This is a genomic window from Streptomyces sp. NPDC051555 (genome assembly GCF_044454405.1).
Lineage (GTDB): Bacteria > Actinomycetota > Actinomycetes > Streptomycetales > Streptomycetaceae > Streptomyces.
The window spans coordinates 1-57,091 of the sequence record NZ_JBITDP010000013.1 but is presented as its reverse complement, the minus strand read 5'-3'; the positions used below and the strand labels follow the sequence as shown (position 1 = coordinate 57,091).

At 69.3% G+C, this 57,091-nt stretch carries 54 protein-coding genes and 1 riboswitch (1 of these 55 cut by a window edge); of the genes, 29 read left to right on the top strand and 25 right to left on the bottom strand.

Features of this window, described 5'->3' with window-relative positions; translation table 11 throughout:
- A protein-coding gene (locus tag ACIBEA_RS25070; protein ID WP_399264514.1) for a hypothetical protein crosses the window boundary here: on the top strand, positions 1-765 show its 3' portion. It extends 45 nt beyond the left edge of the window; 765 of the gene's 810 nt are visible here — the last part of the coding sequence; the start codon falls outside the window, past its left edge; the stop codon is at positions 763-765.
- A 122-nt stretch (positions 766-887) separates the two neighbouring features.
- Here the strand turns inward: ACIBEA_RS25070 and thiC are convergent, their stop codons facing one another.
- Complete coding sequence (thiC, locus tag ACIBEA_RS25065; RefSeq protein WP_399264512.1) at positions 888-2,675, bottom strand: phosphomethylpyrimidine synthase ThiC; 1,788 nt, start codon at positions 2,673-2,675, stop codon at positions 888-890.
- Positions 2,669-2,807: riboswitch (TPP riboswitch) on the bottom strand. It overlaps the preceding gene by 7 nt.
- A gap of 39 nt (positions 2,808-2,846) precedes the next feature.
- Here thiC and ACIBEA_RS25060 point away from each other — a divergent pair.
- Positions 2,847-4,277 (top strand): YibE/F family protein, encoded by a 1,431-nt coding sequence (locus tag ACIBEA_RS25060; RefSeq protein WP_399264511.1) that lies wholly within the window; start codon positions 2,847-2,849, stop codon positions 4,275-4,277.
- Between the two features lie 25 nt (positions 4,278-4,302).
- On the opposite strand, the gene ACIBEA_RS25055 is transcribed toward ACIBEA_RS25060, so the two are convergent.
- The 4 genes from ACIBEA_RS25055 to ACIBEA_RS25040 all read right to left on the bottom strand — a co-directional run bounded on the left by ACIBEA_RS25055 (position 4,303) and on the right by ACIBEA_RS25040 (position 6,562).
- Complete coding sequence (locus ACIBEA_RS25055; protein WP_399264509.1) at positions 4,303-4,752, bottom strand: SsgA family sporulation/cell division regulator; 450 nt, start codon at positions 4,750-4,752, stop codon at positions 4,303-4,305.
- A 97-nt stretch (positions 4,753-4,849) separates the two neighbouring features.
- Positions 4,850-5,587, bottom strand: a complete 738-nt coding sequence (locus ACIBEA_RS25050) for an IclR family transcriptional regulator (protein ID WP_399264814.1) — start codon at positions 5,585-5,587, stop codon at positions 4,850-4,852.
- Between the two features lie 278 nt (positions 5,588-5,865).
- Positions 5,866-6,072 carry a DUF5326 family protein gene (locus ACIBEA_RS25045; protein ID WP_399264812.1) on the bottom strand — a complete coding sequence of 69 codons (207 nt, stop codon included), beginning with the start codon at positions 6,070-6,072 and terminating at the stop codon, positions 5,866-5,868.
- Between the two features lie 172 nt (positions 6,073-6,244).
- A complete protein-coding gene (locus ACIBEA_RS25040) occupies positions 6,245-6,562 on the bottom strand; it encodes a cupin domain-containing protein (RefSeq protein WP_330331521.1) in 318 nt (105 codons plus the stop codon).
- A gap of 89 nt (positions 6,563-6,651) precedes the next feature.
- On the opposite strand from ACIBEA_RS25040, the gene ACIBEA_RS25035 reads away from it, so the two are divergent.
- The 5 genes from ACIBEA_RS25035 to ACIBEA_RS25015 all read left to right on the top strand — a co-directional run bounded on the left by ACIBEA_RS25035 (position 6,652) and on the right by ACIBEA_RS25015 (position 10,280).
- On the top strand, positions 6,652-7,032 hold the full coding sequence (locus ACIBEA_RS25035; protein WP_399264506.1) for a phage holin family protein: 381 nt from the start codon (positions 6,652-6,654) through the stop codon (positions 7,030-7,032).
- Between the two features lie 59 nt (positions 7,033-7,091).
- The gene (locus ACIBEA_RS25030; protein ID WP_399264810.1) at positions 7,092-7,535 is read left to right on the top strand and encodes a low molecular weight protein-tyrosine-phosphatase; all 444 of its coding nucleotides are present in this window, start codon (positions 7,092-7,094) and stop codon (positions 7,533-7,535) included.
- Complete coding sequence (locus ACIBEA_RS25025; protein ID WP_399264504.1) at positions 7,532-8,677, top strand: cystathionine gamma-lyase; 1,146 nt, start codon at positions 7,532-7,534, stop codon at positions 8,675-8,677. The genes ACIBEA_RS25030 and ACIBEA_RS25025 overlap by 4 nt, the downstream gene beginning before the upstream one ends.
- A 173-nt stretch (positions 8,678-8,850) precedes the next feature.
- Complete coding sequence (locus ACIBEA_RS25020; RefSeq protein ID WP_399264808.1) at positions 8,851-9,747, top strand: LysR family transcriptional regulator; 897 nt, start codon at positions 8,851-8,853, stop codon at positions 9,745-9,747.
- Positions 9,748-9,800: 53 nt separating this feature from the next.
- Positions 9,801-10,280 (top strand): NUDIX domain-containing protein, encoded by a 480-nt coding sequence (locus ACIBEA_RS25015; protein ID WP_399264502.1) that lies wholly within the window; start codon positions 9,801-9,803, stop codon positions 10,278-10,280.
- Between the two features lie 25 nt (positions 10,281-10,305).
- Here the strand turns inward: ACIBEA_RS25015 and ACIBEA_RS25010 are convergent, their stop codons facing one another.
- Entirely contained in the window at positions 10,306-11,616 is a 1,311-nt protein-coding gene (locus tag ACIBEA_RS25010; protein WP_399264806.1) for a globin domain-containing protein, read from the bottom strand.
- An 18-nt stretch (positions 11,617-11,634) separates the two neighbouring features.
- A complete protein-coding gene (locus ACIBEA_RS25005; protein ID WP_399264500.1) occupies positions 11,635-12,285 on the bottom strand; it encodes an HAD family hydrolase in 651 nt (216 codons plus the stop codon).
- Between the two features lie 130 nt (positions 12,286-12,415).
- Between ACIBEA_RS25005 and ACIBEA_RS25000 the strand changes: the two genes are divergently transcribed.
- Positions 12,416-13,303 (top strand): GNAT family N-acetyltransferase, encoded by an 888-nt coding sequence (locus ACIBEA_RS25000; RefSeq protein WP_399264498.1) that lies wholly within the window; start codon positions 12,416-12,418, stop codon positions 13,301-13,303.
- Positions 13,304-13,329: 26 nt separating this feature from the next.
- The gene (locus ACIBEA_RS24995) at positions 13,330-13,782 is read left to right on the top strand and encodes a GNAT family N-acetyltransferase (protein ID WP_399264804.1); all 453 of its coding nucleotides are present in this window, start codon (positions 13,330-13,332) and stop codon (positions 13,780-13,782) included.
- Positions 13,783-13,817: 35 nt separating this feature from the next.
- On the opposite strand, the gene ACIBEA_RS24990 is transcribed toward ACIBEA_RS24995, so the two are convergent.
- Together ACIBEA_RS24990 and dnaB are read right to left on the bottom strand one after the other, a co-directional pair.
- Positions 13,818-15,227, bottom strand: a complete 1,410-nt coding sequence (locus ACIBEA_RS24990; RefSeq protein ID WP_399264496.1) for a serine hydrolase domain-containing protein — start codon at positions 15,225-15,227, stop codon at positions 13,818-13,820.
- Positions 15,228-15,236: 9 nt separating this feature from the next.
- Positions 15,237-16,700 carry a replicative DNA helicase gene (gene dnaB / locus ACIBEA_RS24985; protein WP_399264802.1) on the bottom strand — a complete coding sequence of 488 codons (1,464 nt, stop codon included), beginning with the start codon at positions 16,698-16,700 and terminating at the stop codon, positions 15,237-15,239.
- Positions 16,701-17,152: 452 nt separating this feature from the next.
- On the opposite strand from dnaB, the gene ACIBEA_RS24980 reads away from it, so the two are divergent.
- The gene (locus ACIBEA_RS24980; protein WP_399264493.1) at positions 17,153-18,490 is read left to right on the top strand and encodes an MATE family efflux transporter; all 1,338 of its coding nucleotides are present in this window, start codon (positions 17,153-17,155) and stop codon (positions 18,488-18,490) included.
- Positions 18,491-18,643: 153 nt separating this feature from the next.
- Here ACIBEA_RS24980 and rplI read toward each other — a convergent pair whose 3' ends face one another.
- The 4 genes from rplI to rpsF form a co-directional block, all read right to left on the bottom strand.
- Positions 18,644-19,090 carry a 50S ribosomal protein L9 gene (gene rplI / locus ACIBEA_RS24975; RefSeq protein WP_399264490.1) on the bottom strand — a complete coding sequence of 149 codons (447 nt, stop codon included), beginning with the start codon at positions 19,088-19,090 and terminating at the stop codon, positions 18,644-18,646.
- A gap of 18 nt (positions 19,091-19,108) precedes the next feature.
- Positions 19,109-19,345 carry a 30S ribosomal protein S18 gene (gene rpsR, locus ACIBEA_RS24970; RefSeq protein WP_003956534.1) on the bottom strand — a complete coding sequence of 79 codons (237 nt, stop codon included), beginning with the start codon at positions 19,343-19,345 and terminating at the stop codon, positions 19,109-19,111.
- Positions 19,346-19,387: 42 nt separating this feature from the next.
- The gene (locus ACIBEA_RS24965; RefSeq protein WP_399264488.1) at positions 19,388-20,014 is read right to left on the bottom strand and encodes a single-stranded DNA-binding protein; all 627 of its coding nucleotides are present in this window, start codon (positions 20,012-20,014) and stop codon (positions 19,388-19,390) included.
- A 76-nt stretch (positions 20,015-20,090) separates the two neighbouring features.
- Complete coding sequence (gene rpsF / locus ACIBEA_RS24960; protein ID WP_004950685.1) at positions 20,091-20,381, bottom strand: 30S ribosomal protein S6; 291 nt, start codon at positions 20,379-20,381, stop codon at positions 20,091-20,093.
- A 256-nt stretch (positions 20,382-20,637) separates the two neighbouring features.
- Between rpsF and ACIBEA_RS24955 the strand changes: the two genes are divergently transcribed.
- From ACIBEA_RS24955 to ACIBEA_RS24945, 3 genes are all read left to right on the top strand, one after another.
- Positions 20,638-20,940, top strand: coding sequence for a hypothetical protein (locus ACIBEA_RS24955; RefSeq protein ID WP_351038210.1), 303 nt, complete (start codon positions 20,638-20,640; stop codon positions 20,938-20,940).
- A 129-nt stretch (positions 20,941-21,069) separates the two neighbouring features.
- Positions 21,070-22,188, top strand: a complete 1,119-nt coding sequence (locus ACIBEA_RS24950; RefSeq protein WP_399264485.1) for a lipid II:glycine glycyltransferase FemX — start codon at positions 21,070-21,072, stop codon at positions 22,186-22,188.
- A gap of 58 nt (positions 22,189-22,246) precedes the next feature.
- Positions 22,247-23,278: an alanine racemase gene (locus tag ACIBEA_RS24945; RefSeq protein WP_354378859.1), complete on the top strand. Its 1,032-nt coding sequence runs from the start codon at positions 22,247-22,249 to the stop codon at positions 23,276-23,278.
- Between the two features lie 25 nt (positions 23,279-23,303).
- On the opposite strand, the gene ACIBEA_RS24940 is transcribed toward ACIBEA_RS24945, so the two are convergent.
- Positions 23,304-24,761, bottom strand: a complete 1,458-nt coding sequence (locus ACIBEA_RS24940; protein ID WP_399264483.1) for a glycosyltransferase family 87 protein — start codon at positions 24,759-24,761, stop codon at positions 23,304-23,306.
- Positions 24,762-24,845: 84 nt separating this feature from the next.
- Complete coding sequence (locus ACIBEA_RS24935; RefSeq protein WP_399264481.1) at positions 24,846-27,368, bottom strand: transglycosylase domain-containing protein; 2,523 nt, start codon at positions 27,366-27,368, stop codon at positions 24,846-24,848.
- A 267-nt stretch (positions 27,369-27,635) separates the two neighbouring features.
- On the opposite strand from ACIBEA_RS24935, the gene ACIBEA_RS24930 reads away from it, so the two are divergent.
- From ACIBEA_RS24930 to ACIBEA_RS24920, 3 genes are all read left to right on the top strand, one after another.
- On the top strand, positions 27,636-28,238 hold the full coding sequence (locus ACIBEA_RS24930) for a helix-turn-helix transcriptional regulator (protein WP_399264479.1): 603 nt from the start codon (positions 27,636-27,638) through the stop codon (positions 28,236-28,238).
- Between the two features lie 49 nt (positions 28,239-28,287).
- A complete protein-coding gene (locus tag ACIBEA_RS24925) occupies positions 28,288-29,370 on the top strand; it encodes an inositol-3-phosphate synthase (protein WP_399264477.1) in 1,083 nt (360 codons plus the stop codon).
- 116 nt (positions 29,371-29,486) lie between these two features.
- Positions 29,487-30,755, top strand: a complete 1,269-nt coding sequence (locus ACIBEA_RS24920; RefSeq protein WP_399264475.1) for an MFS transporter — start codon at positions 29,487-29,489, stop codon at positions 30,753-30,755.
- A 68-nt stretch (positions 30,756-30,823) separates the two neighbouring features.
- On the opposite strand, the gene ACIBEA_RS24915 is transcribed toward ACIBEA_RS24920, so the two are convergent.
- Positions 30,824-32,266, bottom strand: coding sequence for a CCA tRNA nucleotidyltransferase (locus ACIBEA_RS24915; RefSeq protein WP_399264473.1), 1,443 nt, complete (start codon positions 32,264-32,266; stop codon positions 30,824-30,826).
- 184 nt (positions 32,267-32,450) lie between these two features.
- Here ACIBEA_RS24915 and ACIBEA_RS24910 point away from each other — a divergent pair, with 184 nt between their 5' ends.
- From ACIBEA_RS24910 to trxA, 7 genes are all read left to right on the top strand, one after another.
- On the top strand, positions 32,451-34,730 hold the full coding sequence (locus tag ACIBEA_RS24910) for a DUF6049 family protein (protein ID WP_399264471.1): 2,280 nt from the start codon (positions 32,451-32,453) through the stop codon (positions 34,728-34,730).
- 46 nt (positions 34,731-34,776) lie between these two features.
- Positions 34,777-36,951: a murein biosynthesis integral membrane protein MurJ gene (gene murJ / locus ACIBEA_RS24905; RefSeq protein ID WP_399264469.1), complete on the top strand. Its 2,175-nt coding sequence runs from the start codon at positions 34,777-34,779 to the stop codon at positions 36,949-36,951.
- Between the two features lie 117 nt (positions 36,952-37,068).
- Positions 37,069-38,802: a protein kinase family protein gene (locus ACIBEA_RS24900; protein ID WP_399264467.1), complete on the top strand. Its 1,734-nt coding sequence runs from the start codon at positions 37,069-37,071 to the stop codon at positions 38,800-38,802.
- A gap of 26 nt (positions 38,803-38,828) precedes the next feature.
- Positions 38,829-39,524 (top strand): RNA polymerase sigma factor SigM, encoded by a 696-nt coding sequence (gene sigM, locus ACIBEA_RS24895; protein ID WP_399264465.1) that lies wholly within the window; start codon positions 38,829-38,831, stop codon positions 39,522-39,524.
- On the top strand, positions 39,521-40,459 hold the full coding sequence (locus ACIBEA_RS24890) for a hypothetical protein (RefSeq protein ID WP_399264463.1): 939 nt from the start codon (positions 39,521-39,523) through the stop codon (positions 40,457-40,459). Before sigM ends, ACIBEA_RS24890 begins: the two co-directional genes overlap by 4 nt.
- Before the next feature lie 125 nt (positions 40,460-40,584).
- Complete coding sequence (gene trxB / locus ACIBEA_RS24885) at positions 40,585-41,544, top strand: thioredoxin-disulfide reductase (RefSeq protein WP_399264461.1); 960 nt, start codon at positions 40,585-40,587, stop codon at positions 41,542-41,544.
- A 59-nt stretch (positions 41,545-41,603) separates the two neighbouring features.
- Positions 41,604-41,948: a thioredoxin gene (gene trxA / locus ACIBEA_RS24880; RefSeq protein ID WP_399264459.1), complete on the top strand. Its 345-nt coding sequence runs from the start codon at positions 41,604-41,606 to the stop codon at positions 41,946-41,948.
- Between the two features lie 127 nt (positions 41,949-42,075).
- On the opposite strand, the gene ACIBEA_RS24875 is transcribed toward trxA, so the two are convergent.
- From ACIBEA_RS24875 to rpmH, 9 genes are all read right to left on the bottom strand, one after another.
- Positions 42,076-42,693 (bottom strand): GNAT family N-acetyltransferase, encoded by a 618-nt coding sequence (locus ACIBEA_RS24875; RefSeq protein ID WP_385773732.1) that lies wholly within the window; start codon positions 42,691-42,693, stop codon positions 42,076-42,078.
- Between the two features lie 104 nt (positions 42,694-42,797).
- Entirely contained in the window at positions 42,798-43,889 is a 1,092-nt protein-coding gene (locus tag ACIBEA_RS24870; RefSeq protein WP_399264457.1) for a ParB/RepB/Spo0J family partition protein, read from the bottom strand.
- Positions 43,886-44,974, bottom strand: coding sequence for a ParA family protein (locus tag ACIBEA_RS24865; RefSeq protein WP_399264800.1), 1,089 nt, complete (start codon positions 44,972-44,974; stop codon positions 43,886-43,888). The genes ACIBEA_RS24870 and ACIBEA_RS24865 overlap by 4 nt, the downstream gene beginning before the upstream one ends.
- 270 nt (positions 44,975-45,244) lie before the next feature.
- Positions 45,245-45,961 (bottom strand): 16S rRNA (guanine(527)-N(7))-methyltransferase RsmG, encoded by a 717-nt coding sequence (gene rsmG, locus ACIBEA_RS24860; protein WP_399264455.1) that lies wholly within the window; start codon positions 45,959-45,961, stop codon positions 45,245-45,247.
- A gap of 108 nt (positions 45,962-46,069) precedes the next feature.
- Positions 46,070-46,585 (bottom strand): protein jag, encoded by a 516-nt coding sequence (locus tag ACIBEA_RS24855; protein ID WP_385773738.1) that lies wholly within the window; start codon positions 46,583-46,585, stop codon positions 46,070-46,072.
- A gap of 15 nt (positions 46,586-46,600) precedes the next feature.
- Complete coding sequence (yidC, locus tag ACIBEA_RS24850; protein WP_399264453.1) at positions 46,601-47,710, bottom strand: membrane protein insertase YidC; 1,110 nt, start codon at positions 47,708-47,710, stop codon at positions 46,601-46,603.
- A 3-nt stretch (positions 47,711-47,713) separates the two neighbouring features.
- A complete protein-coding gene (gene yidD / locus ACIBEA_RS24845) occupies positions 47,714-47,995 on the bottom strand; it encodes a membrane protein insertion efficiency factor YidD (protein ID WP_385773742.1) in 282 nt (93 codons plus the stop codon).
- Positions 47,992-48,366 (bottom strand): ribonuclease P protein component, encoded by a 375-nt coding sequence (rnpA, locus tag ACIBEA_RS24840; RefSeq protein ID WP_354378839.1) that lies wholly within the window; start codon positions 48,364-48,366, stop codon positions 47,992-47,994. Before rnpA ends, yidD begins: the two co-directional genes overlap by 4 nt.
- A 24-nt stretch (positions 48,367-48,390) precedes the next feature.
- Positions 48,391-48,528, bottom strand: coding sequence for a 50S ribosomal protein L34 (rpmH, locus tag ACIBEA_RS24835; RefSeq protein ID WP_112448007.1), 138 nt, complete (start codon positions 48,526-48,528; stop codon positions 48,391-48,393).
- Between the two features lie 16 nt (positions 48,529-48,544).
- Here rpmH and dnaA point away from each other — a divergent pair, with 16 nt between their 5' ends.
- From dnaA to ACIBEA_RS24805, 6 genes are all read left to right on the top strand, one after another.
- Complete coding sequence (gene dnaA, locus ACIBEA_RS24830) at positions 48,545-50,731, top strand: chromosomal replication initiator protein DnaA (protein WP_399264450.1); 2,187 nt, start codon at positions 48,545-48,547, stop codon at positions 50,729-50,731.
- An 844-nt stretch (positions 50,732-51,575) separates the two neighbouring features.
- Entirely contained in the window at positions 51,576-52,706 is a 1,131-nt protein-coding gene (dnaN, locus tag ACIBEA_RS24825; RefSeq protein ID WP_354378837.1) for a DNA polymerase III subunit beta, read from the top strand.
- Positions 52,707-52,791: 85 nt separating this feature from the next.
- A complete protein-coding gene (gene gnd / locus ACIBEA_RS24820; RefSeq protein WP_399264798.1) occupies positions 52,792-53,751 on the top strand; it encodes a phosphogluconate dehydrogenase (NAD(+)-dependent, decarboxylating) in 960 nt (319 codons plus the stop codon).
- Positions 53,752-53,825: 74 nt separating this feature from the next.
- On the top strand, positions 53,826-54,977 hold the full coding sequence (recF, locus tag ACIBEA_RS24815; protein ID WP_399264449.1) for a DNA replication/repair protein RecF: 1,152 nt from the start codon (positions 53,826-53,828) through the stop codon (positions 54,975-54,977).
- The gene (locus ACIBEA_RS24810; RefSeq protein WP_399264446.1) at positions 54,974-55,522 is read left to right on the top strand and encodes a DUF721 domain-containing protein; all 549 of its coding nucleotides are present in this window, start codon (positions 54,974-54,976) and stop codon (positions 55,520-55,522) included. Before recF ends, ACIBEA_RS24810 begins: the two co-directional genes overlap by 4 nt.
- A gap of 325 nt (positions 55,523-55,847) precedes the next feature.
- A partial coding sequence (locus ACIBEA_RS24805) for an ATP-binding protein (protein WP_399264444.1) occupies positions 55,848-57,091 on the top strand: 1,244 nt, incomplete at its 3' end.

The window sequence follows — 57,091 nt, the reverse complement described above, 5'->3', positions numbered from 1 at the left end:
GAGTTCGATCGGCTCCTCGACGAGGCGTTGCGCACCGCACACGAACGGCCCGAACTCGCGAGTCTGGGCGAACGGCTGAACGCCGAACAGTTGCGCACCATGGCACTCGACGCCAGTGCGCTGCTGACGGCCGCGGCCGCGGCCGAGTACGACCACTACGTGAAGATCCGCGGTGAGCTGCGGGAGGAGACAGCGACCACCCCCGCGACGGCGTCGGACGACGATCCGGGCGGCAGCGGCGCCGGAGTGAGCGCCGTGGTCGCGGTCCTCGCGCCGGTCCTGGCCGGCACGGCCATGCTCATCTTCCTGCTGGTGGGCTACATCCTGAAGATGATCGAACCGGAGCCCGCCTTCGCCGAGACCATGCTGACGGCGGGCTGGCTCTTCGGCGCCCTCACCGCGGCGGCGATCCTCTTCGCGGCGATAGGCCTGCTGGTCACCGCCATCCGCAACAGTTCCACCGAAGTGACGGTGAATGTGGCCGAGACCGTCCCGGACGAGGTCTCGCGCGCCCGGGAGGCCTGGCGGCACGCGCTGCTGGAGCGGGGCATCATGCCGTTCCTGCGGGACGCGCTGGCAGATCCCAGCGCCGGTGGCGGATTCCCGGCACCGCGCCGTCAGCCCCGACGCATCCCTCAGCTCGGCTACACCCCGCCCGATTTCACCAGCCCCGGGGGTACGGGTGGGCAGAGCCCCCGCCCCGGCTACACACCGCCGGACTTCACCAGCCCCGACTTCGGCGGCCCGGAGCACGAGCCGGAGTGAGGCCGGCAGGGTCGACGGAGCGCTGTTTCACGTGAAACAGCGCTCACCGTTACGCCCCCTGCCCTCGCCCGCTGTCGCTCCCGAGGGGGACGGCCCCCGGAAGCGACGCGACGGCGCCGGTGTCAGTCGGCCAGCGGCAGGTAGACACGGTTGCCCGCGGCCGCGAACTCGGCGGACTTCTCCGCCATGCCCGCCTGGATCTCGTCGGCCTTCAGGTCCCCGCCGTGTTCGCGGCGGATGTCCTGGGAGATCTTCATCGAGCAGAACTTCGGACCGCACATGGAGCAGAAGTGCGCGGTCTTCGCCGGCTCGGCCGGCAGGGTCTCGTCGTGGAACGACCGCGCCGTGTCGGGGTCGAGCGCCAGGTTGAACTGGTCCTCCCAGCGGAACTCGAAACGCGCGTCGGACAGCGCGTCGTCCCACTCCTGTGCACCGGGGTGTCCCTTGGCCAGGTCGGCCGCGTGCGCGGCGATCTTGTAGGTGATGACTCCGGTCTTGACGTCATCACGGTTGGGCAGGCCCAGGTGCTCCTTGGGCGTCACGTAGCAGAGCATCGCGGTGCCCCACCAGGCGATCATCGCGGCGCCGATGCCCGAGGTGATGTGGTCGTAGGCGGGTGCGACGTCCGTGGTCAGCGGACCCAGGGTGTAGAACGGGGCCTCCTCGCAGATCTCCTGCTGAAGGTCGATGTTCTCCTTGATCTTGTGCATCGGGACGTGGCCCGGGCCCTCGATCATGGTCTGGACGTTGTGGCGCTTGGCGATCGTGTTCAGCTCGCCCAGCGTCCTCAGCTCCGCGAACTGCGCCGCGTCGTTGGCGTCCGCGATGGAACCCGGGCGCAGGCCGTCACCCAGCGAGTACGTGACGTCGTAGGCGGCCAGGATGTCGCAGAGTTCCTCGAAGTTCGTGTAGAGGAAGTTCTCCTTGTGGTGCGCGAGGCACCAGGCGGCCATGATCGAGCCGCCGCGGGACACGATGCCCGTCTTGCGGCGCGCGGTCAGCGGCACGTACGGCAGCAGCACGCCCGCGTGGACGGTCATGTAGTCGACGCCCTGCTCGGCCTGCTCGATGACCGTGTCCTTGTAGATCTCCCAGGTCAGGTCCTCGGCCCGGCCGTCGACCTTCTCCAGCGCCTGGTAGAGCGGGACGGTGCCGATCGGGACGGGGGAGTTGCGCAGCACCCACTCGCGGGTGGTGTGGATGTTGCGCCCGGTGGAGAGGTCCATGACCGTGTCGGCGCCCCACTTGGTGGCCCAGGTCATCTTGTCCACCTCCTCCTCGATGGAGGAGGTGACGGCCGAGTTCCCGATGTTGGCGTTGACCTTCACCAGGAAGCGCTTGCCGATGATCATCGGTTCGATCTCGGGGTGGTTCACGTTCGCGGGGAGGACGGCACGACCCGCCGCGATCTCTTCACGGACGACCTCGGGGGAGACGTTCTCGCGGATCGCGACGTACTCCATCTCCGGGGTGATCTCACCGCGGCGGGCGTACGCGAGCTGGGTGACGGCCTGGCCGTCGCGGCCCCGGCGGGGCAGGCGCGGGCGACCCGGGAAGACCGCGTCGAGGTTCTTGAGTCCGCCACGGGGCGAGGTGTGCTTGATGCCGTCGTCCTCGGGGCGCGCGGGGCGACCCGCGTACTCCTCGGTGTCACCGCGGCTGATGATCCAGTTCTCGCGCAGCGGCGCGAGGCCCCGGCGGACGTCGGTCTCGATCTGCGGGTCGGTGTACGGGCCGGACGTGTCGTAGAGCGTCACGTCCTTGCCGTTGGTGAGGTGCACCTGGCGAACCGGCACGCGGAGGTCCGGGCGGGAGCCCGCAACGTACCCCTTGTGCCAGCCGGGCTGGCGCTCTTCCTGGCCGTTGCTGTCCTGGCTGACGGCAGGCGTGTGTGCGTCCTGAATGGTCATGAGACCTATCTCCCTACGCCGGCATTACCCGGTAACAGGTTCGGCGGTCGGCGCAGCCTCTTCCCGTACGTGTCCACGTACGGTGATCAGCGCCCTCTCAGCCCGGTGCTCCGAGCTCCCGCGTTGTGCAAAGGTGCCCCCACGCTAGCGTCATCCTTGGCGTGCTGAACAGTGGGCCCCCTCATCTCTTGCGATGATCACTCGGTGACGTCCTCGCCGCAGCCCCCCACCGAGCCCACGGATCACACGGAGCACTCGGGCCATGCCCACCCTCCCCGCGGGTCCTCGCACGAACCGTCCGCCGGCGCGTCCCACGGGCACTCGCACTCGCACAGCCACGGCCCGGCGGCCCCCGTCTCGAAGCACTTGCGCAAGGTCATCGCGGCGGTCCTGATCCCCTTCGCCGCCGCCGTCCTCGTCGGCATGATCGTCCTGTGGCCGGGAGGCGCCCCCGCGCACGAGCGCACCGGAGTCGGCTTCGACCGACAGACCCAGCAGGGCAAGGTCGTGTCGATCGAGCTGGTCGACTGCAAGTCCGTCAACGCCGCCCAGGTCCCGCCGTCCAGTGGCACGTCCGCTCCCAAGGGGGGCAAGGCCGCCCCGTCCGGCGACTGCAAGAAAGCCACGGTCGAGATCGGCACCGGGCCCGATCGAGGACACCGGTTCGTCGAGATCGTCCAGCCGGGCGCACCACGGCAGTTGGAGACCGGCCAGGGGATCGTGGTGGCGTACGCACCGGCTGCTCCGCGCGACCTGCAGTACTCCGTGATCGACGTGAACCGGAAGCTTCCGCTGGCCCTGCTGGCCGGGATCTTTGCCGTCGCCGTGGTCGTGGTCGGCCGGCTGCGCGGCCTGTTCGCGCTGATCGCCCTCGCGGTCAGCTTCTCCGTGCTGACGCTCTTCATCCTGCCCGCCATCCTCCAGGGTTCGAACCCGCTGGTCGTGGGGGTGGTCGGCGCCAGCGCGATCATGCTGATCGCGCTCTACATGTGCCACGGCCTGACCGCCAGGACCTCGGTCGCCGTGCTCGGGACCCTGGCCTCGCTGCTGCTGATCGGGCTGTTGGGCTCGGTGTTCATCGGCTGGGCCTTCCTCAGCGGCAACACCGACGACAACACCGGGCTGATCCACGGGCTCTACCCGCACATCGACATGAGCGGCCTGCTGCTGGCAGGCGTGATCATCGGATCGCTCGGCGTGCTCGACGACGTGACGGTCACCCAGACGTCCGCGGTCTGGGAACTCCACCAGGCGGACCCGTCGATGGGGCCGCGCGCGCTGTACCGGGCGGGCATCCGGATCGGTCGCGACCACATCGCGTCCGTCGTCAACACCCTGGTACTCGCCTACGCGGGCGCCGCGTTGCCGCTACTCCTGCTGTTCTCCATCGCGAACAGCAGTGTGGGAGCGGTGGCCAACAGCGAGCTGGTGGCGGAGGAGATCGTACGGACCCTCGTGGGCTCGATCGGTCTCGTCGCCTCGGTCCCGGTGACCACGGCCCTGGCCGCACTCGTCGTCTCCGCCGACCGGCCGGGGTCCCCGACCGCCGGAGCGGCCTCGGGGCCGAGCCGCAGAGGGCGCGGTCGTCGCCGGAAGCGGTGACTCGGTGTGACGGCGTGACAGTGGCTCAGCCGGCGTTCTGCTCGTTCTGCCGGGCCTCGGCCAGGATCTTGTCCAACGCCTCCTCCAGGTTCTCCTCGAAATCACCGAGGTTGCGCTCCTGACCGAGCGGCACGATCCGGTCGGTGCGGTCGAGGAACGCCACCAGGGGCGCCGCACTCGCCCGGAACAGGGCCCGGTCCGTACCGACCTGAAGTCGGATGTGCACGTCCGACAGCTCCTCCGGATCACTGGGAGCGATGTGCACATCGCCGTCACCACACGGCTTGTTGATGCCGTCGAGAAGCAGTTCCCGACCGAACGCCCAGGTCACGGGCGCATCGCCGGGGAGGTGGAACGTCAGACGCACCGCGTAGGGGTCCCGTGCGTCGTACCGGAGTTCCACCGGGATCCGGAACGAAAGCTCCTCGGAAACGAGGAAGCTCATCATGACCTCTGCCTGTACCGACTCGCGCATTGACTACCCCGCTGTTGTGGAAGTGGCCAGGAATGGTCCCTCAAGGCCCTCTTGACAAGAGTGGTGTAAGCGCCGGGAGATCACAAGGAGTGAGTTTTCAGATACTGATAGAGAACGAAAGCGAGCTCAACAGCGCGCCTACTTCACTCCGTAGCCGTTCGAGCGCATAGGGCAACCGGCCTTCCAAGTGCAGCGGAAGGGAAATAGCCATGGTCGCAGCGGTGTCTCCGGCCGTGATGGGGATGGCCGCGCACACCGTGCCGAGAGAATATTCCTGACGCTCCGTAACCGGCTGCATCTTGCCCAGCGTTCCGATCTTCTGCTCCAGAGCGTGCACGTCCGAAACCGTGTACGGGGTGACGGGCTGGACCGGATGGCGGGCGTAGTGGTCCTTGCGGACCTTCTCGTCGAGCTGTCCCAGCAGGCACTGCCCGATGGCGTGCGCGTGGCCGGTCTCGCGGAAGGCGGCCCATTCCTCAACGGCTGGGCCGGTCGGCGTGTCCGAGACGCCGACGACCTCGATCTCACCTTCGCGGTAGACCGCGAAGTACACGGGGGCCCCGACCGTCTCGCGGAAGTGCGCGAGGGAGTCGAGGATCATGGTGCGACGTTTCTGCTGGAGTCCACCGCCGGCCAGTCGCCCGATGGCGTCCCCGAGGATGAACACCCCGCCCTCGCGGCGCAGATAACCCTCGTGGGTGAGGGTCCGCAGCAGGTGGTACGCGGTGGGGAGCGGCAGCCCCGCCTCGCGCGCCAGCTGCTTCGCCGGGGCTCCCTCACTATGGGAGCCGACCGCTTCGAGCAGCCTCAGGGCCCTTTGCACGGAGCCGATCAGAGTCGGCACACCGGCATTGTGAAGCGATGCCAAAGCTCACCCCCAGGCGTGGCGGCGGACCTTGGGGCCGGCCCGCTCGCGGGGGCCGCCCCCGCATGTCCGCGCTTCCTGGGGGTCGTGCTCGGCTGATACGTGAAGGCACCGCGGGTCAGAGCGGATCACCGGCGTCGGTACCCAGGAAAATGCACAGATTGCCACTGTATCGGCGGCCTCCTGCGGAACGAGCTGTCCAGGGCTCCATGTTCGCCCACCTGGGTTAATCCGCTGCGAAGCCGCTCCTACCAGTCGCTGGACGAGGACTTCGAACCGCCGCCGGCGAACTTCTTCACGACGAAGATCAGCCCGCCGACGAGGCCGACGAAGAGCAGCAACTTGAAGATCAAACCGATGAGGGCGGTGAGCAGGCCGCCGAAGACGAACAGCGCCAGCAGCGGAACCGCGACCCACTTAACCCACCAGGGCATACCTGCGAATGTCTCCCGGATGCCGTCCATGTCCTCAACCTCTTCCTGATGCGTGACTTCCTGACTCCGATGCTAGGAGGCGGTGAAACGCGATGGGGGCTCCAGATCCCTTGGAGTCCCCTGACCCGACCCCTAGGGGCCCCCACCCCCCTGACCACCGGGGAGTCAGGGGTCCACCGGCTCCAGGAGCGGGTCAGCCCTCCGGCGGCGAGAAGACGACCAGCACCTTCAGGTCCTCGGTGATGTGGTGGAAGCGGTGCGGGACTCCGGCCGGAACGTAGACCACGCCCCCGCGCGCCACCGTCGTCGTCTCTTCCCCGACGGTGATCGAGGCCCGACCACTGACGACGAAATAGACCTCGTCCTGGGCATGCGGCTGCTGGGGGTCGCTCTGCCCGGCGTCCAATGCGTACAGACCGACGGACATGTTCCGCTCCCGCAGGAACTGGAGGTAGGCCCCGTCATTGGCCAGTCGCTCGGCCTCTAGCTCGTCCAGCCGGAATGCCTTCATCGTTCTTACGCCCCTCGCGCTCTTTCGTGCCCTGGCTTCGGCTGTCGTGCTGATGTCCCAGCCGGATCTTCTCTGCAACGATCAGACACATGACGAATTTCGTAGTCAAGACGATCGCCAACGTCGCGGCCCTGGCCGTGGCGATCTGGCTGGTCCCCGACATCTCCCTCGACGACGGCAGCAGCATGGGTCACCGGACCCTCACCGTGATCGTGGTCGCCCTGGTCTTCGGCCTGGTCAACCTCATCGTCAAGCCCGTGGTGAAGCTGTTCTCGCTGCCCCTGTTCATCCTCACCCTCGGCCTGTTCACCCTGGTCGTGAACGCCCTGATGCTGCTCCTGACCTCCTGGTTGGCCGGAAAGCTCGACCTGTCCTTCCACGTCGAGGGCTTCTGGACCGCGGTCATCGGCGGCCTGATCATCTCCGTCGTCTCCTGGGCCGTGAACATGGTCCTGCCCGACAAGGACTGAGCGAGCTGCCCGTGTACCGCGTGTGCTTCGTCTGCACCGGCAACATCTGCCGCTCGCCCATGGCCGAGTCGGTCTTCCGCGCCCAGGTCGCCGATGCCGGGCTGAGCGACCTGGTCGAGGTCGACAGCGCCGGTACCGGGGGCTGGCACGAGGGCGACGGCGCCGACCCGCGCACGGTCTCCGTGCTGGCGGCCGCCGGATACGGACACGGACACCGGGCCCGGCAGTTCCGCACCTCGTGGTTCGGCCGCCTCGACCTCGTCATCGCGCTCGACACGGGACACCTGCGTGACCTGCGCCGGATGGCCCCGACCCGGGAGGACGCCGCCAAGGTCCGGCTCCTGCGGTCCTACGACCCGGCCGCCGACGGCCTCGACCTGGACGTACCGGACCCGTACTACGGATCCCTCGACGGGTTCGAGGCGTGCCTGGAGCTGGTCGAAGCAGCAGGACCCGGCCTGCTGGCAGCCGTCCGCACCGCGCTGAAGGAGCACACCCCGTGAACCCCCAGGACCGATCCCGCATCGGCGAAGGCACCCGCGCGGTGCGCGCCGGGCTGCCCGAGCCCGTCAAGAACGAACCGACCCTGCCGGGGCCGGTCTTCGCCGCCCACTTCCACCTGCCCGGCGACGTCGAGGGGCCGTACACCTACGGCCGCGACACCAACCCCACCTGGACCCTGCTCGAACGGGCCGTGGGGGAACTCGAAGCCCCGGGGGAGGAGGTGGAGACCGTCGTCTTCGCCTCGGGCATGGCGGCGGTGTCCGCCGTCCTGCTCTCCCAGACCCGCGCCGGCGACACCGTCGTCCTGCCGGACGACGGATACCAGGCCCTGCCGCTCGTCCGGGCCCAGCTGGAGGCGTACGGAGTCCACGTGCGCACCGCCCCGACCGCGGAGGAAGCACAGCTCGCCGTGATCGACGGGGCCCGGCTGCTCTGGATCGAGACCCCGTCCAACCCGGGGCTCGATGTCTGCGACGTACGGCGGCTGGTCGAGGCGGCCCGCGCGAACGGCACCCTGGTCGCCGTGGACAACACCCTCGCCACCCCACTGGGACAGCGCCCCCTGGCACTCGGCGCGGACTTCTCGGTCGCCAGCGGCACCAAGGGCCTCACCGGCCACGGTGACCTGCTCCTCGGCTACGTCAGCTGCCGCGACCCTGAGCTCGCCGCCCGGGTCCGTCTGTGGCGCAAGGTCGTCGGTGCGATCCCGGGACCCATGGAGGCCTGGTTGGCCCACCGCTCCCTGGCCACCTTGCAACTGCGGACCCACCGGCAGTGGGACAACGCCCTGGCGGTCGCCGAGGCGCTGGCCGAGCGCGCCGACGTCACCGGCCTGCGCTACCCGGGACTGCCCGATGACGCGTCCCACAAGACGGCCGCCCGGCAGATGGCGGGCTACGGCTCGGTGGTCTCCTTCACCCTGCCGGACCGGGCCCGTGCCGAACGGTTCATGAGCGCTCTGCACCTGGTGGAGGACGCCACGAGTTTCGGTGGGGTCCGCTCGACGGCCGAGCGGCGCCGCCGATGGGGCGGTGACGCCGTGTCGGAGGGGTTCATCCGCTTCTCCGCCGGTGCCGAGGACACCGAAGACCTCGTCGCGGACGTCCTGCGGGCCCTTGACGTCTCCGGTTCCGGGGCCTGACCGACGCGCGCGAGCGGTCCGAGCCTCCCCCCTGGTGGCTCGGACCGCCCCGGGTTCCCGCGTGAAGAACCACACGGAGAAGGCTAATTGACTCTCAGTCAGAGTCCAATCACGGTAGCGACAGGGAGCTAGCGACATATTTATAGTGGATGGCCTCACCGAGAGGGGTGGCCATGGACCTGGCGCTGCTGCGCACCTTCGTCGCCGTGCACCGGGCCGGCTCCTTCACCCGGGCCGCCGCGCTGCTGGGGCTCTCCCAGCCCGCCGTCACCTCGCAGATCCGCGCCCTCGAACGCCAGCTAGGGCGACCGCTGTTCCACCGCCAGTCCCGCGGCGTCACCTCCACCGCCATCGGCGACGAGCTGGCCCGCAAGGCGGCCCCGCACCTGGACGCCCTCCTGGAGATCGCCGGGACCCAGCAGGAAGCGGCCGGGGCGGTCCGCACCCTTCATCTGGCCGGGCCGCCGGAGTTCCTGTGCCTGCGCGTGCTCCCGGCGCTGGCGCCGCTCGTGGGCCAAGGGCAGAGCCTGCGCGCCTCCCTTCCCACGGAAGCGGCTCAGGTGCTGGAAGGTCTGGCCGCCTGCCAGTTCGACCTCGGGGTCACCACCACCCGCCCCCGCGGCTCGATGTTCACCGCGACCGCTCTGTGCGACGAGGAGCACGTCCTGGTCGCGGCTCCCTACTGGGCCGCGCTGATCGACCCCGAGCTGCTCCGCACCAAGGGCCCGGCCGCCATGGACGGAATTCCGCTCGTCGAAGTGCACGAGTCCCTGCCCCTGATCACGCGCTACTGGGCAGCGGTCTTCGACGCTCTCCCCACGGCCGCGGCCACCGTCGTCGCTCCCGACCTGCGGGCGGTCCTGGAGTGCGCGGCCACGGGCGGCGGACTGGCCGTACTGCCCCGCTACCTGTGCCAGGACGCCCTCGACAGCGGTCGGGTCGTCGCCCTCCTGGAGCCCGTCGTGCCGCCGCTGCGCACCTGGTTCCTCGTGGTGCGCGCGGGCAGTCTCGCCCTCGCGCACCTCGCGCGCGCCCACGACCACCTCCTGCGCGCCGCGGCGCATTGGTGACCCGATTCGCGGTGGCGCGTTTCAGAAGCGGAGTCCTGGGCCACGCTTCATCCATGACCGAACGTCCTGTGGTCAAACGCACCGCTCGCGCGATCCTGCTCGACGGTGACGATCTGATCCTGATCAAGCGCACCAGGCCCGGCGTCGATCCGTACTGGCTCACCCCCGGCGGCGGAGTGGAGTCCACGGACGCCACCGTCGTCGACGCCCTGCACCGAGAGGTCCACGAGGAACTCGGGGCCAAGATCACCGATGTGGTGCCCTGCTTCGTCGACACCGTCGAGCACATCGCCGTGGCCGGGGTGACCGGCGTCAAGGTGCAGCACTTCTTCGTCTGCCACCTCGAATCGATGGACCCCAGCCTGCGCCACGGGCCCGAGGTCGATCAGCCCGAGGGCGAGTACGAGATCGTCAGGGTGCCGTTCAGCCGCGTCGGCATCGCCGCCGTCCACCTCGTCCCACTGTCCCTGCGCCACTACCTCGACGGGAACATCGAGGGAGTCCGCGCCATGCACGCTCCCGACCTGGGCTGAGCCGGGCCCGGTGGGGGTCTCCGGCTCAGCCGGAGACCCCCACCGGCTCCTCGACCGAGTCGTACCGGATCCGGTCGCCCGGGATCCCGATCTGCTTGAGGGCGTCCACACCACTGCGGATCATTCCGGGCGGACCCGAGACGAAGGCGTCGTAGGAGTTCCACGGTCCGTGCTCACCGGCCGCCTGCGGCAACTGCCCGGCCAGACCGTCGCACACCACCGGCCGCACCGACAGCCACGGGTGCGAGCGCTGCATGCCCAGCAAGGTGTCCTTGTCGTAGAGGTCCCCGTCGCTGCGCGCTCCGAAGAAGACCTCCACCGGCCGGCGCTCGCCGTGTCCCGCGACGTCCTCGATCAATGCCTTGATCGGGGCGATGCCCGTGCCGCCCCCGAGGCACAGCATCCCGTTGTCCGTGGTGTGGTCGACCACCATCGAGCCCGCCGGCGGCCCCAGCCGCAGGACATCGCCCGGGCGGGCGTGGCGCACCAGCGCGTTGGAGACCCACCCCGCGGGGACGGCTTTGACGTGGAAGGACAGCAGGCCGTCCGAGCGCGGCGCCGAGGCGAAGGAGTAGTGCCTCCACACCCGCGGCCACCACGGGGTCTCCAGGCTCGTGTACTGCCCCGCCAGGAAGGGGTAGGGCTGATCGGGGCGGACCGTCAGTACGGCGATGTCAGGGGTGCGCAGTTCGTGGGAGACCACCTCGGCCTGCCAGGACGCGGGGGCCTTCTGCTCGTCCGCCGCTGCGGCGTCGATCATGATCTGGGAGATCGCGGTGTACGCCCGCACCCAGGCGGCTTCCGCCTCCGGGCCCCACGTTCGTTCCGCGAACCGGGCCAGCGCGCCGATCAAGGCCTCGCCCACGGCCGGGTAGTGCCCGGCCATCGTGCCGTACTTGCGGTGGCCGGTGCCCAGTCGGCTCAGATACGGGGCGAGCACCTGCGGATTGTCGATGTGTTCGGCAGCCGTGAGCAGGGCCTTCAGCAACCGTTCCCGCTGCACGTCCATGGCCACGGGGAACATCGACCGTAATTCCGGATGCCCCGTGAAGAGCAGGGCGTAGAAGTACGAAGTCACCTTGTCGGCTATCGGGCCGACCTCGGCGAGGGTCTTGCGGATGAGCACGGCATCGGGGGAAGGCTCGGTCGCGCCGCCCCCGGAGGGTATCCCGTCGGTCCCCCATCTGGCCGATCTGGTGGGCGGAGCGTCCATGCGGTGCCTCGCTTCGAGCATCTCGGTCGGTTTGCACGCGCCACGGCTTCGAATCCGTGGTTCCGGGCTTCGCAGCATGCCAGCCGATGGAGTGGCTTGCGGGGAAATGCGGAAAATCCGCAGTTCTCGCCGACCCTCCGCTTAAGATGCCTCGACCTTCGGGGCGAGCGTCCCGGCGAGCCGATATGCCTCTCGAAGATCCCTTCCTTCGTAGACGTACGTCGCCAGGGCTGCCACGTGGGGCCGCGCGTTGACCGCCACCGAGACCGGCAGCGCACCGAACAGCACCGCATCGGTCATGGAGTCCCCGTAGACGACACAGTCGCTCCGGCTCACTCCGAACCGGGCACAGAGCCGGTCCGCCACCTCCAGCTTGCCCTCCGGGGTCAAGATCCCCGTCACGTCCACGGGCCGGGTGAACGGCACCTCCGGGAAGACCGAGCCGTGCGCCGCGTGCGCACCCCACTCCAGCAGGAGTTCCACGAAGAACGACGGCGACAGGGAGACCACCGCGCAGTAGTCCCCGCACGCGCGGATCTCCTGCCACACCTCGCGAATGCCCTCGATCCACGGCGCACCGTCGAATGCCGCCCGGACGTGCGTCGGCGTCAGCTCCGTCCACAGCGTGTGCACTCCCACGGAGAACTCCTGGGGCCCGATCTCCCGCGCTCCGAAGGCCCTCTCCAGCTCCGCGATCTCGGCACCCAGGCCGAGCTGCCGTGAGATCTCGATCGGCGCCGCAGAGCCGAACATGAGCGTGCCGTCGAGGTCGAAGAGGTGCAGGCGAGTCATGAGAGGTGAGGCTAGTCCGTCCGTTTCACGTGAAACAGCGCGTTTCACGTGAAACAGCGGCTGGTTTCACGTGAAACATCCGCCTCCAAAACCTCTGGACGCTCCCCAGCCAGTGATCCAGGCTGGGCCGGTGACACCACCACAGCTCATCGATCTACCGATCCGCGCACTGACCCTGGACGATCTCCGGCGCTGCGCCGACCTCTCCGAAGACCGCGGGTGGCCTCGCGAGGACCACAAATGGGGCCTGCTCCTCGCCGCCGGAAGCGGTTACGGGGTCGACGCACCCGACGGGCAGGGCCTCGCAGCCGCGTGCGTCGTCACCCGGTACGGACAGACGTACGACACGGCGGAGCTGGCCGCCATCGGCATGGTCCTCATCGCCGAGCGGTACTCCCGTCGGGGACTGGGCCGCCGCCTGATGACGTACGTCTGTGACGACGTCCTCAAGGGCGTCCCGCTCACCCTCAACGCCACCCCGTACGGCCGGCCTCTCTACGAGGAACTCGGCTTCGCCACCACGGGCCGGGGCGAAATGCTCAAGGGCGCCTTCCGGCCCGACCCCGCGGTGCCCGGAACCGACACCTTCCCGGTCCGCCCGGCCACCGCGGAGGACCTCCCGCGGATCCTGCGGCTCGACGCGGAGGTCTTCGGCACCGACCGGACCCACATCATCGCCCGGCTGCCCGCCTTCGCGGACCGGCTGGTCGTCGCCGAGGACCGAACCGGCGCCCTCGTCGGGTACGCCGCCATCTGGCCGAACATGGACACCCATGTCGTCGGCCCACTGATCGCGCGCGACACCGCGGGCGCCCAGGCCCTCATCACGGCCCTCGCGGCGACGACCGACCGCCCCCTGCGCACGGACATCGACGTGCGCCACGAGGATCTGCGCGACTGGCTCAAGGACCGCGGTCTCGACTCGATCACTTTCAACACCGTCATGACCCGGGACCTCCCCGACCTGCCCGGAGACTGGACCCGCCGCTGGGCCCCGCTCACCGTGGCCGCGGGCTGAGAAAGGAACACCCCTCCATGAACGACCTGCCCCAGCTGGACATCCGGCCCGCCACCGAGGCCGACCTTCCCGTCATCGTCGCGATGCTCGCCGATGACCCGCTCGGTGCCACCAGGGAGTCCCCGGACGACCTCACCCCCTACACCGCGGCCCTCAAGCGACTCACGGACGACCCGAATCAGCACGTCGTGGTCGCCGTCCGCGGGGACCGGGTGGTCGGCACCCTCCAGCTGACCATCATCCCGGGCCTGTCCCGCAAGGGATCCACCCGTTCCATCGTCGAAGGCGTCCGCGTGCACGCCGACGAAAGGGGCAGCGGACTGGGCACGCTCTTCATCGAATGGGCGATCGAAAAGTCCCGGGCGGAGAACTGCCAGCTGGTGCAGCTCACCTCGGACGTCACCCGAACCGATGCCCACCGGTTCTACGAGCGGCTCGGCTTCGTCGCCTCGCACGTCGGCTTCAAGTACCAGCTCTGACGGTGCGCGGCCGGCGCAGCGCGCCGGCCGCTCGATCAGCCCACGCCGCGCCACCCCAGGGGATCGACGCCCCCGGGGACCGGCGCGGACGGGTCGTAGGGCGCACGGGTCAACACGAACGAACCGATGTCCAAGTGGCTCAGGGATCCGTCCTCGCGCCGCACCGCGTGCAAGGTCTCGCCCGCGTAATAGCCGCTCACCCCGGTCCAGTTCCCGTCCGCTGCCGCTCGGAACCGGGCCGCCCGTCCGGTCGCCGAGACCGGGCCGAGCGCCAAGGTCCCGTCCGCGGTCAGTCGGAGCGCGAACGGAGCCGCTCCCCAGTACCAGGGCCCCGTCAGCTCCAGGGCCACCTCGTCGGCTTCCCGGAAGGGCTTCCAGGGCTCGGGGATCCGCGGTTCCGCCTCCGCCACGATGCCCAGCAGTTCGGAGGCGACGAGCGCGACCGGCAGGCCGGAGGTGCAGTTCGCCAGGGCGACCACGGCGAGGTCGTCCGCCTCGCTCAGCCACAGGCAGGCGACGAATCCCGGGAGCGAACCGCTGTGCCCAGCCAGGGAGCGGCCGCCGGAGGCCATCAGCTGCATGCCCAGCCCGTACCCGCCCTCCGCGACGCCCGGCTCGGGCGGCGAGGCCGCCGTGCGCATCTCGCGCACCGTGTCCGCGGTCAGGACCCGCTCGTCACCCCGGGCGAGGAACACCGCGAAGCGGGCCAGATCCCGCGTCGTGGACCAGAGCTGCCCGGCCGGAGCCATGAGCCCGAGGTCCTCCAGCGGCTCCGGCAGCATCACGTCGGCCCAGGGGTGGACGGCCCAACCGCCCGCGTGCGGTGCCTGTGGCAGCACGGTGGTGCGCTCCAGCCCCAGCGGCTCCAGCACCTCGGCCCGGAGCACCTCGGCCCACGGCTTCCCGCGGACCGCCTCCACTAGCGATCCCAGCAGGGTGTAGCCCGGGTTGGAGTAGTGGTGGCGCTGCCCGGGCACGTGTCGGAACGGCTCCTCGCCCAGGACATCGGCCAGTTCGGGCCTCAGCGAACCCGGGCTGCGTTCCCACCACTGCCCGGGGGTCTCCGCCGCGAGGCCGCCCGTGTGGGCGAGCAGCTGAGCGATGGTCACCTCGCCGGCGCCGGTACCCGGGAGGTGCTTCTCCAGCGGGTCCTCCAGGCTCAACAGGCCTTCGTCGCGCAGCCGCAGCACGAGCACGGCGGTGAAGGTCTTGCTGATCGAACCGACCCGGTACTGCACGTCACCGTCGGGTCCGTGCCCGTCCACACAGGTACGGGAGCCCTCCCAGACGATCTCGCCGCCTCGGGCCACGGCGGCCACGATCGAGGGAGCCCGTCCCTCGCTCTGCGCGACGGCGAGGCGGTGGCGCAACGCCCGCCGGGTCGAGGGGAGCAGTTCCCGGTCTTCGGCCGTGCCTGCTGTGTCAACTGCGTCTACGGAACTCATGATCAGACTCTAGGTGTTGGCCATGTCCACGAACCGTGAGTAGTGGCCCTGGAAAGCGACCGTGATCGTCGCAGTGGGGCCGTTACGGTGCTTGGCCACGATCAGGTCCGCCTCACCGGCGCGGGGCGACTCCTTCTCGTACGCGTCCTCGCGGTGCAGCAGGATCACCATGTCGGCGTCCTGCTCGATGGAGCCGGACTCTCGAAGGTCGGAGACCATCGGCTTCTTGTCGGTGCGCTGTTCGGGACCACGGTTCAGCTGCGACAGCGCGATCACCGGGACCTCCAGCTCCTTGGCGAGCAGCTTGAGGTTTCGGGACATGTCCGAGACCTCCTGCTGGCGGCTCTCGGGGCGGCGCGAGCCACCGGCCTGCATCAGCTGCAGGTAGTCGATGACGACGAGCGACAGATCGTTTCGCTGCTTGAGCCGACGGCACTTCGCGCGGATCTCCATCATCGACAGGTTGGGGGAGTCGTCGATGTAGAGCGGGGCCGCGGAGACGTCCGGCATCCGGCGGGCCAGCCGGGTCCAGTCGTCGTCGGTCATGGTGCCCGAGCGCATGTGGTGCAGCGCCACCCGGGCCTCCGCCGAGAGCAGGCGCATCGCGATCTCGTTGCGCCCCATTTCGAGGGAGAAGATGACGCTGGGCAGGTTGGCCTTGATGGAGCAGGCCCGCGCGAAGTCGAGCGCGAGCGTGGACTTGCCCATGGCGGGGCGGGCGGCGATGACGATCATCTGGCCGGGGTGCAGACCGTTGGTCAGCGAGTCCAGGTCCGTGAAGCCGGTCGGGACTCCGGACATCTGGCCGCTGCGCGAGCCGATCGCCTCGATCTCGTCGAGGGCGCCTTCCATGATGTCGCCGAGCGGCAGGTAGTCCTCGGAGGTCCGCTGCTCGGTGACGGCGTAGATCTCGGCCTGGGCACTGTTGACGATCTCGTCGACGTCCCCGTCCGCCGCATAGCCCATCTGCGTGATCTTCGTACCGGCCGCGACCAGCCGGCGCAGGACCGCCCGCTCATGGACGATCTCCGCGTAGTACTCCGCGTTCGCCGCCGTCGGCACGGACTGGACCAGCGTGTGCAGGTACGACGCGCCGCCGACCTTGCTGATCTCGCCGCGCCGGGTGAGCTCCGCGCCGACCGTGATCGGGTCGGCGGGCTCGCCCTTCGCGTACAGGTCGAGGATCGCCTGGTAGATCGTCTCGTGCGAGGGGCGGTAGAAGTCGTGGCCCTTGAGGACCTCGACCACGTCGGCGATCGCGTCCTTCGAGAGCAGCATGCCGCCCAGGACCGACTGCTCGGCGTCCAGGTCCTGCGGCGGGACCCGCTCGAAGCCACCGCCTCCGCCGTCCCAGGAGCCGCCCTCACGGCCCCGCTCGGACTGCTCGTCCCCGCGGCCGCGGCCTTCACCGTTGCGGCGCGTACGGGCGGGCAGACGGTCACCGGGACCGCTGTCGGCCCAAGGGTCGTCCATGGGCTCGGGACTGCTCACCGGGCCGCCTCCTCCCGTCCGCAAAGCGGACCTTGCCGTGTCACTCTTTCTACGACACGGCTCTGACATTTGGGGCACCCGGATCGGCTCTCGGCGCGTCGGGCAACGCACCACGGTAGAGCCGCCGGCGACGTCAGCCAATCTTGTTATCCACAGGCTGTGTGGATGAGATGTGGATGACGAGCCGAATGCTGTGGGTAACTCGCCGGAAGCTGTGTACGGACCGGGGGACGACGCTGTGGACAAAATCACCCGCACCATCCCGGCACCCCCACTGACCTGGGATTTCGCCATACACGGGCGGCGTAGGAAAAATTTCTTCGCCGCTACCTCAAGATCGCCTCCAAAGGGGTGCGAAGAACGCCCAAGTCAGCGCCCCAGTAAGGATCCAAAGGGGCTTGTATCTATTACCTGTGGAAGATTAGATTGAGCACATGACACAGGCCACCGAGCCCCCGAAGGCTGCCCCGAGACGGCACGACCGCGAGATCTTCGCACTCGCCGTTCCCGCCTTCGGCGCACTCGTCGCCGAACCCCTCTTCGTCATGGCCGACAGTGCCATCGTGGGGCACCTCGGCACTCCCCAGCTCGCCGGCCTCGGAGTCGCCGCGGCCCTCCTGACGACCGCCGTGAGCGTCTTCGTCTTCCTCGCCTACGCCACCACCGCGGCGGTCGCCCGCCGGGTCGGAGCGGGCGACCTCCAAGCCGCCATCCGGCAGGGCATGGACGGCATCTGGCTCGCCCTCCTGCTCGGTGGAGGCGTCATCGCCCTCGTGCTGCCCACGGCTCCCTGGCTGATCTCGCTCTTCGGCGCCTCCGACACCGTGGCCCCGTACGCCGTCACCTATCTGCGCATCTCCGCCCTCGGTATCCCGGCCATGCTCGTGGTGCTCGCCGCCACCGGAGTGATCCGCGGCCTCCAGGACACGCGCACCCCCCTCTACGTCGCCATCGGCGGGTTCGCCCTCAACGGCGGCCTGAACGTGGCCCTGGTCTACGGCGCGGGCCTCGGCATCGCCGGTTCGGCGTGGGGCACGGTCATCGCCCAGTGCGCCATGGCCGCCGCCTACCTGATCGTCGTCGTCCGGGGAGCCCGTCGCCACCGCGCCTCCCTGCGGCCCGACGCCGCGGGCATCCGGGCCTGCGCACAGGCCGGGGTACCGCTGCTGGTGCGGACCCTGTCCCTACGGGCCGTCCTGATGATCGCGACGGCCGTGGCCGCCCGATTGGGTGATGCCGACATCGCGGCGCACCAGATCCTGCTCTCCCTGTGGAGTCTGCTCGCCTTCGCACTGGACGCGATCGCGATCGCCGGACAGGCCATCATCGGCCGGTACCTGGGCGCGGGCGACACCGAGGGGGCCAAGGCCGTGTGCCGCCGCATGGTGCAGTGGGGGATCGCCTCGGGAATCGTCCTCGGCATCCTGGTGGTCGCGGCCCGGCCCCTGTTCGTACCGCTCTTCACCGGCGACCCCACGGTCAAGGACGCCCTGCTGCCCGCCCTGCTCGTCGTGGCGGTCTCCCAGCCGGTCTCCGGCATCGTTTTCGTCCTCGACGGGGTCCTGATGGGCGCGGGCGACGGACGCTACCTCGCCGGTGCGATGGTCGTGACGCTGGCCGTCTTCACTCCGGCCGCCCTGCTCGTCCCCAGCATCGGTGGTGGCCTCACCACGCTCTGGTGGGCGATGACGCTGATGATGTTGGTCCGGATGGTCACGCTCCAGCTGCGGGCCCGCTCCGGCCGCTGGTTGGTCACGGGCGCCTCGCGCTGACCGCGGTCCACCGCCGCTGTTTCACGTGAAACGGATGGTTTCACGTGAAACAGCGTGTTTCACGTGAAACACCGTCGCCCGGAGGAGCTCCGACGTCGTTCGGGAACGACGAAGGGCCGTACCCCAAGGGGTACGGCCCTTCGTGTGCGGCACTTAGGCGGCGACGACCTCGACACCCAGGTTCGCGACGACCTCGGCGTGCAGACGCACGGAGACCTGGTACGAACCGAGGGTCTTGATCGGGGACGCCAGCTCGACGCGGCGCTTGTCGACCTTCGGACCACCGGAAGCCTCGATCGCCGTGGCGATGTCGGCCGGGGTCACGGAGCCGAAGAGGCGGCCGGTGTCACCCGAGCGGGTGGCCAGACGCACCTTGACGGCCTCGAGCTTGGCCTTGAACTCGTTGGCCTGCTCGATGGTCGCGATCTCGTGGATCTTGCGGGCGCGGCGGATCTGCGCCACGTCCTTCTCGCCACCCTTGGTCCAGCGGATCGCGAAACCACGCGGGACCAGGTAGTTGCGAGCGTAGCCGTCCTTGACGTCGACGACGTCGCCGGCAGTTCCGAGGCCAGAGACCTCGTGGGTCAGGATGATCTTCATTATTCGGTCACCCTTTCCTTATCGCGCGGTGGACGTGTAGGGCAGCAGCGCCATCTCACGGCTGTTCTTGACTGCCGTGGCGACGTCACGCTGGTGCTGCGTGCAGTTGCCGGTGACGCGGCGGGCACGGATCTTGCCGCGGTCGGAAATGAACTTCCGCAGCATGTTCGTGTCCTTGTAGTCCACGTACACGGTCTTGTCCTTGCAGAACGCGCAGACCTTCTTCTTAGGCTTGCGCACAGGCGGCTTCGCCATTGTGTCTCTCCTGTGTGATCAAGAAGTGGGGTAGAGCTGCCCTTAGAAGGGCGGCTCGTCCGAGTAGCCGCCGCCGGAGCCGCCGGAGCCACCGGAGCTTCCGCCCCAGCCACCCCCGCCGCCCTGCTGCTGCTGGCCGCCGGCCGGCGCGCTGGACGCCCACGGGTCGTCGGAAGGTGCTCCGCCGCCCTGCTGGCCGCCGCTGGGGGCTCCGCCCCAGTTGCCACCGCCGCCGCCCTGCTGGCCGCCGCCGGCACCGCCGGCACCGCCGGCACCGCCGCCGTAGCCACCCTGGCCGCCGCGACCCGTGGTCTTGGTGACCTTGGCCGTGGCGCTCTTCAAGCTGGGGCCGACTTCCTCGACGTCCAGCTCGTAGACCGTGCGCTTGACACCCTCACGGTCCTCGTAGGACCGCTGGCGCAGCCGGCCCTGAACGACGACACGCATGCCCCGCTGAAGGGACTCTGCGACGTTCTCGGCCGCCTGCCGCCACACCGAGCAGGTCAGGAACAGGCTCTCGCCGTCCTTCCACTCATTGGTCTGGCGGTCGAAGGTGCGGGGAGTGGACGCGACACGGAACTTCGCGACCGCCGCACCCGAGGGGGTGAAGCGCAGCTCGGGGTCGTCGACGAGATTGCCGACGACCGTGATGACGGTCTCGCCTGCCATGGATGAACCTCTCGGCGGGTTTTGCTGCTGGCTGCTTGTGCTACTCGAAATCCCGATTACCGCTGAACTGGGAAGTTCAGTGGGTCTCGGGACGGAGGACCTTGGTCCGGAGGACCGACTCGTTCAGGTTCATCTGTCGGTCGAGCTCCTTGACGACCGCAGGCTCGGCCTGAAGGTCGATGACCGAGTAGATGCCCTCGGGCTTCTTCTTGATCTCGTAAGCGAGACGACGACGGCCCCAGGTGTCGACCTTCTCGACCTTTCCGTTGCCCTCACGGACGACAGAAAGGAAGTTCTCGATCAGCGGGGAGACAGCGCGCTCCTCGAGATCGGGGTCGAGGATGACCATCACTTCGTAGTGACGCATGTGGAACCCACCTCCTTTGGACTCAGCGGCCACGGTCGTTCCGTGGCAGGAGGGTCGTGATGCGTAATCGCACCGGGTCCGAGCGAACGGACACAGGTGCAGACCGTACAGAGTACCTGCTCCCCTCCTTCCGGTTGAAATCCGGCACCTGGAGGCCACACCCTGTACCCATCGGGTGTGCTCGGCGCTATGCCCCCGGCTCCGCCGGACGGCTGCTCCGCTGCACCGCTCTGCGTCAGCCAGGAGGTGCCTTCCGATGGCACAGGCAATGCGACCCCAGTCGTCCATCTCGCTCTTCTCCACCGACGGCAAGCCCCACCCGCTGCAGGACACCCTTGTGGCGGTCACCCTGATCCTCGGCATCGTGGCGTTCGTCACGGCGTTCTTCCACAATCTGCACCTGCTCAGCTCCTGGACCGGGCTGATCGGCATCCTCACCGGCGCCTACGGACAGTTCATCTCGGCCACGACACGCGAACGCTTCGCACTGATCGTCGGCCTGGGAGCCTCCGCGGTCGGGTTCTATCTCGCCATGGCGCACGGCGGTCTCTTCGGGTAGCCGGGCACCTCCGCGACAGGGCGCCGGCCGGCCCTCGGCCCGGACCGGGTCCGTCCCCCAGATGGGTGGCGCCCTTGTCGCAGTAGGCTTCGCGCCATAGCCAGCGAAGCCGCCTAGGAGACGCCCCGCATGAGCCTGTCCCTGAGGACCATCAGCCGAGAGCAGCATCTGGCATACCTCCAGAGCCTGCCCTCGGCGAGCCACTGCCAGGTTCCGGCGTGGGCCGACGTGAAGAACGAATGGCGTTCGGAGAACCTCGGTTGGTTCGACAACTCCGGTGAACTCGTCGGTGCCGCACTGGTGTTGTACCGGCAGTTGCCCAAGGTGAAGCGGTACCTCGCGTACCTTCCCGAGGGCCCCGTCATCAACTGGTACGCCCCGAATCTGGAGGAATGGCTCCAGCCGATGCTGGCGCACCTGAAGCAGCAGGGCGCCTTCACCGTGAAGATGGGCCCGCCCGTCGTCATCCGCCGCTGGAACTCGACGGCCATCAAGGCCGGCATCCAGGATCCGGATGTCAAGCGCCTGCGCGACGTGCAGGCCTCGGTCATCGAGCCCCGCGCCTTCGAGGTGTCCGACAAGCTGCGCCGCATGGGGTGGCAGCAGGCCGAGGACGGCGGCGCCGGCTTCGGTGACGTCCAGCCGCGCTACGTCTTCCAGGTCCCCCTCGCCGAACGCTCCCTGGACGACGTCCTCAAGGGCTTCAACCAGCTGTGGCGCCGCAACATCAAGAAGGCCGAGAAGGCCGGCGTAGAGGTCGTCCAGGGCGGTTACGAGGACCTGCCCACCTGGCAGCACCTCTACGAGATCACCGCCGAGCGCGACAAGTTCCGCCCGCGCCCGCTCAGCTACTTCCAGCGCCAGTGGACGGCCCTCAACTCCGAGGACCCGAACCGGATGCGCCTGTACATCGCCACGCACGAAGGAGAGCCGCTGGCCGCCGCCACGATGCTCACCGTCGGCCAGCACGTCTGGTACTCGTACGGCGCCTCCGCGAACCACAAGCGCGAGGTCCGCCCGTCGAACGCGATGCAGTGGCGCATGCTGCGCGACTCCTACGCGCTCGGCGCGAGCGTGTACGACCTGCGCGGCATCAGCGACACACTGGACGAGAACGACCACCTGTTCGGCCTGATCCAGTTCAAGGTCGGCACGGGCGGCGAAGCCGTCGAGTACGTCGGCGAATGGGACTTCCCGCTCAACAAGATGCTGCACAAGGCGCTCGACATCTACATGTCCCGCCGCTGATTCCCACCCCACCCCCGCTGCACCGCGCAGTTCATTTCTAGAGAGGTTCCGGACGGGCATGGCGCTCACGCTCTACGTCGACACCGCGCGCTGGCGTGCGCACCAGAAGCAGATCCAGGATCAGTTCCCCGGGCTGATCCCGGTCTGCAAGGGCAACGGCTACGGCTTCGGCCACGAGCGGCTGTGCGAAGAGGCGACCCGCATGGGCGCCGACATCCTGGCCGTGGGAACGACGTACGAAGCCGCCGCGATAAAGGATCTGTTCGGCGGGGACCTGCTGGTCCTCACCCCGTTCCGACGGGGCGAGGAGCCGGTGCCGCTGCCCGACCGGGTCATCCGCTCGGTGTCCTCCGTGGACGGGGTGCGCGGCCTGGTCGGCGCCCGTGTCGTCATCGAGTGCATGAGCTCGATGCGCCGCCACGGGATCTCCGAACACGACCTGGGGCAGCTGCACTCGGCGATCGAGGACGTGCGGCTGGAGGGCTTCGCCCTGCACCTGCCGCTGGACCGCCCCGACGGTTCCGACGCCGTCGAAGAGGTCATCGCCTGGATGGACCGGCTGCGCGCGGCCAGGCTGCCGCTGCACACGATGTTCGTCAGCCACCTGCGGGCCGAGGAGCTGACGCGGCTGCGCCAGCAGTTCCCGCAGACCCGGTTCCGGGCCCGGATCGGCACCCGGCTGTGGCTGGGCGACCACGAGGCGACCCAGTACCGCGGCGCCGTACTGGACGTCACGCGCGTCTCCAAGGGCGACCGCTTCGGTTACCGCCAGCAGAAGGCCGCCTCGGACGGCTGGCTGGTGGTCGTGGCGGGCGGCACCTCGCACGGCGTGGGTCTGGAGGCTCCCAAGGCCCTGCACGGTGTGATGCCGCGCGCCAAGGGGGTCGCCCGGGCCGGGCTGGCCACCGTGAACAGGAACCTGTCGCCCTTCGTGTGGGCGGGCAAGCAGCGCTGGTTCGCGGAGCCCCCGCACATGCAGGTGTCGATCCTGTTCGTGCCCTCGGACGCGACCGAGCCGCGCGTGGGCGACGAGCTGGTGGCCCACCTGCGGCACACCACGACCCAGTTCGACCGGGCGCTCGACGCCTGATTGCGGGTACGGGTGCCTGCCGGGATCAATCCCGGTAGGCACCCCACTCGACCCGCTGTCCCTCCGAGGGCGTCGCATCCTGCGGCGCCCTCGCGGCGTGGGAGAGCACGAACGCGTCCTCGGCGCCGTCCAGGACGCCGCCCGAGGGGTCGTCCGAGCCGTCCTGGCGCACCACGTCCCGCTCGGGGAGCAGGATGTCCCGCACGATCACGGCGCAGAGGTACAGGGTGCCGAGCAGGTGCGCGGCGATGGCCAGCTGGTAGCCCTCGATGGGCAGGCCCTGGTGCTTCTCCCCGCTGGTCGTGTAGGCGAGGTAGGACCAGATCCCGAGGAAGTACATGACCTCACAGGCCTGCCAGATGAGGAAGTCGCGCCAGCGCGGTCGGGCGAGGGCGGCCAGCGGGATGAGCCACAGCACGTACTGCGGCGAATAGACCTTGTTGGCCAGGATGAAGACGGCGACGACGAGGAACACCAGCTGGGCGAAGCGGGGGCGCCGGGGGGCGGTGAGCCCGAGCAACCCGATGGCGCCGCAGAGCAGCAGGGTCAGGCCCGTCGCATAGGTGTTCGCGCCCTCCAGCGGGTTCCCGGAGCGCTGGGAGATCAACAGCCACACCGACCCGAAGTCGATCGGACGTTCCTGGCTGAAGGTGTAGAACTTCGACCAGCCGTCCCAGGCGTAGAGCATGACGGGCAGGTTCACCACGAGCCAGGATCCCACCGCGCCGAGGGCGACCAGTGCGAACGCGCGCCACTTGCCGGCCCGCCAGCACAGGACGAACAACGGTCCGAGCAGCAGTACGGGGTAGAGCTTGGCGGCGGTGGCCAGGCCGATCAGGATGCCGAAGGCCAGTGCCCGACCGCGGGACCACATGAGCATCCCGGCGGCGGTCAGCGCGATGGCCAACAGGTCCCAGTTGATCGTCGCGGTCAGCGCGAAGGCGGGCGCGAGGGCGAAGAGCAGGGCGTCCCAGGGACGGCGGCGGTGCGTCCGGGCGACACAGACCGCGATGACGGCGGCGCAGGCCATCAGCATGCCCGCGTTGACCATCCAGTACATCTGCTCGCGGTGCTGCATGGAGCCGCCGGTGGGCGTGAGCCAGGACGCGACCTGCATGAAGAGCCCGGTGAGCACGGGGTACTCGAGGTATTGCATGTCGCCGGTGAGCCGGTCGAAGTACGGCGTCAGACCGTCGGCGAAGCCGCGCACGACGTACAGGTGCGGGATGTCGGAGTAGCAGGCGTGGGTGTACTGCGAGCCCGCGCCGCGGAACCACGCCCAGTCGTAGCAGGGCAGCTTCTGCACCATCCCGAGCGCGAACATGCCGATCGCCACCAGGACGATGACGCGCACGGGGCTCAGCCAGTGCCCGCCCAGCCGCGCGTACCTGCCCATCGGTCCGCCGATCAGCTCGCTGCCGGCCGCCGCGACCTCGTCCTGCTGGGTCGGCAGTACGGGGCGGTCCTCGTGCACCTTCGTCATGCGCTCATCCTGCCGTACGGGGCTGTGAACGTGCCGAGGGCCGCCGCATCGGAATGCGACGGCCCTCGGCGCGGAGACGGCCGATCAGCCGGTGTCGGCGCCCGTGGGTCCCCAGATGCTGTTGCCCGGCCGGCCGGGCCTGCCCGTCTTGGTCGGACTGGGCCTCCCGGTGGGCGTGCCGCTCGGGTCCGGGTCGCAGTACAGCTTCCACGGGTTGCAGCTGGGCTTGCCCCCCGCGGACGGGGACGGGGAGACCGTCGGGGACGGCGAGACCTGCGGCGACTCCGTCACGGACGGCGAGGGCGAGGGCGACGGGGTGGGCGTAGGCGTGGGAGCGCCCGCGGCGTCGGCCGTCACGCCGATGTCCTCGGCCTCGGGGAAGTCCTTCTCCGGGGACCCCTTGAGGGCGGCCTTCATGTACTCGGTCCAGATCACCGCGGGGATGTCACCACCGTGGATGGAGTCGACACCGCCCACCCGGTTCATGGACATCAGCTTCTTGTCCGCCGAGTTCGGGTCGTTGCGGAACAGGGTGACGGCGGTCGAGAGCTGCGGGGTGTAGCCGACGAACCAGGCCGACTTGTTCTGGTCGGTGGTGCCGGTCTTGCCCGCCGCGGGGCGGCCCAGCTTCTTGGCCTTGGTGCCGGTGCCGTTCTCCACGACGTTGCGCAGGACCTTGGTGATGTTGTCGGCGATGGAGTTGTCCATGGCCCGCTGGGACTTCGGGGCCTCGAAGCCGGACAGCTCCTTGCCGTCCTTGAGCACCTTGGTGACCGAGAAGGGCTCGTGGTGCGTGCCGGAGTCGGCGAAGGTGCCGTAGGCGTCGGCCATGCGGATGGCCGACGGGGTCGAGGTGCCGAGGGCGAACGAGGCGTTGTCGGCCGGGTCCATCGACTCGTCGAGGATGCCGGAGGCCTTGGCCACCCCACGCACCTTGTCGTGGCCGACGTCGAAGACGAGCTGGGCGAACGGCGTGTTGATGGACTTCTCCATCGCCTCGTTGAGGGTCACGTACCCGTAGGCGGTGGGGCTCTCGTTCTTCTGCCGGAAGGGCGTGCCGTCGGCGGCGCGCAGCGGCTTGCCGTCCCGGTTGTTGATGACGGTCTGGTCGTTGCCGTTGTACTTGCTGCTGACCGAGATGCCCTCGCCGTGCGAGTTCTGGGTGCCGTACTCCAGTGCCGCGGCCAGGACGAACGGCTTCCAGGTGGAGCCGACGGGGACACCGATGGTGTTGGCGTTGTTGGTGAAGTGCTTGTGGTCCCAGCCGGGCCCGCCGTAGAGGGCCACGACTGCGCCGGTCTTCACGTCCACGGAAGCCGCGCCGAACTGGACGAAGGTGTCGTAGTCGGGCCGCGCCTTCTCGTCCAGGAAGCCGTTGCGGGTGTCCTCTACGGCTTTGACCAGCGCGTCCACCTTGGGCTTCTGGAAGGTGGTGGTGATCTGGTAGCCGCCCAGTGCCATCTGCTCCGCGGTGAAGCCCTTGGCCTTCATCACGTACTGCTTGGCCGTCTCGACCAGGTATCCGGTCTGACCGCCGAGCGAACGGGCCTGCGCGGAGTCGACCAGCTTGGGGAACTCGCGGAACTGGGCCCGCTCGGTCGGGGTCATCCGGCCCACGGCGACCTCGCGGTCGAGCACCCAGGCCCAGCGGCTCTGGGCCCTTTTGGTGTTGGCCTCGGGGGTGGCCGCCGATCCGATGCCGCCGTCCGGGTTGTAGAGGTTGGGGCCCTTGAGGACCGAGGCGAGGAAGGCGCCCTCGGAGGGCGTCAGCTTGTCGCAGTCCTTGTCGAAGTACGCACGGGAGGCGGCCTGGATGCCGTAGGCGTCCCGGCCGTAATACGCCGTGTTCAGGTAGCCCGCGAGGATCGTGTCCTTCTCCGCGGTCACACCCAGCTTTATCGAGATGAACAGCTCCGTGACCTTCCGCTTCAGCGTCTGGTCGGAGTCCAGGAAGGTGTTCTTCACGTACTGCTGGGTGATGGTGGAGCCGCCCTGGGTCGAACCGCCCTTGGCCATGTTGACCACGGCGCGGGCGATGCCCATCGGGTCGACGCCCTTGTCGGTCTCGAAGGACTCGTTCTCCGCCGAGATCACGGCGTTCTGCATCGACCGGGGGATCTTGTCGATGGGCACGATCTGCCGGTTGGTCGACCCGCCGGTCGCGACCATCTGGGTGCCGTCGGCCCAGTAGAAGACGTTGTTCTGGGCCTCGGCGGCCTTGTTCGCGTCGGGGGTGCCCACCATCGCGATGCCGATGCCCGAGCCGGCCGTGATGACGGCGAAGAAGCCCAGGGCCGTGCCCCCGACGAGCTTCCAGGAGGGTAGGAAGCGCTTCCAGCCGTCCTTGTCGGACCGCGGGTAGTTGATGAGCCGCTTGTCGCCGCGGCCGGATCCCTTGCCCCCACGGCCTCCGCCGGTTCCTCGGGCGCCCCTACGGGCCCCGGCACGGCCGTCGTGGACCGGTTGTCCCTCGTACGGTCCACCGGGCGATGCGGTGGGGGCGTCGTGCCCGGGCGTGGCGCCCCGGGCGGGCCGCTGCTGGGCGGCCCGGCGGGCCGCGGCCCGTCCACCGCCTTGCTGCGGCGGTTTGCGGCGGTGCTCGCTCATCGAACGACTACTCCTCGGGCAGGCGAGTGGCCTGGAAGCGGCAGGCGTATTCCGGTTCCCCCGGCGCACAGACTACGCAGGCTCAAAACCCAACCAGTGCCGAAGTTCACCCCAAATCAGGCAACTTGCCTCCTACGAATTAGTGATGTGACGCCGGTCACCACGTCTCCCCTTGTCGTAACGGGCCGCCCGTTCTATCGTCTGGATGTATCGAGTCGATACATCAGCTCGGTATAAGGAACTCAGGGGCGAGGAGGAAGCAGGCGGATGAGCCGGCGCTCAGGCATTCTCGAGTTCGCTGTCCTCGGCCTGCTCCGCGAGTCCCCCATGCACGGCTATGAGCTGCGCAAGCGGCTCAACACCTCGCTGGGGGTGTTCCGGGCGTTCAGCTACGGAACCCTCTATCCCTGCCTCAAGACGCTCGTCGCCAGCGGGTGGTTGATCGAAGAACCGGGCAATGCCCTGGAAGACGCGGTCGCCGCTTCACTCGCAGGACGCCGCGCCAAGATCGTCTACCGGTTGACGGCCGCGGGTAAGGAGCACTTCGAGGAGCTGCTCTCCCACACCGGCCCCGACACCTGGGAAGACGAGTCCTTCGCCGCCCGCTTCGCTTTCTTCGGTCAGACCGAACGAGAGGTGCGGATGCGGGTGCTGGAGGGCCGCCGTAGTCGGCTGGAGGAGCGCCTGGAGAAGATGCGCACCTCGCTCGCCCGTACGCGGGAGCGCCTCGACGACTACACCCTTGAGCTGCAGCGGCACGGCATGGAATCCGTGGAGCGCGAAGTGCGCTGGCTGAACGAGCTGATCGAGAGCGAGCGGGCGGGACGGGATCGCAGACGACCCGACTCGTCCGACGAAACTGCAAAATGAGGCCCTGCATTCGCAGGCCTCGTCCGAGAACAAACAGGGAGCAACCGGAATGGGTTCGGTTCGCGTAGCCATCGTCGGCGTAGGCAACTGCGCCGCCTCGCTGGTGCAGGGCGTCGAGTACTACAAGGACGCCGACCCGGCGGCCAAGGTCCCCGGCCTGATGCACGTCCAGTTCGGCGACTACCACGTCCGCGACGTTGAGTTCGTTGCCGCCTTCGACGTTGACGCGAAGAAGGTCGGCCTCGACCTTTCGGACGCCATCGGCGCCAGCGAGAACAACACGATCAAGATCTGCGACGTCCCCAACAAGGGCGTGACCGTTCAGCGCGGCCACACCCTGGACGGCCTGGGCAAGTACTACCGGATGACGATCGAAGAGTCCGCCGAGGCTCCGGTCGACATCGTCCAGGTCCTCCGGGACAAGCAGGTCGACGTTCTGGTCTGCTACCTGCCCGTCGGTTCCGAAGCCGCTGCGAAGTTCTACGCGCAGTGCGCCATCGACGCGAAGGTCGCCTTCGTCAACGCCCTTCCGGTCTTCATCGCCGGCACCAAGGAGTGGGCTGACAAGTTCACCGAGGCGGGCGTCCCGATCGTCGGCGACGACATCAAGTCGCAGGTCGGCGCCACCATCACGCACCGCGTGATGGCGAAGCTGTTCGAGGACCGCGGTGTCCGTCTTGAGCGCACCATGCAGCTCAACGTCGGCGGCAACATGGACTTCAAGAACATGCTGGAGCGCGACCGCCTCGAGTCGAAGAAGATCTCGAAGACGCAGGCCGTCACCTCGCAGATCCCCGACCGCGAGCTGGGCGAGAAGAACGTCCACATCGGTCCGTCCGACTACGTCGCGTGGCTCGACGACCGCAAGTGGGCGTACGTCCGCCTCGAGGGTCGCGCCTTCGGTGACGTTCCGCTGAACCTCGAGTACAAGCTCGAGGTGTGGGACTCCCCGAACTCCGCCGGTGTCATCATCGACGCCGTGCGCGCCGCGAAGATCGCCAAGGACCGCGGCATCGGTGGCCCGATCCTGTCGGCTTCGAGCTACTTCATGAAGTCCCCGCCGGTGCAGTACTTCGACGACGAGGCCCTGGCCAACGTCGAGAAGTTCATCAAGGGCGAGGTCGAGCGCTAAACCGGACGCAGCACGATGCGCCAAGGGCTTCCAGCACTTGGACTTCGACTGTTCTTCCGCCGAGGGTCCCCGGGCAATCCGCCCGGGGACCCTCGGCGTATGTGACGCTTGCCCACATGCCTGTCGTAGGTGATCTGCGCGTACTCCTGCGCCTGAGGGACTTCCGCAACCTGCTCTCGGTGCGGCTCCTGTCCCAGGCCGCCGACGGCGTCTACCAGGTCGCGCTCGCCACCTACGTGGTGTTCTCCCCGGAGAAGCAGGCCTCGCCCGTGGCCATCGCCTCGGCCATGGCCGTCCTGTTGCTGCCCTACTCGGCGATCGGCCCCTTCGCCGGAGTGCTCCTGGACCGTTGGCCGCGCCGCCAGGTGTTCCTCTACGGCAATCTGCTGCGTGCCTTCCTGGCCTGCGTCACCGGGATGCTGATCGTCGCGCACGTGCCCGACTGGCTGTTCTACGCCTCGGCGCTCTCGGTGACCGCCGTCAACCGCTTCGTCTTGGCCGGGCTCTCCGCGTCACTGCCCCGGGTCGTCGGGGTCGACCAACTGGTGACCGCGAACGCCCTCTCCCCGACCGCCGGGACCCTCGCGGCCACCCTGGGCGGGGGACTGGCCTTCCTGGTGCGCCTGCTCGCCGCCGAGTCCAATGCCGTCATCGTCCTGCTCGGCGCCGCGTTCTACCTGTGCGCAGCGCTCGTCTCGCTACGGCTCGACGTCCGGCTCCTCGGCCCCGACCACACCCCCGCACGGCAGTACCCCTCGGTGGTCGAAGGGATCGCTCTGACGGTGCGGGGCATGGCCCAGGGCCTGAGGCACCTGTACGAGCGCCGTGAGGCCGCCCAGGCGCTCACCGCCATGACCTTGATGCGCTTCTGCTACGGGGCGCTGACGGTGACCCTGCTGACCCTCTGCCGCTACGCCTGGTCGGACAACGAGTCGGACGGGCTCGCTCTATTGGGGATCGCGGTCGGGGTGTCGGGGGCCGGATTCTTCGCGGCGGCCGTCATCACACCCTGGCTGGTGGGGCTGCTCGGCACCCGGGGCTGGATCACGCTGTGCGCTGCGATAGCGGCCGTTCTGGTGCCGGGTCTGGGTCTCTTCTTCGCGCCCGCGCCGATGCTGGCCGCCGCGTTCGTGCTGGGAATGGCCACGCAGGGAGCGAAGATCGCCACCGACACGGTCGTGCAGTCACAGGTGGACGACGCTTTTCGCGGCCGGATCTTCTCCGTCTACGACGTGCTCTTCAACGTCGCCTTCGTCGGAGCGGCCGCCGTGGCCTCGCTGGTGCTGCCCCTCGACGGGAAGTCCGTCCCGCTGATCCTGGGCGTGGCCGTCCTCTACGCCCTGACCGCCGCGTTGCTCATCCGGCAGGGACGACGTTTCACGTGAAACATCGCCCCTGACCCCTCTCGCACCCCGTGTCGATGTTTCACGTGAAACATCGACACGGGACCGCCTCAGTTCTGAGTCGCCCACCACTCCTTGAGGGCCGCGATCGCGGCCTCCCGCTCCATCGGGCCGTTTTCGAGCCGCAGCTCCAGCAGGAAGGCGTAGGCCTTGCCGATCACCGGACCCGGACCGACGTCCAGGACCTGCATGATGTCGTTGCCGTCGAGGTCGGGCCGGATCGAGTCCAGCTCCTCCTGCTCCTGGAGCTGCGCGATCCGCGCTTCCAGGCCGTCGTAGGTGTGGGAGAGCGCCTTGGCCTTGCGCTTGTTGCGCGTGGTGCAGTCGGAACGGGTCAGCTTGTGCAGCCGCGACAGCAGCGGACCCGCGTCCCGCACGTACCGGCGGACCGCGGAGTCCGTCCACTCGCCCGCCCCGTAGCCGTGGAAGCGCAGGTGCAGCTCCACCAGCCGGGAGACGTCCTTGACCATGTCGTTGGAGTACTTCAGCGCCGTCATGCGCTTCTTGGTCATCTTCGCCCCCACCATCTCGTGGTGGTGGAAGGAGACCCGCCCGTCGCTCTCGAAGCGGCGGGTGCGGGGCTTGCCAATGTCGTGCAGCAGGGCGGACAGCCGGAGCACCAGGTCGGGGCCGTCCTCCTCCAGGTCGATCGCCTGCTCCAGCACGATCAGGGAGTGCTCGTACACGTCCTTGTGCCGGTGGTGCTCATCGCTCTCCAGGCGCAGCGCGGGCAGCTCGGGCAGCACCCGCTCGGCCAGGCCCGTGTCCACGAGCAGGCCCAGGCCCGTGCGGGGCCGTTCCGAGAGCAGCAGCTTGTTCAGCTCCGCCTGCACCCGTTCCGCCGAGACGATCTCGATCCGGTCGGACATCGCCGTCATCGCCGCGACGACCTCGGGGGCGACCTCGAAGTCCAGCTGCGCCGCGAAACGTGCGGCGCGCATCATGCGCAGCGGGTCGTCGGAGAAGGACTCCTCGGGAGTGCCCGGGGTCCGCAGCACACGGGCCTCCAGGTCTTCCAGACCGCCGTGCGGATCGATGAACCGCTGCTGCGGGAGGGCCAGCGCCATGGCGTTGACGGTGAAGTCGCGCCGGACCAGGTCCTGCTCGATCGAGTCGCCGTAGGACACCTCGGGCTTGCGCGAGGAGCGGTCGTAGGCCTCGGACCGGTAGGTCGTCACCTCGATCTGGAAGCCGCCCTTGTTCGCCCCGACCGTCCCGAAGGCGATGCCGACGTCCCAGACGGAGTCCGCCCACGGTCGGACGATCTTCAGCACGTCCTCGGGTCGGGCATCGGTGGTGAAGTCGAGGTCGTTGCCGAGGCGCCCGAGCAGCGCGTCGCGAACGGACCCGCCGACCAGCGCGAGGCTGAAGCCCGCCTCCTGGAAACGGCGGCCGAGATCATCGGCGACAGGAGCGACCCGCAGCAGTTCACTGACCGCGCGGTGCTGCACCTGACTCAGGGCACTGGGGTTGTCTTCGTTGGCGTTCGGCACAACAGAAAAGGGTACGTGCCCCGCCCGGCCGGGGCTCCCTTCTTATTGGGCACCCTGACGCGGCGCCCCCACCCGGCGGCCCCGATCATGTGGAGCAAGGCGCGGCACTCGCGCACAGCGGGCCTCGTTACCATGCGTGGACGCATGAACGACGACCACTGACACTTCGAGGACGGGCGGGCGCGTGGCCGAGGCGGCAGACATCCAGGGGACGGCACCTGCCCCTGTCAGGCGCCGCTGGCTGCGGCGCGCGATCGTCATGCTCACCGGGACTCCGGTGCTCGCCGCCCTCGTCTACGCCCCTGCCCCAGCCGCGCAGGCCACCGAGAACGCCGCCTCCGCCGCCACGGCGGTCGACGTCCAGCTGGACGCCCTGACCCCGAGCGCGCCGGTGAAGGGCGACACCCTCACCATCTCCGGCACCGTGACCAACAACAGTCGCGAGACGATCACCGAGGCGCACGTCGGTCTGCGGGTCGGCCCGGTGCTGAGCGATCGCGACGCGATCGGCGACGCCGCGGAGCAGACCGGTTACCGGTCCGGCAGCGATCCCGCGGAGGTCGATGGTGCCTTCGCCGCGAAGCTCTCCGCCCTCTCCGCGAAGAACAGCCAGCCCTTCACCCTGAAGGTCCCCGTCGACAAGCTGGGGCTCGACAAGGACGGCGTCTACCAGATCGGCATCTCCGTGTCGGGGGAGAGCGAGAGCCGGCCCACCGAGCAGGTGCTCGGCATCCAGCGGACGGTCCTGCCCTGGCAGCCCGAAGCCGCCGCGAAGCGCGCCCAGCTCAGCTACGTATGGCCGCTGATCTCCCGGGTCCACCTCACGGCCGAGACCGGTTCCGACGAACTACAGACCCCCGTCTTCGAGGACGACAGCCTCGCCGACGAGCTGCGGCCCGGAGGACGGCTGGAGCAGATGGTCTCGCTCGGCAAGGACCTGCCGATCACCTGGGTCATCGACCCGGACCTGCTGTACACGGTCGACGCGATGACCAAGGGCTACCGGATCCGGGTTCCTGGTGGAAAGCCGGTGCCGGGGAAGAACAAGGCCGTCGCCGAGCACTGGCTGAGCGCCCTGGAAACGGCCGTGCAGGGCAAGAAGGTAGTCGCCCTGCCCTTCGCCGATCCGGACCTCGCCTCGCTCGCACACCGCGGCAAGGACGTCTCGGGCACCCTGGGCCAGCTGCGCCCCGCCACCGACAAGGCGAAGCAGGCGGTGGAGACGGTCCTGCACGTCACCCCGTCCACCGACTTCTCCTGGCCCGTGGACGGTGCCATCGACCCGTCGATCGTCAATGTCGCCACCTCGGCCGGCGCCCACAACGTCCTCACCCGCAGCGACAGCTTCCAGGAGAACGCCGGCCTCGGTCACGTGCCCTCGGCGGCCCGCCCGATCGGGGCCGGGGCCACCGCCGTGGTCGCCGACGCACGGCTCTCCACCGCCTTCGAGGGCGACATGCTGAGCGCCGGGAACTCCGTCCTCGCGGTCCAGCAGTTCCTCGCCCAGAGCCTCGTACTGAACCAGCAGGGCACCGACGAGCAGCGCAGTTTCGTCGTCGCCCCGCAACGGATGCCCTCCTCCAGCCAGGTCCAGACGATGGCCGCGGCCCTGCGCGGTCTCCAGCCGGGCCGCTGGAGCCAGCCCCAGGACCTGGAGGCGGCCGCGGCCGCCAAGCCGGACCCGGGCGCCGCCACGCAGGTGCCGGGCGCCGGACAGTACCCCGAGGGCCTGCGCAAGCAGGAGCTCCCGCTGTCCGCGTTCGAGAAGATCCGCACCACCCAGAACACCCTCGACCACTTCAAGGTGATCCTTTCGGCCCCCGACCGGGTCGAGATCCCCTTCGGCAACACCACCAACCGGGAGATGTCAGCCTCCTGGCGCGGTCGTCCGGAGGAGGCCGCGCTCTACCGCGACGGCGTCCAGCAGTACCTGATCGGTCTCACCGAGCAGGTCCAGCTGGTCCCCAAATCGGACGCCACCCTGTCCGGGCACAGCGCGACGATCCCCGTCACGATCCAGAACAGCCTCGTTCAGGACGTCCGCGGCCTGGTCCTGCGGCTGAAGTCCGCCAATCCCACCCGCCTGATGTTCGGCGAGGCCGGCGAGGCGGAGAAGGAAGTCAACGTCCAGGCCGAGCACAGCCAGACCTTGAAGTTCAACGCCAACGCCACCGCCAGTGGTCCGGTCGAGGTCACCGCCCAGCTCTACACCCGGGACGGCGTTCCGTACGGCAAGGAACGCAGGTTCACCGTGGAGGCAACGGAGATCACTCCGACTGTCATGCTCGTCATCGCGGGCGGGGTGCTCCTCCTCGTCGTGGCAGGCATCAAGATGTACGCCAGTCGCAAGCGCGTCGCCGCGCGCGCCGCTGCCGAAGAGAGCACGCAGCAGAGTGACGAGACCCCGGACACCGGACCGCAAAGCACCAGCGGGTCCGGCACGGGTGAGACAGTGGACCGTTGAGCGACGCCGTGGCCGGTCGGCCTGGGGACGATGAGGTGGGGTTTCGATGAACGCGCCGTACGACGGTGACCGCGGGCAGGGCGCCGGCGGTCCCGCGCCAGCCCAGGGCACTGCCCCGGGCACCCCGGTACCGGGGCAGGTACCTCCGCCTGCCGCCGCGCCGGAACACGACCCGTATGTCCAGGACGCCTATGGCTACGACCCGTACCGGTCGCAGGACCTGTCGGCGCAGGATCCGGTGGCCGAGGTCCTCTACGACCGGGCCTCACACCCGCCGCCGCCTCCCGGCACCTACCAGGAGCCCGGTCCGCTCTACGCGGCCCCGGCGGCCCCCGCCTACGCCCCGGACCCGCGCGTCTGGGCCCAGACCCCGCCGCCCGAGCCGGACGGCCCCTCCCGTCACATGCCGTACGGCGACCACGCGACCACCACGCAGTTCGTCGGCGTCGACTCGCTCGTCACCCAGGCGACCGACCAGCAGCCGGAACCGGACGCCTTCGCGCACCTGTACCGGGACCAGCAGGCGGCCCCCCGTACCGCGACCGAAGAACCCCCGGTCGCCGCTCCCGCGCCCAGCAAGCCCGCCGGGCGCGCGTCGAGCCTGCTCAAGTCGAGCGCGCTCATGGCGGCGGGCACGATCGTCTCGCGGCTCACCGGATTCCTGCGCACCCTGGTCATCGCCGGTGCGATCGGTGTCGGCACCTTCAACGACACCTATCAGATCGCCAACACCCTGCCGACGATGATCTACGTCCTCGTCGGCGGCGGCGCCCTCAACGCGGTCTTCATCCCGCAGCTCGTGCGGGCCATGAAGAACGACGACGACGGGGGAGAGGCATATGCCAACCGGCTGCTGACCCTCGTCGTGGTCCTGCTCGCGGGCATCACCACGGTCTGTGTGCTCGCCGCGCCACTGTTCATCACGATGATGTCGCCGAAGATCGCTTCGAACCCGGAGCAGATGGACGTCGCGGTCGCCTTCGCCCGCTACTGCCTGCCGACCATGTTCTTCATGGGCGTGCACGTGGTCCTCGGCCAGATCCTCAACGCCCGCGGCCGGTTCGGCGCGATGATGTGGACCCCCGTCCTCAACAACATCGTCGTCATCACCACCTTCGGCGCCTTCATCTGGGCCTTCGGCGGCTTCACCACCTCCGGCGTCAACGCCGCCACCGTCACCGCCGACGGCGTCCGGCTGCTCGGTCTGGGCACCCTGCTGGGCCTCACCGTCCAGGCCCTGGCGATGCTGCCCTACCTGCGGGACGCGGGATTCTCCCCGAAGCTGCGCTTCGACTGGAAGGGCCACGGCCTGGGCAAGGCCGCCGGGCTGGCCAAGTGGACGTTCTTCTTCGTCCTCGCCAACCAGGTCGGTCTGGTCGTCGTCACCCAGCTGGCCACCTGGGCCGGTTCGGTCGCCGAGAAGCAGGGCCACCCGGGTACCGGCATCACCGCCTACAACTACGCGCTGCTGCTGTGGCAGATGCCGCAGGCCATCATCACCGTGTCCGTCATGACGGCGGTCCTGCCCCGGATCTCCCGTTCGGCCCACGACGGGGACGTCGCCGCGGTCCGCGATGACATCTCCTACGGGCTGCGCACCTCGGCCGTCGCGATCGTCCCCTGCGCCTTCGCGTTCCTGGCCCTCGGCGTGCCGATGGCCACCCTGCTCTACGCGGGCTCCGGCTCCGGCGCGCAGAACATCGGCTACGTGCTGATGGCCTTCGGCCTCGGGCTGATCCCCTACTCCGTGCAGTACGTCGTCCTGCGCGGCTTCTACGCCTACGAGGACACCCGCACCCCCTTCTACAACACCTGCATCGTCGCGGGCGTCAACGCGGCGGTCTCGATCGCCGCGTTCCTGGTCCTGCCCGCGCGCTGGGCCGTGGTCGGCATGGCCGCCGCCTACGGCCTCGGCTACGCGGTCGGGGTCGGCGTGGCCTGGCGCCGCCTGCGCACCCGCCTGGGCGGGGACCTGGACGGCGCGCACGTGATGCGGACCTACGCTCGCCTCGCCGGAGCCTGTTTCCCCGCGGCTGTCGTGGGAGGTGGCGTGGCCTTCGGCGTCACCCGACTGCTCGGCAGCGGAGTGACCGGTTCCCTGGCCTCCCTCGTCGCCGGCGGCATCGCTCTGGCGGCCGTATTCCTCATCGCCGCCAAGCGCATGCGGATCGAGGAACTCAACGCCATGGTCGGAATGGTGCGCGGACGTCTGGGGCGCTGATGCGCACAACCATCGGCCCCCCTAGCGTGTCGTGCATAGCGTCGGACTGTGGGCACAATTGGCATGGCTTCGCAGACTGGCCGACAGCGCGTAACGAATGGGGAGGCAGGAACGACGGTGGCGGAACGTAGCACGGCTGCCGTCGACGTGGCCGACAACAGCGGCGAAGAGCCGCCGGCCGCCGAGGCGGCCAAGGCCACGGCCGACGGGGCTGAGATCCAGGACGGACGAGCCGCGGACGGACCCATGCCCGAATCGGACGGCGAACCCAAGAAGACCAAGGCCACCGCGCCCACCGCCGCCCCCGAGCTGCACAGCGGTCACAAGCTCGCCCGGCGCTACCGGCTCGAGGAGTGCGTCACCCGTCTGGACGGATTCAGCAGCTGGCGTGCGATGGACGAGAAGCTGCGTCGGGCCGTGGGCGTCCACCTGCTGCCCGCCGACCACCCCAGGGCCCGTTCCGTCCTGGCCGCCGCCCGCTCCTCCGCCCTGCTCGGTGACCCCCGGTTCGTCCAGGTCCTCGACGCCGTGGAGGAGAACGACCTCGTCTACGTCGTCCACGAATGGCTGCCCGACGCCACCGAACTGACGGCCCTGCTGGCCGCGGGCCCGCTGGAGCCCCACGAGGCCTACCAGCTCGTCAGCCAGATCTCCCAGGCCATGACGGCGGCCCACCGCGAGGGCCTGGCCCATCTGCGGCTCACCCCGAGCGCCATACTGCGCACCTCCACGGGCCAGTACCGCATCCGCGGCCTCGCCGTGAACGCCGCGCTGCGCGGCATCACCAGCGAGACCCCGCAGCGTGCGGACACCGAGGCGATCGGCGCACTGCTCTACGCCTCCCTCACCCAGCGCTGGCCCTACGAGAGCGACGCCTACGGCCTCACCGGCCTGCCCAAGGGCGTCGGCCTGATCGCCCCGGACCAGGTCCGCGCCGGCGTGCACCGCGGGCTCGGCGAACTCGCCATGCGGGCGCTCGCCAACGACGGGGCCACCGCCTCCCGCCAGGAACCCGCCTGCACCACCCCGGAGGAGCTGGCCAAGGCCGTCGCCGCGATGCCCCGCATCCGGCCTCCCGAGCCCGCTTTCACCGCTCCGCCCGAATACCAGCACACGACCTACCAGCAGGGCAGCTACGGCCGTCCGGCGACGCACAACGGGGTCACCACCGCCACGCCGCTGGCCCCCCTCCCTCCGCCGCCCCCGCTCCAGAGCCGCACCGGCCGCGCCCTGAAGTGGGGTGTCGCGGCGCTGCTGATCGCCGCGCTCGGCTTGGGCAGCTGGCAGCTGGCCGACACCCTCCTGCGGGGCAACCAGGGCAGCGCCGGGGACCAGAACCCGCAGCCCAAGGGCGACGACACTCCGGCGAAGAAGACTCCCGCCCCCATCGCGATCAAGACCGCGCAGGAGTACTACCCGGACGGCAAGGCCCAGGACACGGCGGGAGTCCCCAACACCTACGACGGGGACGCCTCCAGCTACTGGCACACCCGGAGCTTCGTCGACGGCCCCGAGATGAAGGCCCACTACAAGGCGGGTGTCGGGATCGTCTACGACCTCGGATCCGAACAAGAGGTCTCCGCCGCCTCGATAGGGCTGCGCTACGCGGGTGACCACACCACGGTCACGCTCTACGCAGCCGACTCCATGTCCTCGTCGACTCAAGTCGGCTCCATGAAGAAGATCACCGCGGGCACCACCTCGGAGACCAGCCTGACCCTGACGGCGGAGAAGCCCGTCAAGACGCGCTACGTCCTCGTCTGGTTCACGGCCATGCCCATGTCCGGTGTCGACCAGTACAGCGGTGAGGGCTACAAGCAGGGCATGACGGACGTGAAGTTCTCCGGCTGAGGCCGCGGCAGGGGAGGGGCTCACCGTTGGACGACGCCGCACCCGGTGGTCGTAGTGACCAGGAACTCCTGGCGCTGCACGCCGCCGGAGACCCCGACGCGTTCGGTGAACTCGTGCGGCGCCACCGCGACCGGCTGTGGGCGGTGGCCCTGCGCACGCTCGGCGACCGCGAGGAGGCCGCCGACGCCGTCCAGGACGCCCTCGTCTCCGCCTATCGGGCCGCCCACACCTTCCGCGGCGAATCGGCCGTCACCACCTGGCTGCACCGGATCACCGTCAACGCCTGCCTCGACAGGGCCCGCAAGGCCGCCTCGCGCAAGACGGCGCCCCTCGACGACACGGACCGCCTGGAGCGGCTCCTGGAGCCCCACGAGTCCGCCGAGGCACCCGCCGAGCGCCATGAACTCCACCGGCAGCTCCTGGCCGCCCTGGCCACCCTGCCCGCCGACCAGCGGGCCGCCCTGGTCCTGGTCGACATGCAGGGCTATCCCGTGGCCGAAGCCGCCCGGATCCTCGACGTCCCCACCGGGACCGTGAAGAGCCGGTGTGCCCGCGGCCGGGCAAAACTCGTCCCACTACTCACTCATCTGCGCGCCGATCCCGGGGATAACACCCCCGCTGAGCGGGGAAGGAACCGGACGCAGGGGACATCCGTCCCACCAGCGGCAGACCCCAGGCATCCAGACCCAGACTCGGTGAAGGGCGGAGGTGGACGAGCATGAGCCCTACCAACGGTGCGACCGGTGCGACCGATACGACCGGCACGATCCGACACCCGGACGTCTCGGAGATCTCCGACCTCACCGAGGGCCTGTTGTCTCCCTCACGGACGTCCGAGGTACGGCGACACCTGGCCGACTGCGCCCTGTGCGCCGATGTCCGGGCGTCCCTGGATGAGATCCGCTCCCTGCTCGGCACCCTGCCCGGGCCGCCCCGGATGCCCGTGGGCATCGCGGGCCGCATCGACGCGGCGCTGGCCGCGGAGGCTCTCCTCGACTCCCGCACTCCCGCCCCGCAGCCCCTCTCGACCCCCGGCCACCGCTCCGGACCCGATGTTTCACGTGAAACACCTCCCGCCACCCGTGCTCCCGAAGGCCGTCCCGGCGGGTCCACCGGCCCCGGGCGCCGCCGGGCCCGCAGGCGGTTCGCCGTGGTGACGGGACTGGTGACAGCAGCCGCCTGCGCCCTCGGGGTCTTCCTGTTCACCGCTCTGCCGGACTCCCCCTCGGGGGACCGGGCCCGCACGGATGCGGCCAGCACACTGTCCGAGCCCAAGGCATCGGGGGAGTACTCCGCCCAGAACCTGCGCTCCAGCGTCGAGCAGCTGCTCACCGCGGCGGGCACCGCCGGGCAGGCCACCGAGACGCAGCAGAGCCCCGGGCTCCAGAACGTCGCCCCCGACGGCGCGGTCGCCCCCCAGGACCGCCGGACCGCCGATGCCCTGCCGCAGTGCGTCCAGGAGGGCACCGGCCGACCGGAGACGCCGCTCGCGAGCGGGCGGGGCAGCTACCAGGGCACCCCGGTCTACCTGGTCGTCCTGCCGCACTCCGGCGACGCCGCCCGGGTGGACGCCTATCTCGTCGAATCCGGCTGCGCGGACACCCCTGGAGCCGGACCCGGAAAGGTACTGCTGACCACTACCTACCCGCGACGCTGAACCGTCACGGACGCCACGAGGACAACTCGGGAATGCTCGCGCCGTAGGATCCGTTGGGTGGGGTGAGAGTCCGCACCGGCCCCCCGGTAGGCAAGAAGCAGTCCGCAGAGACGAGGAAAGTACCCGTGAGCGACGTCCGAAACGTGATCATCATCGGCTCCGGGCCGGCCGGCTACACGGCTGCCCTGTACACCGCACGTGCCTCGCTCAAGCCCCTCGTCTTCGAGGGCGCCGTCACCGCGGGCGGTGCGCTCATGAACACCACCGAGGTCGAGAACTTCCCCGGCTTCCGTGACGGCATCATGGGCCCCGACCTCATGGACAACATGCGCGACCAGGCCGAGCGCTTCGGTGCCGAGCTGGTCCCGGACGACATCGTCTCGGTCGACCTCACCGGTGACATCAAGACGGTCACCGACACCGCCGGTACCGTGCACCGCGCCAAGGCCGTCATCGTCACCACCGGTTCCCAGCACCGCAAGCTCGGCCTGCCCAATGAGGACGCGCTCTCCGGCCGCGGTGTCTCCTGGTGCGCCACCTGCGACGGGTTCTTCTTCAAGGACCAGGACATCGCCGTCGTCGGCGGCGGCGACACCGCGATGGAGGAGGCCACCTTCCTCTCGCGCTTCGCCAAGACCGTCACGATCATCCACCGCCGTGACAGCCTGCGCGCCTCCAAGACGATGCAGGACCGCGCCTTCGCCGACCCGAAGATCAAGTTCGCCTGGGACAGCGAGGTCGCCGCGATCCACGGCGACCCGAAGCTGGCCGGTCTGACGCTGCGCAACACCAAGACCGGCGAGACCTCCGAGCTGCCCGTCACCGGCCTCTTCATCGCCGTCGGCCACGACCCGCGGACCGAACTCTTCAAGGGCCAGCTGGAGCTGGACGGCGAGGGCTACCTCAAGGTCGACGCCCCCTCCACCCGCACCAACGTGACCGGCGTGTTCGGCGCGGGTGACGTCGTGGACCACACCTACCGCCAGGCCATCACCGCTGCCGGCACGGGCTGCTCCGCCGCCCTCGACGCCGAGCGCTTCCTGGCCGCCCTCACGGACGCCGAGCACGCCGCCGCGGCGGTCTGAGTCCCTCTCAACGGCACCACCCCACACCCCACACCCCGCAGAAGAAATAGGAGGCCGCTGTGGCCGGCACCCTGAAGACTGTGACCGACGCGAGCTTCGACGCAGACGTCCTGGCCAGCGACAAGCCCGTTCTGGTGGACTTCTGGGCCGAATGGTGCGGCCCGTGCCGCCAGATCGCCCCGTCCCTGGAGGCCATCGCGGCCGAGTACGGCGACGAGATCGAGATCGTCAAGCTCAACATCGACCAGAACCCGGACACCGCCGCCAAGTACGGCGTCATGTCCATCCCGACGCTGAACGTCTACCAGGGCGGCGAGGTCGTCAAGACCATCGTCGGCGCCAAGCCGAAGGCCGCCATCCTGCGCGACCTCGACGCCTTCGTGACCATCAAGCCGGTCGCCTGAGCAGTCCGGGACCCACGGCGTCCTGGACGCCTCGCCTCCGAGACCTCCACCCGCTGAGACGTGCGGGAACACGGACGGGGCCGCCCCTGCGGGGGCGGCCCCGTCCGCGCGTTCCCCACCACCCGGCTCACAACGGCCGGAGCGCCGGTTCCTTGCGCGCGCCGCCCAACAGCCGGTCCAGCGCCATCTCCACGTCTTCCTTCCACGACAAGGTGGACCGCAGTTCCAGCCGCAACCGCGGATGCACCGGATGCGGCCGCACCGTCTTGAAGCCCACCGACAGCAGGTGGTCGGCGGGCAGCAAGCAGGCCGGTCCTTCCCAACGCGCGTCCCCGAAGGCCTCGATCGCCCGGAACCCGCGCCGCAGCAGGTCCTTCGCAACCGTCTGCACCATCACCCGGCCCAGGCCCTGCCCCTGGTATCCGGGCATGATCCACGCAGTGATCAGTTGCACGGCGTCCGGCGACACGGGACTGGTGGGAAAGGCGATCGACCGCGGGACGTAGGCGGGCGGGGCGTACAGCACGAAGCCCACCGGGACCTCGTCGACGTAGACCACCCGGCCGCAGGAACCCCATTCCAGCAGGACCGCGGAGATCCACGCTTCCTTCTCCTGCTCCGCGGTACCGGACTTCACCGCGGCGTTGCCGCTGACGGGGTCCAGCTCCCAGAACACACAGGAGCGGCAACGCCTGGGCAGGTCCCGGAGGTTGTCCAGCGTGAGCGGTACGACCCGGCGACCCATGAACGCATCGTATCCACAGGCCCCGCCCTCCAACACCGGAGCACGGCAAAGGGGCGGGCCGTACCGGTTCCCACCGGCACGACCCGCCCCACGGCGGCCGGGGATCACTCCCCGGCGAGCCCCTGTTCCAGTACGCGGCCCTCACCCGGTGCCAGCGTCCCCAGGATGCGCTCCAGGTCCTCCATCGACGCGAACTCGACGGTGATCTTGCCCTTCTTCTGGCCCAGATCCACCTTCACCCTCGTCTCGAAGCGGTCCGAGAGCCGCGACGCCAGATCGGTGAGCGCCGGAGCCACCCGCGTCCCCGCCCGCGGCCCCTTCGGCTTCACCGAGCTCGTCGGCTGCGACCCCATCAGCGTGACGATCTCCTCGATCGCGCGCACCGACAGACCCTCGGCCACGATCCGGTGGGCCAGTCGGTCCTGCTCCTCGGAGTCCTCCACCGACAGCAGCGCCCGCGCGTGCCCGGCCGACAGGACGCCGGCCGCCACCCGACGCTGCACCGGCGGCGACAGCTTCAGCAGCCGCAGCGTGTTGGAGACCTGGGGGCGCGAACGTCCGATCCGGTCCGCCAGCTGGTCGTGGGTGCAGTGGAAGTCCTGGAGCAGCTGGTCGTACGCCGCCGCCTCCTCCAGGGGATTCAGCTGCGCCCGGTGCAGGTTCTCCAGCAACGCGTCCAGCAGCAGCTTCTCGTCATCGGTCGCCCTGATGATCGCCGGAATGCGTTCCAGCCCCGCCTCGCGGCAGGCCCGCCAACGCCGCTCACCCATGATGAGTTCGTAGCGACCCGGAGCCGACTGCCGCACGACCACCGGCTGGAGCAGGCCCACCTCCTGGATCGAGGTCACCAACTCCGCCAGCGCGTCCTCGTCGAACACCTCGCGCGGCTGACGCGGGTTGGGCGTGATCGCGTCCATGGCCAGTTCGGCGAACGTCGCCCCGGCCACCGGTGTCGCTTCCAACAGCCCGATCGTCTCCGGTTCGACGGCGGCCGCGGCCCGCTCCGTTTCACGTGAAACATCGGCCTGCGCCAGCGACGCCAGCTTCGCCGCCGCGATCCCCCGCTCCGACGGCAGCAGCGGCACGGCCGCCGGTGACGCCGATCCGGCGCCCACGGCCGCCGGAGTCCTCTCTTGCGGAGCCGCGGGGATCAGCGCACCGAGTCCCCGCCCCAGACCCCTACGTCGCTCACTCACTGGATCCCCTCCGACATGCTCTGCGTGCTGTTCACACCGGCGCCCAGATGGGCGTGCCGGGCGTCGTACTGGATTCCGACCCCCCGAAACGCGATCTCTCGCGCCGCCTCCAGATAGGAGAGGGAGCCACTGGAGCCCGGGTCGTAGGTGAGCACCGTCTGGCCGTAGCTCGGCGCCTCCGAGATGCGCACCGACCGCGGGATGCTCGTCCGCAGCACCTCGTTGCCGAAGTGGCTGCGCACCTCCTCGGCGACCTGGGAGGCCAGCCGGGTCCTGCCGTCGTACATGGTGAGCAGGATCGTGGAGACGTGCAGATTCGGGTTGAGGTGCGCCCGTACCAGGTCGACGTTGCGCAGCAGCTGTCCCAGACCCTCCAGCGCGTAGTACTCGCACTGGATCGGGATCAATACCTCCGCGCCCGCGACCAGGGCGTTCACCGTCAGCAGGCCCAGCGAGGGCGGGCAGTCGATCAGGATGTAGTCGAGCGGCTGCTCGTACGCCTGGATCGCCCGCTGCAGCCGGCTCTCGCGGGCCACCAGCGACACCAGCTCGATCTCGGCACCCGCCAGATCGATCGTGGCCGGAGCGCAGAAGAGGCCCTCCACATCGGCCACCGGCTGCACGACCTCCAGCAGCGGCCTGCTCTCGACCAGCACGTCGTAGATCGACGGAACATCAGCGTGGTGATCGATGCCCAGCGCGGTGGAGGCATTGCCCTGCGGGTCGAGGTCGATGACCAGGACGCGTGCGCCGTGCAGTGCCAGTGACGCCGCCAGGTTCACCGTCGTCGTGGTCTTACCGACGCCGCCCTTCTGGTTGGCGACCACCATGATCCGGGTCTGGTCAGGTCGTGGCAAACCTTCACCGGCCCGGCCCAACGCCTCTACCGCCAATTGGGCGGCACGGCCGATGGGGGTGTCATTGTCTACAAGGGGCGGAGGCGATGTTTCACGTGAAACATCGTCGCCCGCCGACTCTGAGCGGGGACCGGGGACCGGGTCGGCCATCGGCCCCGCGAGGTTGGCGTCAGACCGCACGGGTTCACTCTCCTCGACATCAGGCTCGCGATGAACAGAGCCTGCCATGCCATCGGGGTCGCGAACCAGCGGGGCCCGTACTCCTGTGGATGATTCCCCCGTTGTGGACAACTCGATCACCCTGGGGTTGTCCTTGCGGTCGCGCGGGGAGGTGGCCGCGCGGCCACGGCTGATGATTCCGTGCAGCAGAGAGCGACGTTTCACGTGAAACACGATGCCCGGACGGAGTCATCAGGCCGCTACGACACTCCGAAATCCATACCTATAGGGCGCAACGGACCCATGGATGGACTCGGCAAGGCCCGCTGGGCCCGCCGGTCAGCGACGTCGACGCGTCCGGGACACCCGGGCCGCCTTAGCCCGCTTGGCCGCAAACCTCACCCCGCCGGGGCTTTCTCCCACCTCGACGCGGACCACGGTCGACAGCGGATCCACGACCCCCTCGCCGACGTGCAGCACCGAGGTCTTCACCACACCGAGCTTCGCCAGCGCGGCCTTCGCCGCCACCAGCTCCTCCTCGGCCGTGTCGCCCTTCAGCGCCAGCATCTCCCCGTACGGACGCAGCAGCGGCACGCCCCAGCCGGCCAGCCGGTCGAGCGGAGCCACGGCGCGCGCCGTCACCACGTGCACCGGCTGCACCTTGCCCAGGACCTCCTCCGCGCGGCCGCGGACCACGGTCACGTGGTCGAGGCCCAGCAGCTCCACGGCTTCCTGGAGGAAGTTCGTGCGCCGCAGCAGCGGCTCCAGCAGGGTGATCTTCAGGTCCCGCCGCACCAGGGCCAGCGGAATCCCCGGCAGCCCCGCCCCGGAACCCACGTCGCACACGGTGACGCCCTGGGGCACCACCTCGGACAGCACCGCGCAGTTCAGCAGGTGCCGCTCCCACAGCCGTGGGACCTCACGCGGCCCGATCAGGCCGCGCTCCACTCCCGCGTCAGCCAGCAGCTCCGCGTAGCGGACAGCTTCCGGGAAGTACTCACCGAATACCGCGTGCGCCTCTTCCGGCGCCGGGGGAAGCTCCGCTGTCTCCGTCACGGGGACCGTCCTTCCGTACCGCACTAAAAATCGTGTAGTTCAACAGTCAGGCTGACAAACTTCGGCCCCGCCTGCGACACAGACGGGGCCGAACACTCACGCCTGCGATCAGGCCGGGAGCACAACGACGAAGCGCTGCGGCTCCTCGCCCTCGGACTCGCTGCTCAGACCGGCCGCCGCGACGGCGTCGTGCACGACCTTGCGCTCGAACGGAGTCATCGGGGCCAGCTTCACCGGCTCGCCCGAGGCCTTCGCATCGGCCGCGGCCTGCGCGCCCAGGATCGCCAGCTCTTCGCGCTTCTTCGCACGGAAGCCCGCGATGTCCAGCATCAGCCGGCTGCGGTCCCCGGTCTCCCGGTGCACGGCCAGACGCGTCAGCTCCTGCAGAGCCTCCAGCACCTCACCATCACGCCCCACCAGCTTGTTCAGCTCACGGCCGGCCGAGTCACTGACGATCGACACCGCGGCCCGGTCGGCCTCGACGTCCATGTCGATGTCGCCGTCCAGATCCGCGATGTCCAGCAGACCCTCAAGATAGTCAGCCGCGATCTCACCCTCCTGCTCCAGGCGGGTCAGGGTGTCGCCGCCCTCGGCGGCGGCGGCGGAGATGGTGCCTTCCGTCACGGGATGGACTCCTTCTTACTTCTTGGTGGAGGGCTTGCTGGGGGGCGGGCTCTGCCGCTGCGACTTCGACTGCCGCTTCGGCTGCTGCCGCTTCGCGGCACCACCGCTCGCCGCGTCCGCGTCCGCCGTGGCCTCGGAGCTCTTGATCACCGAACCGTCCGCCTGGGCGGCCAGCCCCTGCTTCGCCAGCGTGGTGATGAACTTGCGCTCGTTGTCGTTGCGGTCCGGGCCCTTGGCCACGATGGCCGCGACGATCTTCTTCTTGCTGCGGCCCTTGACCTCGCCGTGCGAACCGAGGTGCTTCACCAGGCGGGTCAGGTACTGGTCCTGCGCCTTGCTGCCCGGCGTCGGGTTCTGGCTGATCACGTACATCTGCTGGCCCATGGTCCACACGTTCGTGGTCAGCCAGTAGACGAGGACACCGACGGGGAAGTTGATGCCCATCACCGCGAAGATCAGCGGGAAGATGTACATCAGCATCTTCTGCTGCTGCATGAACGGGGTCTTGACCGAGAGGTCGACGTTCTTCGCCATCAGCTGGCGCTGGGTGTAGAACTGCGAGAACGACATCATGACGATCATGACCGCGGTCACGATGCGCACGTCGACGATCGAAGCACCGAGCTTCGCGACGTCCTCGGCGCTGTTCATGAACTTGGCGGCCAGCGGGGCCCCGAAGATGTGGGCCTTACGGGCACTCTCCAGCAGCGACTGGTCGATGACGCCGATGGTCGTGCCATTGGCGATGCTCGACAGCACGTGGTAGAGCGCGAAGAAGAACGGCGACTGCGCGAGGATGGGAAGGCACGAGGAGAGCGGGTTGGTGCCCGTCTCCTTGTACAGCTTCATCATCTCTTCGGACTGACGCTGCTTGTCGTTCTTGTAGCGCTCCTGGATCACCTTCATCTTCGGCTGGAGCGCCTGCATGCCCCGCGTCGACTTGATCTGCTTCACGAAGAGCGGGATCAGGCAGATACGGATCAGGATCACCAGGGACACGATGGACAGGCCCCAGGCCCACCCACTGTCCGCACCGAAGACCGCGCCGTAGACCTTGTGGAACTGAACGATGATCCACGAGACGGGATAGGTGATAAAGCTGAACAGACTGGCAATCGTGTCCACTAATCAGGCTCCTTGAGCATTGCGAGATCGACGCAACGCACTGCGCAGCTGCTCGTGCCAACGCGGGCGTTTACGAGGTGGGACATGATCCACACCGCCAGGACTCCACGGATTGCACCGCAGGATCCGCCAGGCGGTCAGTACTGTCCCCTTCACCGCACCATGCCGGTCGATGGCCGCGAACCCGTAGCGAGAGCACGACGGGTAATAGCGGCACACCGGTCCGAGCAGCGGACTGATCGTCCACTGGTACAGCTTGATCAGGGCGAGCAGCGGGTACTTCATCGAGCCACGCCTCCCAGGAGCCGCGCCAGTGCGGCATCCAGGTCCCGGGCCAGATCGGCGTAGTCGGCATCACCCGCTCCGGGCAGCGCACGCACCACCACCAGGCTACCGGCGGGCAGCTCGGAGAGCCGCTCGCGGACGAGATGGCGGAGTCGGCGCTTGACCCGGTTACGGACGACGGCGACACCCACGGCCTTGCTGACGACGAAACCCGCACGCGTCGAGGGATCGATCTCCCCCGGCTCGTGCGGGTCCGTGGCACCGCTGGTACGTAGGTGAACGACGAGGAGCGGGCGACCAGCCCGGCGACCTCGGCGTACCGCGCTCGCGAAGTCCTCGCGCCGCCTCAGCCGATTTTCGGGAGACAGCACGACGTCACGACCTGTGTGCGTTGGTTACGCGGAGAGGGCGGAACGGCCCTTGCCGCGACGGTTGGCCAGGATCGCGCGACCGGCACGGGTACGCATCCGGAGACGGAAGCCGTGGGTCTTGGCACGACGGCGGTTGTTCGGCTGGAAGGTGCGCTTGCTCACTCGGGGGCTCCAGAGAATGAATCGTTGTGGCGGGACATCGCCTGGCTGTCACCGTGCGCCCACGAGGAAACTCGCGTGTACGCCCGAGTGGCACCGCTACATGATCACAACCGGTGATCTTCGCCCATCGGTAGGCAGGCGGCAGCAGCCATCGACAACTCGACCTCGTTACGGTACGCGCGGCTACGCCATCCGGTCAAACCGAGCCGGTGACGTGGTCCACTGTGCACAGGCTGTGGACAACGACTTGAACCGTACCCGTCGGCCTGACTACCGTTGCCCGACCCCTGATTTTTTGTCCCGACCGTCCCAAAGAACCACACATTCGTGGGACCCCCGTGAGAGAGCGTGCTCTGTGGCTGACGTACCTGCCGATCTTGCCGCAGTGTGGCCGCGCGTGCTCGAGAAGCTGCTCGGGGAAGGTCAGCAGGGCATCGAGCCCAAGGACAAGCAGTGGGTCGAGCGCTGCCAGCCGCTGGCGCTCGTCGCCGACACCGCGCTGCTCGCCGTTCCCAATGAATGGGGGAAGCGGGTCCTGGAGGGGCGCCTCGCCCCCCTGATCAGTGACGCGCTGAGCCGCGAGTGCGGCCGCCCCATCCGGATCGCCATCACCGTGGACGACTCGGCGGGCGAGCCCGCGCCCCAGCCGCCGGCCCCGCAGCACGACTCCTACGAGCCGGGGCCCTACCCCGGCTCGCGCACCGGTGGTCACACCGGGCACTCTGGCCACACCGGCCCCACCGACGACCAGCTCCCGACGGGCCGGCCCGCCTACCCGGACTACCAGCAGCAGCGCCCCGAGCCCGGCGCCTGGCCGCGCGGCGGACAGCAGGACGAGTACGGCTGGCAGCAGCCCCGCCTCGGCGGCTACCCGGAGCGCGACCCGTACGCCTCCCCGCAGCCCGGCTACCTCCAGCAGCCCGAACCCCAGGGCTACGAGCCCTCGTACGAACAGCAGCAGTACGAGTCGAACCGTCAGCAGGGCTACGAGCAGCAGTCCTACGACAAGTCCTCCTACGAGCAGCAGCAGTACGAGCAGCCCGCGCCCCGCCCCGCGCCCGGACGCACCGGCCCGGGTGGCCCCGGCGGTCCCGGCGGACAGATCGGCACCGGCCGGCAGTCGGGCTCGACCGGCGGTTCCGGCGGTGGATCCGGCGGCCCGCTGGAGCCCACGGCCCGGCTGAATCCCAAGTACCTCTTCGACACCTTCGTGATCGGCGCTTCCAACCGCTTCGCGCACGCCGCCGCGGTCGCCGTCGCCGAGGCCCCGGCCAAGGCCTACAACCCGCTCTTCGTCTACGGGGAGTCGGGCCTCGGCAAGACGCACCTGCTGCACGCGATCGGGCACTACGCGCGCAGCCTCTACCCGGGCACCCGGGTGCGGTACGTGAGCTCCGAGGAGTTCACCAACGAGTTCATCAACTCGATCCGCGACGGCAAGGGCGACGCCTTCCGCAAGCGCTATCGCGAGATGGACATCCTGCTCGTCGACGACATCCAGTTCCTCGCGAGCAAGGAGTCGACGCAGGAGGAGTTCTTCCACACCTTCAACACGCTCCATAACGCGAACAAGCAGATCGTGCTCTCCTCCGACCGGCCGCCCAAGCAGCTCGTCACCCTGGAGGACCGGCTCCGCAACCGCTTCGAGTGGGGCCTGATCACCGACGTCCAGCCGCCCGAGCTGGAGACCCGGATCGCGATCCTGCGCAAGAAGGCCGTCCAGGAGCAGCTCAACGCCCCGCCGGAGGTACTGGAGTTCATCGCCTCCCGGATCTCGCGCAACATCCGCGAGCTGGAGGGGGCGCTGATCCGGGTGACGGCCTTCGCCAGCCTGAACCGGCAGCCGGTGGACCTCGGCCTGGCCGAGGACGTCCTGAAGAACCTGATCCCGGGCGGCGAGGACTCGGCCCCCGAGATCACGGCCTCGGACATCATGGCCGCCACCGCCGACTACTTCGGGCTGACCGTGGACGACCTGTGCGGCTCCTCGCGCAGCCGGGTGCTCGTCACGGCCCGGCAGATCGCCATGTACCTCTGCCGGGAGCTGACGGACCTCTCCCTGCCCAAGATCGGGGCACAGTTCGGCGGCCGCGACCACACCACGGTGATGCACGCGGACCGCAAGATCCGCGCCCTGATGGCCGAACGCAGGTCCATCTACAACCAGGTCACGGAGCTGACGAACCGCATCAAGAACGCCTGATTCCGGGCCTCTGGCCCGCCAGCGAGCACCCTCGAAGGGCGCTCCCGGACCACACCGGGGGCGCCCTTCTTCGTGCGTGCGCCCCCAAGTTGTTCGAATACGCCCCCTGCGGGCCAACTCATCCACAGATCGGGGGACTTTCCGTCGTCCACAGCCTGGGGACTGTTCCCGTCGCCCACAATCTGTCCACAGGGGTGCCGCCTGAGCGATCATCAGCCCAGGTCATGACCCTGTGGATTTGTGCACAAAAGTTGTCCACAGGGTGTGGACAACTTTTTGTCCACAGGTTCGTCCACGGCTCTGTCCACCGGCAACCCACAGGTTTGAACCGGCCGTGCACAGGGTCGGCGGGCTTCTCCACACCCTTGTCCACTGTTCGGCAACACGAGGGGCCTTCTCACCGGCCCGAGTGAAAGCCGTCACACCGATGTGGACGTTTGGGTTGTGGAGTACCGGGGGAAACCTGGGGACGCACCTGTGGAGTAACCGGGCCTTCCTGGGGACGGCCTGTGCAGAAGTTTTTGTTCTCCACAGACACCATGGGTTTTCCACCGGCTCCGCCCACAGGGTCGGTGGACAAAAAAGGGGTGCTGACCTGCGGAAAGGGAGTTATCCACCGTATCCACAGCCCCTACTACTACTCCCATAGACAGTTAGGCCTGGTCTGGTTTTCAAGCAGGCCCTGTGCACAACTCGTCGAGAGCGGCTTCCCGACACCTCCCACCCGACTTGACCGCCAGCAGCGACGCCTGTCGGCGCCGTACGTCAGACTGGTCTCCGGCATCGGGGCCAGCGGGCCTCCAGCCGACGACGAAAGCCAGCAATCAGCAGGAGGCGGTTTCCGGTGAAGATCCGGGTGGAGCGCGACGTACTCGCGGAGGCGGTGGCTTGGGCCGCCCGTAGCCTCCCGGCCCGGCCGCCGGTGCCCGTTCTCGCGGGCCTTCTGCTCAAGGCCGAGGAAGGCTCCCTGAGCCTCTCCGGCTTCGACTACGAGGTCTCGGCCCGGGTCTCGGTCGAGGCGGACGTCGAGGAGGACGGCACCGTCCTCGTCTCCGGCCGGCTGCTCGCCGACATCTGCCGCGCCCTGCCCAACCGGCCGGTGGAGATTTCCACAGACGGTGTACGGGCGACCGTGGTCTGCGGCTCCTCGCGATTCACACTCCACACCCTGCCTGTGGAGGAATACCCGGCGCTGCCGCAGATGCCGACCGCGACCGGCACCGTTCCCGGTGACGTCTTCGCCTCCGCCGCCGCGCAGGTGGCCATCGCCGCCGGCCGTGACGACACGCTGCCGGTGCTGACCGGCGTGCGCATCGAGATCGAGGGCGAGCGCGTCACCCTGGCCTCCACCGACCGCTACCGCTTCGCGGTCCGCGAGTTCCTGTGGAAGCCCGAGGACCCGGAGGCCTCGGCCGTGGCCCTGGTGCCCGCCAAGACGCTCCTGGACACCGCCAAGTCGCTGACCAGCGGTGACACGGTCACCCTGGCGCTCTCCGGCTCCGGCAAGGGCGAGGGCCTGATCGGCTTCGAGGGCGCGGGCCGCCGCACCACCACCCGCCTGCTCGAAGGCGACCTGCCGAAGTACCGCACGCTCTTCCCGACCGAGTTCAACTCCGTCGCCGTGATCGAGACCGCGCCGTTCGTCGAGGCCGTCAAGCGCGTGGCCCTGGTCGCCGAGCGCAACACCCCGGTCCGCCTGAGCTTCGAGCAGGGCGTGCTGATCCTGGAAGCAGGTTCCAGTGACGATGCACAGGCTGTGGAGCGCGTCGACGCCAAGCTGGAGGGCGACGACATCTCGATCGCCTTCAACCCGACCTTCCTGCTGGACGGCCTGAGCGCGATCGATTCGCCCGCCGCCCAGCTCAGCTTCACCACCTCGACCAAGCCCGCGCTGCTGAGCGGCCGCCCGGCCGTCGACGCCGAGGCGGACGAGGCGTACAAGTACCTGATCATGCCGGTGCGCCTCTCCGGCTGACCCGGAGCCGTCCGCACCCAGCAGGCCGCCCAGGCCCGGACCCGCCGCCCGCGGATCCGGGCCTGCCGCCTTCCCGGGGCGCCAGCTGGGCCGGGCCGCGCGGCCCGGCGTAGGCTCGGACGCGGGGAAATCCCGGGAAAAATCGCCTCGACGCTTAAGGAACCACCTGATGGAGCTCGGTCTCGTCGGTCTCGGCAAGATGGGCGGCAACATGCGCGAGCGCATCCGCCGCGCAGGCCACACCGTCATCGGATTCGACCGCAACCCGGACCTCGCCGATGTCCACAGCCTGTCCGAACTTGTGGACAGCCTGCAGGCCCCCCGCGTGGTGTGGGTGATGGTCCCGGCCGGTGAGGCCACCCAGTCCACCGTCGACGAACTCGGCGAGCTGCTCTCGCCCGGCGACATCGTGGTCGACGGCGGAAACTCCCGCTGGACGGACGACGAGAAGCACGGCGCCGAGCTGGCCGCCAAGGGCATCGGCTTCGTGGACTGCGGCGTCTCCGGTGGCGTCTGGGGCCTGGAGAACGGCTACGCCTTGATGTACGGCGGTGCGCCGGAGCACGTGGCCGCCGTCCAGCCCGTCTTCGACGCCCTCAAGCCCGAGGGTGATTTCGGCGCCGTACACGCCGGCAAGATCGGTGCGGGCCACTTCGCGAAGATGGTCCACAACGGCATCGAGTACGCCATGATGCAGGCCTATGCCGAGGGCTGGGAGCTCCTGGAGAAGGTCGACTCGGTCACCGACGTGCGCGAGGTCTTCCGGTCCTGGCAGGAGGGCACGGTCATCCGTTCCTGGCTGCTGGACCTGGCGGTGAACGCGCTGGACGACGACGAGCACCTCCAGGGGCTCAAGGGCTACGCGCAGGACTCCGGCGAGGGCCGTTGGACGGTCGAGGCCGCGATCGACAACGCGGTGCCGCTGCCGGCGATCACCGCGTCGCTCTTCGCGCGCTTCGCCTCGCGCCAGGACGACTCTCCGCAGATGAAGATGATCGCCGCGCTGCGCAACCAGTTCGGCGGCCACGCGGTCGAGAAGAAGTAGCCGCGAGCGCCACAGCAGTACCAGCAGTACCAGCAGTACCAAAGAGTGAGTGGCCGGGGGAGGTCGGCGCCGTCATGCACGTATCGCATCTGTCGTTGGCCGACTTCCGCTCGTACGCCCGGGTCGAGGTTCCGCTCGACCCGGGCGTCACCGCCTTCGTGGGCCCCAACGGCCAGGGCAAGACCAACCTCGTCGAGGCCATCGGCTACCTCGCGACCCTGGGCAGCCACCGCGTCTCCGCGGACGCCCCGCTCGTGCGGATGGGCGCCGAGCGCGCCGTCATCCGCGCGGCCGTGACCCAGGGCGAGCGTCAGCAGCTCGTCGAGCTGGAGCTGAACCCGGGCCGCGCGAACCGGGCCCGGATCAACAGGTCCTCGCAGGTCAGACCGCGGGACGTGCTGGGGATCGTACGGACGGTGCTCTTCGCACCGGAGGACCTGGCCCTGGTCAAGGGGGACCCGGGGGAGCGCCGCAAGTTCCTGGACGAGCTGGTCACCGCGCGCTCGCCGCGGATGGCCGCGGTCCGGTCCGACTACGAGCGGGTGCTCAAGCAGCGCAACACCCTGCTGAAGTCGGCCGCCATGGCCCGCCGCCACGGCGGCCGCTCCATGGACCTCTCCACCCTGGACGTGTGGGACCAGCACCTGGCCCGCACCGGCGCCGAGCTGCTGGCCCAGCGCCTCGACCTGATCGCGACCCTGCTGCCGCTGGCGGACAAGGCGTACGAGCAGCTCGCACCCGGCGGCGGCCCGCTCGGGCTCGTCTACCGACCGACCTCGCTGGCCGGAGCGGCGGGCGAAGCGGTGGACTCCGGCGCCGCGCGGTCCCGCGAAGCGCTGTACGAGGTGCTCATGGGCGCCCTCGCCGAGGCCCGCAAGCAGGAGATCGAGCGCGGGGTGACCCTCGTGGGACCGCACCGCGACGACGCGCTGCTGCGCCTCGGGGAGCTGCCCGCGAAGGGGTACGCGAGCCACGGCGAGTCCTGGTCGTACGCGCTGGCGCTGCGCCTGGCCTCCTACGAGCTGCTGCGTTCCGAGGGCAGCGAGCCCGTGCTGATCCTGGACGACGTGTTCGCGGAGCTGGACGCACGGCGCCGGGAGCGGCTGGCGGAGCTGGTGGCCGGCGGTGAGCAGGTGCTGGTGACGGCCGCCGTGGACGACGATGTTCCGGGGGTGCTGGCGGGGGCTCGGTTCGGGGTGTCCGGCGGTGAGGTGACGCGGTGGTGAGCGAGGACGGGAACGCTTCCGGGGCGCAGGGGCCGGCGCGCAAGGCGCCCGAGCCCTCGGGCGTCGACCTGGCGCGCCAGGCCCTGGCGGCGGCGCGCGAGCAGGCGCGGGCGCGCGGGCTGACGGCCGGCGGCAAGAAGTCCCGGCACGGCCAGCCGGGCCTGCGCTCGGGCGCCCGGGCGGACGGCCGGGACCCGATGCCGCTGATGGCGGCGCTGGACCGGCTGCGCACGGAGCGCGGCTGGGAGATGCCGATGGCGGTCGCGGGCGTGATGGAGCGCTGGGCGCAGATCGTCGGCCCGGAAGTGGCGGCGCACTGTGAACCGGAGCGCTACGAGGACCGTGAACTGGTAGTGCGCTGTGATTCCTCGGCCTGGGCGGCCCAGCTCAAGCTGCTCGCCCCGCAGCTGGTGGCCCGGCTCAACGAGGACCTCGGGCAGGGCACGGTCCGGCTGATCAAGGTGCAGGGACCGGGCGGGCGCCGCCCGCGGTACGGGCCGCTGCGGGCCCCGGGGAGCAGCGGTCCGGGGGACACGTACGGCTGAGCCGGGACCGTCCGGGGGCGTGCGGGCAAGCCGCCCCGCGCGGACGTGCCAGTGGTCTCGCTCACGGTGGTGGGAGGTTGACAGGCCGAAGCGCTGGATGCCCGTGTGAGCCTCTTTGAGCCCCTGCCCGGATATGGGGAGTCGGAGAGTGCGGGTTGAGGGCGGCACATGCGGACTCAGGTACTGGCAAACCCCCATTCATGTCCGTGGTACCGGTAGACTGACGGGAATCCCGCCGCCTTGCGGGATCCAGTCGACAAAAGCTGACAACGCAGATTGACGCAGCCGCTCCTGCTCGCATGCCTGCTGGCCCGGAGTACGGCCTGTGCTGTGCCAGAAAGGGCGCTTCGTGGCCGATTCCGGCAACCCCAACGACAACCAGTCCACCGCCGGCGAGAACGCTGACCCCGTCGAGTACACCGGCAGCCAGATCCAGGTCCTCGAGGGCCTGGACGCCGTGCGCAAGCGCCCCGGCATGTACATCGGCTCGACCGGCGAGCGCGGCCTGCACCACCTGGTGTACGAGGTCGTCGACAACTCGGTCGACGAGGCCCTGGCCGGGCACGCGGACACCATCGACGTGACGATCCTGACCGACGGCGGCGTCCGCGTCATCGACAACGGTCGAGGCATCCCCGTCGACATCGTCCCCTCCGAGGGGAAGCCCGCGGTCGAGGTCGTGCTGACCGTCCTGCACGCGGGCGGCAAGTTCGGCGGCGGCGGCTACGCCGTCTCCGGCGGTCTGCACGGCGTCGGCGTGTCCGTCGTCAACGCCCTGTCGAAGCGGGTCGCGGTCGAGGTGCGGCGTGACGGCTTCCGCTGGACGCAGGACTACAAGGTGGGCGCCCCCACGGCCGAGCTGGCGAAGAACGAGGAAACGGCCGAGACCGGCACGTCCGTGACGTTCTGGGCCGACGGCGACATCTTCGAGACGACCGAGTACTCCTTCGAGACGCTCTCGCGCCGCTTCCAGGAGATGGCCTTCCTCAACAAGGGCCTGACCCTGACGCTGACGGACGAGCGCGAGTCGGCGAAGGCGACGATGGGCGCGGACTCGGCCGAGGAGGCCGACGACGACCAGGCGCGCACGGTGAAGTACTACTACGAGGGCGGCATCGTCGACTTCGTGAAGTACCTCAACTCGCGCAAGGGCGAGCTGATCCACCCGACCGTCATCGACGTCGAGGCCGAGGACAAGGAGCGCATGCTCTCGGTCGAGATCGCGATGCAGTGGAACTCGCAGTACACGGAGGGGGTCTACTCCTTCGCGAACACGATCCACACGCACGAGGGCGGCACGCACGAGGAGGGCTTCCGCGCGGCGATGACGGGTCTCGTCAACCGCTACGCGCGCGAGAAGAAGTTCCTGCGCGAGAAGGACGACAACCTCGCGGGCGAGGACATCCGCGAGGGTCTGACGGCGATCATCTCGGTGAAGCTGGGCGAGCCGCAGTTCGAGGGTCAGACGAAGACCAAGCTGGGCAACACGGAGGCCAAGACCTTCGTGCAGAAGGTCGTCCACGAGCACCTCAACGACTGGTTCGACCGGAACCCGACCGAGGCCGCGGA

Coding starts and splice junctions, on each gene's coding strand:
- thiC (WP_399264512.1), bottom strand. CDS start 2,675: ATGACCATTCAGGACGCACACACGCCTGCCGTCAGCCAGGACAGCAAC.
- ACIBEA_RS25055 (WP_399264509.1), bottom strand. CDS start 4,752: ATGCGCGAGTCGGTACAGGCAGAGGTCATGATGAGCTTCCTCGTTTCC.
- ACIBEA_RS25040 (WP_330331521.1), bottom strand. CDS start 6,562: ATGAAGGCATTCCGGCTGGACGAGCTAGAGGCCGAGCGACTGGCCAAT.
- ACIBEA_RS25035 (WP_399264506.1), top strand. CDS start 6,652: ATGACGAATTTCGTAGTCAAGACGATCGCCAACGTCGCGGCCCTGGCC.
- ACIBEA_RS25030 (WP_399264810.1), top strand. CDS start 7,092: ATGGCCGAGTCGGTCTTCCGCGCCCAGGTCGCCGATGCCGGGCTGAGC.
- ACIBEA_RS25020 (WP_399264808.1), top strand. CDS start 8,851: ATGGACCTGGCGCTGCTGCGCACCTTCGTCGCCGTGCACCGGGCCGGC.
- ACIBEA_RS25015 (WP_399264502.1), top strand. CDS start 9,801: ATGACCGAACGTCCTGTGGTCAAACGCACCGCTCGCGCGATCCTGCTC.
- ACIBEA_RS25005 (WP_399264500.1), bottom strand. CDS start 12,285: ATGACTCGCCTGCACCTCTTCGACCTCGACGGCACGCTCATGTTCGGC.
- ACIBEA_RS24990 (WP_399264496.1), bottom strand. CDS start 15,227: ATGAGTTCCGTAGACGCAGTTGACACAGCAGGCACGGCCGAAGACCGG.
- dnaB (WP_399264802.1), bottom strand. CDS start 16,700: ATGGACGACCCTTGGGCCGACAGCGGTCCCGGTGACCGTCTGCCCGCC.
- ACIBEA_RS24980 (WP_399264493.1), top strand. CDS start 17,153: ATGACACAGGCCACCGAGCCCCCGAAGGCTGCCCCGAGACGGCACGAC.
- rplI (WP_399264490.1), bottom strand. CDS start 19,090: ATGAAGATCATCCTGACCCACGAGGTCTCTGGCCTCGGAACTGCCGGC.
- rpsR (WP_003956534.1), bottom strand. CDS start 19,345: ATGGCGAAGCCGCCTGTGCGCAAGCCTAAGAAGAAGGTCTGCGCGTTC.
- ACIBEA_RS24965 (WP_399264488.1), bottom strand. CDS start 20,014: ATGGCAGGCGAGACCGTCATCACGGTCGTCGGCAATCTCGTCGACGAC.
- rpsF (WP_004950685.1), bottom strand. CDS start 20,381: ATGCGTCACTACGAAGTGATGGTCATCCTCGACCCCGATCTCGAGGAG.
- ACIBEA_RS24955 (WP_351038210.1), top strand. CDS start 20,638: ATGGCACAGGCAATGCGACCCCAGTCGTCCATCTCGCTCTTCTCCACC.
- ACIBEA_RS24950 (WP_399264485.1), top strand. CDS start 21,070: ATGAGCCTGTCCCTGAGGACCATCAGCCGAGAGCAGCATCTGGCATAC.
- ACIBEA_RS24945 (WP_354378859.1), top strand. CDS start 22,247: ATGGCGCTCACGCTCTACGTCGACACCGCGCGCTGGCGTGCGCACCAG.
- ACIBEA_RS24940 (WP_399264483.1), bottom strand. CDS start 24,761: ATGACGAAGGTGCACGAGGACCGCCCCGTACTGCCGACCCAGCAGGAC.
- ACIBEA_RS24935 (WP_399264481.1), bottom strand. CDS start 27,368: ATGAGCGAGCACCGCCGCAAACCGCCGCAGCAAGGCGGTGGACGGGCC.
- ACIBEA_RS24930 (WP_399264479.1), top strand. CDS start 27,636: ATGAGCCGGCGCTCAGGCATTCTCGAGTTCGCTGTCCTCGGCCTGCTC.
- ACIBEA_RS24925 (WP_399264477.1), top strand. CDS start 28,288: ATGGGTTCGGTTCGCGTAGCCATCGTCGGCGTAGGCAACTGCGCCGCC.
- ACIBEA_RS24920 (WP_399264475.1), top strand. CDS start 29,487: ATGCCTGTCGTAGGTGATCTGCGCGTACTCCTGCGCCTGAGGGACTTC.
- murJ (WP_399264469.1), top strand. CDS start 34,777: ATGAACGCGCCGTACGACGGTGACCGCGGGCAGGGCGCCGGCGGTCCC.
- ACIBEA_RS24890 (WP_399264463.1), top strand. CDS start 39,521: ATGAGCCCTACCAACGGTGCGACCGGTGCGACCGATACGACCGGCACG.
- ACIBEA_RS24875 (WP_385773732.1), bottom strand. CDS start 42,693: ATGGGTCGCCGGGTCGTACCGCTCACGCTGGACAACCTCCGGGACCTG.
- ACIBEA_RS24865 (WP_399264800.1), bottom strand. CDS start 44,974: ATGGCAGGCTCTGTTCATCGCGAGCCTGATGTCGAGGAGAGTGAACCC.
- yidD (WP_385773742.1), bottom strand. CDS start 47,995: ATGAAGTACCCGCTGCTCGCCCTGATCAAGCTGTACCAGTGGACGATC.
- dnaA (WP_399264450.1), top strand. CDS start 48,545: ATGAATCGTTGTGGCGGGACATCGCCTGGCTGTCACCGTGCGCCCACG.
- recF (WP_399264449.1), top strand. CDS start 53,826: ATGCACGTATCGCATCTGTCGTTGGCCGACTTCCGCTCGTACGCCCGG.